The sequence below is a fragment of the Variovorax sp. GW821-FHT10C12 genome, from assembly GCF_059415405.1.
In genome coordinates, this window is sequence record NZ_JBWKNE010000010.1 from 56,549 (window position 1) to 112,813 (window position 56,265).

A 56,265-nucleotide genomic window follows, 5' to 3' on the forward strand; every position below is an offset into this window, starting at 1 on the left:
GCGCGCGATCTTGGTGGCGGCGTCGAGCAGCGAGGCGCTGTCGTGCAGTGCGTTGAAGAAGCCCCAGGCCTGGCCTTCGTCGGCGGTCATGGCGCGGCCGGTGAACAGCAGCTCCGAGGCGCGGCCCTGGCCGATCACGCGCGGCAGCAGCGCGCAGGCGCCCATGTCGGCGCCGGCCAGACCCACGCGGGTGAAGAGGAAGGCGGTGCGCGTGGCGGGCGTGCCGTAGCGCAGGTCGCAGGCCAGCGCGATCATCGCGCCGGCGCCGGCGCACACGCCGTCGATCGCGCCGACGATGGGCTGCGGGCAGTTGCGGATGGCCTTCACGAGGTCGCCCGTCATGCGCGTGAACTCGAGCAGCTCGGGCATGCGCATACCGGTCAGCGGGCCGATGATTTCATGCACGTCGCCGCCCGAGCAGAAGTTGCCGCCGGCGCCGGTGACGACGATCACCTTCACGTCGGTCGCGTAGGTCAGCGCGCGGAACAGGTCGCGCAGTTCGGCGTACGAGTCGAAGGTCAGCGGGTTCTTGCGCTCGGGACGGTTCAGCGTGATGGTGCCCACGCCGGCTTCGTAGCGCCATGCAAAGTGCTCGGCCTTGTAGTCGGCCTTGGGTTCGAATTGCGCGCGCATGGGATTGCTTGCGCCGATGTAGTGCTTCATGCGGTCTCCGCCAATTGGCTGCTGTGGGAATGTTGCTTGACCTTGCCGAGCAGCTTGTGAAGCTGCGCGATCTCCTTGGGGTTGAGGCTCGAGAAAGCCTCGACGATCCAGTCTTCGTGCTGCTGCGCCATCTCGTTGAAGAGCTTGCGTCCGCGCGGCGTGAGGCGCACGCGCCAGGCGCGGCGGTCGCCCTCGACGTTGATGCGCTCCACCAGCCCTTCGGTCACGAGCTGGTCGGTGATGCCGGTGACGTTGCCGCCCGTGACCATCATGCGGCGCGAGAGCTCGTTCATCTTCAGGCCGTCGGGCGAGCGCTCGAGCTGCGACATGAGATCGAAGCGCGGCAGCGTGGTGGCGAACTGCGCGCGCAGGCCGTTGCGCACTTGCTTTTCCACCAGCTGCGTGCAGGTGAGCAGACGCAGCCAGAGGCGCAGCGCCTCGGGGTGCTCGCTGTGGGCGCGTGCTTCGAGGTCCATGTCAGTGTGTCTCTTCGGCGTCGGCCGCGCGGCCCGCGGCGGCGGTGGCCGCGGCGATCTGCTGCTGCTTGGCGATCTCGCGGTACATCTGGTCGCGGCCGCTCAGGTACTGCTTGGGCCAGTCGACGTCGCGGCTTTGCAGCTTGGCGGCTTCGTGCAGCGTCCACGCCGGGTCGGCCAGGTGCGGGCGCGCCACGGCGCACAGGTCGGCGCGGCCGGCCGCGATGATGCTGTTGGCCTGGTCGGCGTCGGTGATGGCGCCCACTGCGATGGTCGAGATGCCGACCTCGTTGCGGATGCGGTCGGCGAACGGCGTCTGGTACATGCGGCCGTACACAGGCTTCGCATCGCGCGTTGTCTGACCGGAAGAGACGTCGATGAAGTCGGCGCCGGCCTCCTTGAAGAGGCGCGCGACCACCACGGCGTCGGCATCGGTGTTGCCGCCTGGCGCCCAGTCGTGCGCCGAGATGCGCACGCTCATCGGCTTGTCGGCGGGCCACACGGCGCGCATCGCGCGGAACACTTCGAGCGGGTAGCGGCAGCGCGCTTCGATGTCGCCGCCGTACTCGTCGATGCGCTGGTTGGTGAGCGGGCTGATGAAGGCCGACAGCAGGTAGCCGTGCGCACAGTGCAGTTCGAGCCAGTCGAAGCCGCACTCGACCGCCCGGCGTGTCGAGTCGACGAACTGGTCGCGCAGCGTGTCCATCTCGGCGCGCGTGATCGCGGCCGGCAGCTGGTTCTGTTCGCCGTAGGGCAGGGCGCTCGCGCCGAGCACGGGCCAGTTGCCGCTTTCGAGCGGCTCGTCGGTGCCTTCCCAGCCCACGCGCGTCGAGCCCTTGGGGCCGCTGTGGCCGAGCTGGATCGCGATCTTGGCGCTCGACTGCGTGTGCACGAAGTCGACGATGCGCTTGAACGCGGCCTGCTGCGTGTCGTTGTACAGGCCCGTGCAGGCCGGCGTGATTCGGCCTTCGGGCGTCGGGCTGGTCATCTCGACGCAGACCATCGCGGCACCGCCGAGCGCGCGCGCGCCCAGGTGCACCAGCAGGAAGTCCTGCGGCACGCCGTCGACCGCGCTGTAGGTGGCCATCGGCGAGACCACGATGCGGTTCTTCAGCTCGAGGCCGCGCACCTTCAGCGGCATCAGCATCGGTGCCATCGCCTTGCCGCCTGCCAGCCACTGCTCGTAACCGCCGAGCCATTGCGTGTCGCGCACGCGCAGGTTCTCGTGGCTGATGCGCTGCGAGCGCGTGAGCAGCGAGTACGCGAACTGCTCGATCTCCATGCCCGTGTAGCGTGGCACGTTCTCGAACCACTCGGTCGAGTTGCGCGCGGCGTTCTGGATCTTCAGCACCTCGACGCTGCGACGGGCTTCATAGCCTTCGAGCACGTGGTCGAGCGTGCCGCCCTGTTCGAATTCGTTGGCCAGGTCGATCGCGTCTTCGAGTGCGAGCTTGGTGCCCGAGCCGATCGAGAAGTGCGCCGTGTGCGCGGCATCGCCCATGAGCACGACGGGCACCGAGCGGCCCTCGACGTCGATGCGGTGCGTCCAGCGCTCGCACACCACGCGCGGAAAGCGGATCCAGTTGGCCGAGCCGCGCAGGTGTGTGGCGTTGCTGATGAGCGCGTGGCCGCCGAGGTACTTGGCGAACAGCTTCTCGCAGAAGGCGATGGCCTCGGGCTGCTCCATCTGGTCGAGGCCGTGGGCCTTCCACACCGCTTCGGGCGTCTCGACGATGAAGGTCGAGGTCTTGTCGTCGAACTGATAGGCGTGCGCCTGGAACCAGCCGTGCTCGGTCTGTTCGAAGGCGAAGGTGAAGGCGTCGAAGGTCTGGTGCGTGCCCAGCCACACGAAGCGGCAGTTGCGCAGATCGATGTCGGGCTTGTACACGTCGGCGTAGCGCTGGCGGATGCGGCTGTTGAGGCCGTCGCTGGCAATGACGAGGTCGGCCTTGTACTGCGCGGCAATCGCCTGGTCGTCGGTGGCGTCGGTTTCGAACACCAGCTCCACGCCGAGTTCGAGGCAGCGTTCCTGCAGGATGTTCAAGAGGCGCTTGCGGCCAATGCCGCAGAAGCCGTGGCCGCCCGAGCGCACCTGGCGGCCCTTGAAGAAGACCTGGATGTCGTCCCAGTGATGGAACTCGTTGCCGATGAGCGCGGCCGTGGGGCCGTCGGCTTTGCGCAGGTTGCCCAGCGTCTGGTCGCTGAGCACCACGCCCCAGCCGAAGGTGTCGAAGGGGCGGTTGCGTTCGACCACGGTGATCTGCAGCGCCGGGTTGCGGGCCTTCATCAGCAGGGCGAAATACAGGCCGGCTGGACCCCCACCGATGCACAGGATGCGCTGGAGGTCCGAGGCGGGCGCGAGGCGGGGGGAGGTCAAGCTGTTCATGGTTGAATAGTTTAGGCATAAACGATCTGTTGTCAACGAGGGGTTCTCTGCAGAGGCCCCGTGCCCGTGCGGCGCGCGATGTCATGCAAATTCTTGGAAAAATCAATACCATGGCCCCATGCAACACTTGATACCCAAGATCGAGTCGCAGCTGGCCTCGCTGCCCGTGCCCATCGCACTGGAGCTGCCCGACGGGCGCCGGGTCGCCCAGGCGGGTTCACGCGTGACGCTGGCTTTCAAGGAGTGGTCGGTGCTGGCCAAGCTGGCCGGCCGGCAGGTCGGGGCCATCGGCGAGGCCTACGTCGAGGGCAAGGTGCAGATCGAGGGCGCCATGCGCGACCTGATCGACGCCACCGTCGGCCTGTTGCCCGGCAACCCCGCGGAGACCGACACCAGCTGGTGGAGCCGCCTGCAGCACCGCGCCAAGTCGCGCGGCTCGCACTCGCTGCGCAAGGACGCCGCGCAGATCGAGTTCCACTACGACGTCTCCGACGATTTCTACGCGCTGTGGCTGGACCCGCGCCGCGTCTATTCATGCGCCTACTTCCGCACGCCCGAGCTCACGCTGGCGCAGGCGCAGGAAGCCAAGCTCGACCACATCTGCCGCAAGCTCATGCTGCAGCCCGGCGAGCGCTACCTCGACGTCGGTTCGGGCTGGGGCGCGCTGCTGCTGTGGGCGGCCGAGCACTACGGCGTGGACGCCACCGGCATCACGCTGTCGAAGAACCAGCATGCGCATGTGCAGCGGCTCATCGAAGAAAAAGGCTTGCAGGGCCGCGTGCGCGTGGAGCTGCGCGACTACCGCGAGCTGCCCGACGACCAGCCCTTCGACAAGATCTCGTCGGTGGGCATGTTCGAGCACGTAGGCGCGGCCAACATGCCGACCTACTTCCGCAAGATCCACACGCTGCTCAAGCCGGGCGGGCTGGTGCTCAACCACGGCATCACCTCGGGCGAGCTGAACTACCGCCAGCTCGGCGCTGGCATGGGCGACTTCATCGAGAAGTACATCTTCCCCGGCGGCGAGCTGCTGCACGTGACGCACGTGCTGCGCGAGACCGCGGCGGCCGGGCTGGAGATGGTCGACACCGAGAGCCTGCGCCCGCATTACGCGCGCACGCTGTGGGCGTGGTCGGATGCGCTCGAGGCGCAGCTCGATGCCGCGCGCGAGGTGCTGGGCCGCAGCGGTGGCCGCCAGGGCGAGAACGCCGAGCGCGTGCTGCGTGCCTACCGCCTGTACCTCGCGGGCTCGGCGATGAGCTTCGAGCAGGGATGGATCTCGCTGCACCAGATGCTGTCGACCAAGCCCGACGGCAAGGTCGAACATGGCGCCTTGCGCGGTGCGCAATCGGTGTACCCTTTTGCCCGTGACTACATCTACAAATAAGTGAGGACACCACCACCATGCTCTACCGCTTCAAATCCCGGGCCGCCCCAGACTTCGTGATGCTCGAGGTGCATGCGCGCCAACTGCTCGACATCGTCGGCAAGCCGGCCGCGCCGCAGGGCATCATCACGGTCGAGCAGATCCCCGGCGCCATCGCCGCCCTCGAGGCCGCACTGGCCCGTGAAAGCAGCAAGCCCGCGCCGCACAACCACGACGAGCATGCCGTCGAAGGCCACGACGCCGAAGCCGAGAAGCAGCATGTCGGCCTGCACCAGCGCGCCGCGCCGCTGCTGCACATGCTCAAGGACTCGCAGGCCGAGAGCAAGGACGTGACCTGGGGGACCTGAGCGGTCCCGGCTCGTGATCAGTCCACCTTTGCGCCGGACTCTTTCACGACTTTCGCCCACTTCACGTGCTCACTCGCAATGAGCTTCGTGAAGTCCGCCGGCGAATTGCCGCTCGGGATCGCGCCCTGGGCCAGCATCTTTTCCTTGATCGCCGGCGTGCCCAGCGACTTGGCCACTTCCTGCTGGATGCGGTTCACGATCTCCGGCGACGTGCCGGCCGGCGCCAGCAGCCCGAACCATGAGCTCGCCTCGTAGCCCTTGAGCGCGGGGCCACCGGCTTCTTCCACCGTCGGTACATCGGGCAGCGCGGGCGAGCGCTGCGAACTGGTCACGGCCAGCGCCGTGAGCTTGCCGCCCTTGATCTGCGCCATCGACGAGGGCAGGTTGTCGAACATCACATCGGCATTGCCGCCCACCATGTCCAGCAGCGCCGGGCCCGAACCCTTGTACGGAATGTGGGCCATGAAGGTGCCCGTCATGCTCTTGAAGAGTTCGCCCGCCAGGTGGATCGAGGTGCCGCTGCCGCTCGATGCCATGTTCAGCTTGCCGGGATTCGCCTTCGCGTACTTGATGAAGTCCTGCACGTTGCGGATGTTCAGCGACTTGGCTTTTTCGGCGTTCATCTCCATCACGTTCGGCACGGCGGCCACCAGGGTGATCGGCGCGAAGTCCTTGATCGGGTCGAAGGGCAGCTTGGGGTACAGCGCGCGGTTGATGCCGTGCGTGCCCACCGTGCCCATCAGCAGCGTGTATCCGTCGTTGGCCGAGCGCGCGACGATTTCGGCGCCCACGTTGCCGCCGGCGCCCGCGCGGTTGTCCACGATGAACTGCTGGCCGAAGGCCTTCGACAGCTCGGGCGCCACGGCGCGCGCCAGGATGTCGGTGGTGCCGCCGGCCGCGAAGGGCACGACGATGCGCACCGGCTTGGTCGGCCAGGTGGCCTGTGCGTGCGCCGCGCCGCCCAGCAGCGCCAGAGTGGCCGCTGCCGTGGCGACGAGCGCGAAGCGGCGGGTGGAGGAAGTGGTGGAAGAAGAGCGGGAGATGGAAGTCATGCGCGCCTTTGTACAGGGGGGCGCCGCAGGCGTCGCGAGTAAAAACCCCGGCCCGTGGGGGTGGATGCCGCTCAGCCCACCTGCATCCGCTGCGCGAACTGCGCCTCGCGAAAACGCGCCAGCACGAAATCGACGAACACCCGCGTCTTCGGCGGCAGCAGCTTCTTGCTCGGGTAGTAGATCCACACGGCGCCCGAATCCTGGTACCACCCAGGCAGCAGCCGCACCAGCGCGCCGCTGCGCAGGCCGCGTTCCACGAAAGGCATCGGCAGCATCGCCACGCCGAGCCCCAGCAGCGCCGCCTGCGCGATCGCCTCGGGGTCGTTGAAGATCGCGCGCGGGCGCGCCGGCAGGTCGACCATGGTTTCCTCGCCGCTCGCATGCCGCAGCGTCCACGGCCGCAGCCGGCCTGTGGGCGAGGAGCGGCGCAGCAGCACGTCGAAGCGTGCCAGCTCGGACGGATGCGCAGGCAGCGTGCGCCCCGCCAGGTAGGCCGGCGCCGCCACCGCGACCACGTGGATGCGCGCCAGCTCGCGCGCCACCACGCCGGGCGACAGCGCAATACCGCCGCCGATGGCCGCGTCGAAGCCCTCGCCGACCAGGTCCACCTGCTGGTTGTCGAAATGCCAGTCGGGCACGATGCCCGGGTAGCGCGCCAGGAAGTCGCCCATGAACGGCAGCACGTGCTCGCGCCCGAAGGCCTGGCCCATGCTCACCTTGAGCGTGCCCGAGGGCTGGCCGTCGTCCTGCGCGAGGCCGGCCACCGCGTCCTGCAGCGTGGCCAACGCACCGCCCACCTGCGCCAAAAAACGCTCGCCGGCCTCGGTCAGCGTGAGCCGGCGCGTGCTGCGCTGGAACAGCCGCACGCCCAGCCGCGCCTCGAGCCGCGCCACGTTCTTGCTGACCGCTGCGGGCGTCAGCCCCAGGCGCCGCGCGGCGGCCGAGAAGCTGCCGCCCTCGGCGCTCTGCACGAAGGATTCGAGGTGATTGAGCGGTTCCATGCCGCCATTCTGTCGCTCATCTTCAACTTTGGGTTGAATCTGATCGGGCCGATTGATGGCTACCGCAAAGGGAATGGAATTCCGACACTGAAGGCCTTCCTCCTCCAACTGATCGGAAAAATCATGGCTTCCACCTCTGTTTCCTCCTCCCCCGTCCTGGCCGGCAAGGTCGCCTTCGTCACCGGCGGCTCGCGCGGCATCGGCGCCGCCATCGTGCGCCGGCTGGCCCGCGACGGCGCGGCCGTGGCCTTCACCTACGTCAGCGCCCAGGCCGAGGCCGACAAGCTCTCCGGCGAGATTCAGGCCGCCGGCGGCCGCGCGCTGGCCATCCGCGCCGACGCCGGCGACGCCGCCGCGCTGACGGCCGCCATTGCCCAGGGCGCACGCGCCTTCGAGCGGCTCGACATCCTGGTGAACAACGCCGGCGTGTACCTCGGCGGCGAGCTCGACACCTTCTCGCTCGAAGACTTCGACCGCACCATCGACGTCAACGTGCGCGCCACCTTCGTGGCCGTCCAGGCCGCGGCGCGCCACATGGGCGACGGCACGGGCCGCATCGTCAACATCGGCAGCATCAACGCCGAGCGCGTGCTGGACGCGGGCGCCAGCGTCTACGCGATGAGCAAGGCCGCCATCGTCGGCCTCACGCGCGGCCTGGCGCGCGACCTCGGCGCGCGCGGCATCACGGTCAACAACGTGCAGCCCGGCCCCATCGACACCGCCATGAACCCCGCCACCGGCCCGCGCGCCGCCTCGATGCACGACGTGATGGTGCTGCCGCGCCACGGCCGCGCCGAAGAAATCGCCGGCATGGTCGCCTACCTCGTGGGCCCGGACGGCGGCTTCGTCACCGGTGCCAACCTGAGCGTCGACGGCGGCTACACGGTCTGATCGGTTGCGCCGGGATCGGGCGCGCGCTCCACCGCGCGGATCAGCGTGTCGAGCGTGTCGCTCAGGCGGGCCAGCTCGCCCGCATCGACGCCCGCGAACAGCTCGGCCTCGCGCTGCCGTCCCAGCGCGCCGACGGTGGCGTGCAGCGCCTTGCCGGCGGCCGTGAGGTACAGGCGGCTGCAGCGCTGGTCGGTCGGGTCGCTGCGGCGCTGCACGCGCTGGTGGCGCTTCAGGCCGGCCAGCGCGCGGCTCACGGCCATCTTGTCCAGGCCGGTGAGGTCGGCGACCTGCGTGGCGCTGAGCCCCGGCTGCGCGGCCAGCACGGCCATCGCGCGCCACTCGTTCAGCGTGAGCTGGTGCTCGCGCCCCACGCGCTCATGGAACGGCCGCGCCGTGAGGTTGACAACCCGCACCAGCTTGAAGAAGAGCGGGTCCATGGCCGTTCGGGTTCGCGCGTGTCAGCCGGCCAGCTTCTTCGCCGCCGCCACGATCGCGTCTACACCGACGCGCGACTGCGCCTCCAGCACCGGCGCGTAGCCGACCGGGATGCGCGGCGCGCCCAGCCGCGCGACGCGGCAGCCCGTGGCCTCGGCCGCGCTCGCGGCGATCTCGGCGCCGAAGCCCGCGGCCTGCACCGCCTCGTGCACCACCAGCAGCCGCCCCGTGCGCGCGCATGACGACAGCACCGTCTCGCGGTCCCAGGGCCACAGCGTGCGCAGGTCGATCAGGTCCACCGCAATGCCCTCGGCCGCCAGCGCGTCGCAGGCGGCGGCGCAAGGCTGCATCTGCTTGCTCCAGCTCACGAGCGTGAGCGCGTTGCCCTCGCGCACGCGCGCCGCCTGGCCCAGCGGCACGACCAGCGTGTCGTCCACCTCGCCGCGCACGCCCCACAGCGTCTTGTGCTCGATGTAGACCACCGGGTCGCCGCACTGCAGCGCCGCGCGCAGCAGGCCGTGGTTGTCCTGCGGCGTCGACGGGCTCACCACCACCACGCCCGGCAGGTGCGCGAACCAGGCCTCGAGCGACTGCGAATGCTGCGCCGCCGACGCGTCCCAGATGCCGCCCGGCATGCGCGCCACCAGCGGCACGCGACCCTGGCCGCCGAACATGAAGCGATTCTTCGCGGCCTGGTTCACCAGCTCGTCCATGCCGCACAGCGCGAAGTCGACCACGCGCATCTCGACCACGGGGCGCAGCCCCGCGAGCGCCATGCCCACGCCGGCGCCCATGATCGCGGCCTCGCTGATCGGCGTGTCGATCACGCGCTCGGCGCCGTACTGCTGCTGCAGCCCCTTGTACTGCCCGAAGATGCCGCCGCGGCCCACGTCCTCGCCGAGCACGACCACGCGCGGGTCGGCGTCCATCTCCTGCTGCAGCGCGCGCACGGCGGCTTCGGAATAACTCAGCGTCGTCACAGCCATTGGCCTGCTCCCGTGGTCTGCACGTCGGTGAAGGCGGCGCTCGCCTCGGGCCAGGGCGCCGCGTCGGCCACGGCCAGGGCCGTGTCCACCTCGTCGCGCGCGGCGTTCTCGATGGCGTCCAGCGTCGCGGCGGCCACGCCGCTGTCCAGCAGTTGGCCGCGGGCGCGCGCGATCGGGTCGGTCTCCAGCGCGGCGGCCAGCTCGGCCGGGTCGCGGTAGGCCGCGAGGTCGACCGACACATGGCCCTTCACGCGGTAGGTGAGCGCGTGCAGCAGGCGCGGCCCCGCGCCGCTGCGCACCTCGGCCACCAGCCGTGCGGCGGCGGCATGCACCGCGAACACGTCGTTGCCGTCGACCTGCGTGGCCGCGATGTCCATCGACGCGGCGCGCGCCGAGGCACCGTCGCCCGCCGTCATCGGGCCGCTCGCGGTGGTCGCGCTCCAGCGGTTGTCCTCGCAGACGAAGAGCACGGGCAGGTCGTACACGCGGGCCCAGTTCAGCGCTTCGAGGAACGGGCCGCGGTTGATCGCGCCGTCGCCGAAGAAGCAGACCGTGATGTCGTCGCCGTGCTTCAAGAGCTTTTGCGCGTGCGCCGCGCCCACCGCGATCGGCAAGCCCGCCGCGACCACGCCGTTGGCGCCCAGCATGCCCACCGAGAAGTCCGCGATGTGCATCGAGCCGCCCTTGCCGCCGTTGAAGCCCGTGGCCTTGCCGAACAGCTCGCACATCATCCGCGTGAGGTCCGCGCCCTTGGCCAGTGTGTGGCCGTGGCCGCGGTGCGTGGAGGTGAGGTAGTCGCTCGCGCGCAGGTGGGCGCACACGCCCGCCGGCACCGCTTCCTGCCCGGTCGACAGGTGCAGCGGCCCGCGCACCTTGGCGGCGCCGCCCGCCTGCTGGCCGTAGGCGCTGACCCCGCCCTGGCTGGCGGTTTCGGCGGCGTTCTCGAAGGCGCGGATGCGCACCATGACGCGGTACAGCGCCTCGCCGGCGCCTGGGGGGTTGCTCGGGTCCATCTTTTCTCCAACGCCCTTGGGATCGGCGCTTTGAGAAAAATCGTATCAACCGAGACGGATTCGACCTACCGGGCTAACCCTTCGACCCCCCGCCCGGCCTCTTTTTCGAGCGCGGGCTTCCTGTTCTCTTCTCTATTTATTCTTCTTATTTAAGTTAGTAGTAGTAGATAAGGGTAAACCCGTCCTGTGGACAGGACACTTTTTCCCTTGCCTGACAACAACTTGTGACACCCGAGACACTGTGTGCTCCTGTGCTTCCGTGGTGCTATCAAAAAAGGAACAACTTGGGCGCACGCGGTCCCGCTGTGGATAACAGGGGGCTTGTTCGGAAACTGTCCCCAGAGTTTTCCTGAGGAGGCCGGGCCATGTCGCCCGGCCTCCGGTTCACAGCGGAATGTCCGCGACGATGCGCGAGACCTGGCGTTCCACGAGGCTGTGCTCCGCGGCCAGCGCGCGGATGGACTTGCCCGTGCTGTAGTCCGTGCGGATCCGTTCGTTGCGGAGGGCGTCGAGGGCCCGTTGGGCCTTGGGCAGCACGAAGCGAAGCCCCGTGCCGTCGACGGCGTACTCGGCACTGAGGGCGCGCAGGTTGTCGAAGCCGATCAGCGCGGCGAACGGATGGTCGGGGGCCGGGTTCGCCGGAATGTAGATCCGCAGGCCGCCGTAGCGCGCGACGAAGGACATGGTGGCCGACAACCCGATCAGGCGGGCGAACTCCCGCAACCGGGGCGGCAGCAGGTCGCGCGCCGGCGCGGCCCGGCGCGGCCACGGCGCGATCGTGTGCGTTGGAAACGGCAAGGTGCTGACGAACTCGGGAGGGCTCATGGGGTGGGGCTCCGTTTCAGATGTCGGTGGGGCCGATCTGCACCTTGGCGGGCGGGCGCTCCCGCATCGCCGAAGGTTCGACCAGGCCCGCGGCTTCGAGCTGCGGCCGGCAGGCGTCGCAGGCGATCTCGTGCAGGCTGGCGCCGGGCGCCATGCACCAGGCGCAGAAAGAGGGTTCGGTGATGTGCATGCTCATACGGCGGCCACGTCCAGGTTGATCGGCGTGTACTCGCCGGTGACGTCGTTGCGTTCGTAGAAGCGGATGTAGGGCTTGGTGCTGGCGATGCGCATGCTGTCGCCGATCGCCCTCATCGCCTGCTGCCACTTCGCATCGGCGATGTCGTGCCGGCGCAGGCCGAGCACGCGGGCCGTGCTGATCTTGCCCTGCTGGTCGACGTGGAATGCATCGTTCACCAGCACCTTGATGTTGGCGTTGCTGCCCTTGCTCCAGCTCTGGATGCACTCGTCGATGAGCGCCTTGGCCGCCTGCAGCCGTTCGTCGAAGACGACGGTGTCCTGCATCCGGCGTTCCACCTTGTGCTTGCCGTCGAAGCTCACGAGCGTGACGTTGCCCTTGCGGCCGCCCTGCTTCACGTCGTAGGCCGCCAGGCTGCGCTCGATGAACGCGTGCACCGCGTTCATGGCGGCCACCTTGAAGCCGATCAGCGCCGCGCTCTGCTGGCGGGCCTGCTCGCAGAGTTCGCTGACGACGGCATGGCGGTCCTTGTCGATGGGCTTGATCTTCGACACCGGGATCAGCGCGTCGTTGGCGTCTTTCCAGTAACCCGGGTGGTGTGCGATGGCTTCGTGCATGGAATGTCCTCTCAGGAGTTGGCGTTGTTCTGGGGGGTGTCGTTGTCGGAAAGGGCGAGCTGCCCGAGCAAGGCCGCCAGCGACACCTGGCGCAGCCGGCTTTCGATGCGCAGGCCGGAGACGGCGCGGCTGCGCAGGTAGCGGCAGGTCTCGTCGAGCTCGGCCGCCGTGGCGGCCATGAAGTAACCGGTGTCGGGCTTGCCGCAGATGTGCTCGCCCTGCAGCCGCAGCGCGGCGACGTGTTCGCGCGCGCGGCGTTCCTGGGCGGGCGCCGGTGTCGAGCGGCCGGTGATGCGGGCGACGAGATCGCGCACATGCAGGCCGTGCGCGCGCCCGACGCAGGTCCGCAGTTCGGCCAGCACCTGGGCGGCGGTGAGGGTCGGGTCGGCGCTGCTCATTGCGCGGACCCCCAGTAGCCGAACCGCGTGCCGAGCAGCAGGCTCGGCACCCGCGTGAAGTCGAGCGCGCCCGGCCGCACCACGGGGCTGTGCACGGGCATGTAGACGCTGGTGTCGAGCCGCGTCACGCGGCGCGCCGAGGCCATGCGCTCGGCCACGGGCCCGGGGCCGCATCGCCAGCGCCGCCGCCCGCCGATCGTCACGGCGTGGACGTGGCCGCCGTCCGCCAGCCGCGCCAGTTGCCGGCGAAGCGCCGGGCTGCCCGGCTCGGGGCGGTAGCCCGCGAGGTGGTGCGCCAGCATGCGGTCGAGTTCCCCGGCCGATGCCGCGCCGTGCGCTTCGAGGTGCGCGGCAACGGCCCGTGCGAGTCGCTGTTCCCATGCGCGATCCGTGCGATCTGCCTGTTCCGTGGTGTCGTTCATGCGGGGTGTCCTTCCCTGGCCGTGCGTGGCGGCGGCGTGGCGCCCACGTCGCGCTGAAGCACGTAGCGTTTCAACCCGTCGACGCGGCGCGCGCCGATGCGCACGTCCTTCGGCCGCTGCCGCGACCAGGACAGCATCAGTGCGCCAGCCTGGCGCCGGGCCTCGGCCACGTCGTCGTCCGCATCGGCCAGCAGGCTCGCGGCTTCGTCGGCGGTCAGCGCGCGGCGGATGCGCAGCAGGCGCCACAGGCGTTCGGCGAAAGGGGCGCCGTCGCCCGCCATCGGCTCGGCCGTGTCGTCGGGCGGCGGTGGCGGCGCGGCCGCTTCGGCCTGCGCGTTCGCGATGCGCTGCTCGGCGAGTGCCAGCAAGGCCTTGGCGACGAACCATTCGGAAGAAGAGGCGGTGTCCTGCATCACGCACCTCCTGCCAGTCGTTCGAAGCGCATCGCGCCGTCGAACGCGGTCTTTTTCTCGGTCTTGACGAAGCCTTTTCTCACAGTACATTTCTCCTCGCTCGTGGCACTGCTTAGTTCACTGGCACGCCCGGTGAAGGCTGCAACCTTCATCGGGCACTCTTGAAATCACTCGTCTCTTCTTCTTCCTGCGTACACGCCAGGCCCTGGCGTGCCATGTCGGGCACCCCGGCCGCATCCCGTGCGACGAGCCCGCCGGCCACGCTCAGTCAGGTCCTTCGCCGGGAGGTGCCAGCGCATGCGGATTGCGCGTCATCGCAATGCCGCGGTGGCGCGGACGCCGGTAACGGCTGGGCCAGATCGCTTCGGGCTCGAGGGCCAGCGCGCGGGCCACGATGCGCTCCGCCGCAACCCAGGGGCGGTACAGAACTTCATTGATGTGCGCGTATTTGTGTTCTTTGGCCAACTTCGACAGGTTGGTTCCGACCATTGCAAGTGCAGCTTTAACCTGAGCCGGGTGCCAATCCATCGAAAAATCTCGTTTTGTGTTGATGGCCTCAATTATGCACACAAAACAGGTTTTGACAATCTAAAAAAACACGCAAGGCGATATTTCTTGTCGGTGAAACACTTTTCGGGTTGAGAAAGTACCTTTGTGTGTTTAATATGTGCGCCTTCGCACAAAGCAGAGTGATCGTGACGTCGCCCACCCCTACCCCTTTCGACGACACCCAGGTGACCGCCCGCGTCAACGAGCTGGCCCTTGCACAGGGCGCGCGGTTGCGGGACCTGCGCAAGCGCAAGGGCCTCACCATCGACGACCTCGCGCAGCGCAGCGGTCTTCACTTCAATACGGTGGGGCGCATCGAGCGGGGCGTCAGCGACGCCAGCCTCGCGCAGCTGTATGTGATGGCCCTGGCGCTGGGCGTCGATCCGGCGGAGCTGAATCCTTTCCAGTCCGCCCAGCCGGCCAACCCGCTGTCGAGCGGGCTCGACGACGAGACCTTCGTGCTGGTGGAACTGCTCGACGTGCGCGTGAGCGCCGGCGGGGGCTCGTACAACGGCTCGCAGGAAGACATGGGCCGCTTCGCGTTCAACCGGGCCTGGATGGCGCGCAAGGGCGTGAAGCCGGCCTATGCCCGCATCGTCCATGCGCGCGGCGACTCGATGGCCGACAAGATCAACAACGGCGACATCCTGCTGGTCGACACCGCCACCAAGTCGCTCGACCAGGACGGCGTGTACGTGATCCAGCTCGACGGCCACGATTACGTGAAGGTGCTGCAGCGCGACTTCTCGACCGGCGGCCTGCAGATCATCAGCTACAACCCCGCCTACAAGCCCCAGGTGCTCAGCGCCGAGCAGGCCGCCGAACTGCACATCAGCGGTCGCGTCGTCTGGCACGGCGGCGAGATCTGACCCGCGCGCTCCCGCGTTCGGCGGGCAGGCCAGTGTAGGCAGCACCCTGCGCTGAAAAGCAGGTCGGCGCATGTCGACCTCAGCCGATCGAGCCCCACGCCCGACCATGAGGGCATGGGCAAAGACATCTCTCGAAGGTTCTGGCGGCAACCTGCGTCCGCTGAAAAAGGGGGCGCGTCGCCGCGCCAATTGCTGACCGTTCTTGCGCTCAGCGCGGCCGGGCTGGTGGGCATCGTCGCGCGGGAGGGCTACAGCGACAAGGCCTACCCCGACCCCGTGCATGGCACCGCGGTGCCGACCATCGGCTTCGGCACCACCGGCGGCGTTCGCATGGGCGACACCACGGCGCCCGTGCCCGCGCTGCAGCGCGCGTTGCGCGATGTGCAGACGTATGAAAGCGCGCTCAAGCAGTGCGTGCAAGTGCCGCTGCACCAACACGAGTACGACGCCTATGTGAGCCTGGCCTACAACATCGGCGCCTTCAACTTCTGCACGGGCGGCCGCGCGCGCCACACCTCGGTGCTGGTGCAGCGGCTCAACCGCGGGGACTACGCCGGCGCATGCGACGCCATCCTCGGCTGGAAGTACGCGGGCACCACCGACTGCTCCGCGCCCGGCAACAAGACCTGCGGCGGGCTCTGGAAAGACCGCCTGCGCCTGCACGCGCAGTGCCAGGGGAATGCGCCATGACCTTCAGCGCAAGACTGACCGCGATCGGTGTGGCCGTGGGTGCGGGCGCATTGCTGCTCGCTGTCGGCGGATGGGCGGTGCACGACGCAGGCCGCACCAAGGAGCGCGTCCTGTGGCAGGACAAGGAAGCGCAGCGCGCCGCGCAATTCGCGAAAGACCTCGAAGCCGAGTACGCGCGCGGGCGCGCCGCATCGACCCGCTACCAGCTCGGCGCCAGCGCCCTGCAGGCCCGCTACTTCACCCTCGAAGGCCCGTTCCATGATCTACGCCGGCGCGTTTCTCTTGTCGTTCCTTCTGCTGTTCCTGATCGCCGCGCTGAGCGGCCTGGCGATCCTGCGCGACCTGTCGCGCCGCGAGCGGACCCGGATGCTGTCGCGCTTGGCGATGCACAGCGCGACCCTGTCGACCGCGGTCATCGCCTCAGCCTTGCTGCTGTCTGGCTGTGGAACAGCGCCCTCGCGGGCACGGACGTTCCCGCCGGTGCCTGCGGACTTGCTGACACCTCCGTCGAAGCCTGTGCTGCTGACGCCGGCCTCACCGTCGACGACGCCTGGGACAACCACCACCTCAACGCGAAATCCTGCGCCGCCGATCGCCTCCGGCATCGCGCGCTGATCGAGTTCATCACAGAAAGGCCCGTCCCATGAGCGACTCCCACGCCCGCGCACAGGAACTGCTGTTGCTCGGCCAGATCCACGGCCTCGTGCAAGCCCTGAAGGACGGGCAAGACCAGCAGAACCGGCGCATGGACAGCTTCGATGCGCGCTTCGATGCGCTCGACGGAAGGCTGCGTGCCGTCGAGCAGCGCGCGGCCGTGCTCGGCGCCGCCTCGGGCGGCGCGATGGCCATCGGCACCGCGCTGCTCATCGAGGCCATCAAGCAGTGGTTTCGCGGTGGGGGTCCCGGTGCGAACTGAATGCATGAACGAAGGCGCGCGCCGCCGTCTTTTCGCACCAGGGGCCGACAGATGTCGGCCTTTTGCATTTCGGGCCCGGCCGCGACAGTTGATTCACCAACCAACCCAGCCAACGATGCACACCACTTCCATCCACACGATCTTCACGCCGCAGCATTCGGCCGGAGCCGCGGCATGAGCGGCCTCGACACCTTGCGCGCGGCCATTGTCCAGACGCTGAACGGCGTGCCGCAGGTCGGCCGCGTTCACGACCGCGAGCGCTTCGCGAGCGACGAGGCCGCGCTGCGCGCGCTCTACCTTCACACGCTGCCCGGCGGCGCACAGCAGCTGCGCGGCTGGTGGCTGCGCCGCGACGCCACCGAGGAGCGCAGCCTCAATGTCGGTCGCACCCTCAGCGTCGACACCTGGACCTTGCACGGCTACATGGCCGTCGACGACGCCGCCGCATCGGAGCTCGCCTTCGACGCATTGATCGAGGCCGTGCGCGACGCCGTGCGCGCCGACCCGAGCTTCGGCGGCGCATGCGCCCCCAGCCCGATCAAGGACGAGAAAGCCACCGACGGCATGCAGGTCGGCGGCACCGGAGCGGTCAGTTTTTGCGGCGTGCAGTGCCACGGCGCCTCCCTGCAGTTGCGGACCTGGCGCTACCTCTGAGCCAGGCCCTCTGTTCATCAGTCCCTTCCTTCCATCAACCAACCAATCTACGGAGAACGCCGACATGGCAAAACTCATGCGCAAGATGGCCATCCTGGCCAAGCCTGAAACGGTACGCGGTACCGACGCCCTTCCGACCGGTGCGGCCAACGCCATCCTGGTCAGCGAAGTCACCCTGACCCCCATCGAAGGCGATGTGGTCCAGCGCGACAACGTGCGACCCTACTTCGGCTCGCGTGGCTCCGTGCTGGTGACCCAGTACAGCAAGATCGCCTTCTCGGTCGAGATCGCGGGCGTCGCCGCTGCCGGTGATGTGCCGGCCTATGCCGCGCTCATGCGCGGCTGCGCCATCGCCGTCACCACGGCCGCCGGCGTCAGCACCACCTTCGCACCGGCCACCGACAGCCTCGAGTCGCTCACCATCTACGGCAACGTCGACGGCACCGTCTACAAGATGACCGACGCGCACGGCAACGTGAAGGCCACCATCGACGCCAAGGGCATCCCGAAGTGGCAGTTCGAGTTCACCGGCCTGTTCGTGCCCGCCGCCGACGCACCGCTGCCCACGGCCGACTACACCAAGTTCATGGACCCGCTGGGCGTGAACAAGGCCAACACCACCCTCATGCTCGACGGCCTGGGCGTGGCGGCCAGCGCCTTCAGCTTCGATGCCGGCAACACCGTCGTGAAGCGCGACCTCATGACCGTCGACTCGGTCGAGATCACCGCCCGCGTCTCGACCGGCTCGGTCACCTTCGAGAACACCTCGGTGGCCACCAAGGACTGGATCGGCATGGCGCGTTCGAGCAAGCGCGTGCCCCTGGCCCTCAAGCATGGCCAGGGCGCGACCAACGTGGTCGAGTTCCTCTCGCCACGCGCGCAAATCGGCAAGCCCACCTACAGCGACGTCGACGGCGTGCAGATGGTCACCGTGCCGCTCGAGTTCGTGCCCAGCGGCTCGGGCAACGACGAGTGGTCGATCGTCGTGCGCTGAGCACGGCCTTCTTCTTCATTCGCTCAAGCACCCAGTCATTCATTCAAGACACAAGGAAGAGAACCCGATGCCCCAGAAGCTCAAGATCGCCGTGAAGCCCACCTTCATCGCCCCCGTGGTGATGCGTGTGCCCGGTGACGGCCAGGTCGAGGAGGTGCGTTTCGACGCCGTCTTCAAGCGCCTGTCCAAGACCGACAACGAAACGCTGCAGGCGCGGCTGGACGCGCGCAGCCTCACCGACCGCGAACTGCTCGACATGGTGCTGGCCGACTGGAAGGGCTTGGAGGGCGAAGACAACGCGCCCTTCATCTGCACGCCCGACAACCGCGCCGCGGCGGCCGAGGACTGGCCGACCTTCGAGGCGGCCATTGCTTACAGCTACTTCGAGCACGCGTACCCGGCCGCCGTAAAAAACTGAGGGGCGCCGCGCGCTTCGTGCTCGGAGTCGCGCATCGCGTCCATGACGAGCTGGACGACGATCTCCGCAGCCAGTGCGCGTCGCTCGGGCTCGACCCGAAAAAGCTCGTCTCCTCGATGGCGAACGGGGACGGCCCGCCGCCATTCGAGCTGTGGCCGGAACACCAGGAAGCCTTCGAGGTGTTCCACGCCTGCCGCACGCAATGGCGAGTGGTCGCCGGTGCGGCAGGCGCGTGGTTCCAGGGGCTCGACTTCGGTGCGGTCGACGTGGCGATGCGGCGCCTGGGCATTCCGCGTGTGCGCCAGCGTGAAGTGTTCCTGCAGTTGCAGGTGATGGAAGACGAGGGCATTGCGGTGCTGAACGTCTAGCAACAGCGCGGGCCGACGGCCATCGAAGGAGCTTGGGGCCGGCAGATGTCGGCCTTATTTTTTCTTTCTCTCAAACGGACCATACAGACATGGCTGCGACACAACAAATGGCAATCCGGATGACCGTGGACACCTCGTCAATGACGACGGAACTGTCCCGGGTCATGCGTGAATTCGAAAAGCTTGGCGATGCGCTTTCACGAAGTGCGAGCCAGGCATCTGACGCTCAGCAAAAGATCATGGTGTCCGCGGAGCAAGGTACTGCTGCACTCCGAGGTCTACTTGTCGAATCCGTCAAAGGCTTTGAAGAAGGCAAGCTTCCCCTTTCGGCGTTGATCGAGCAGGGGGGGCGGCTCAAGGATACGTTTGGAGGTGTGGGACCTGCAGTCAGAGCGGTGGGAGGCTACGTGGCGGAACTGGCTTCGCCCCTGACCGTAGCGGCATCGGCTGTCGCCGCACTTGGAGCCGCCTACTACCTCGGAGGAAAAGAAACCACGGCATATGGCAATGCGCTGATCTTGTCGGGCAATGCTGTAGGCCAGACGGCAGGTCAATTGCAAGACATGGCCGCATCGATCGCGAAATCGAATGGAGCGTTGACTCAAAGTACCGCGGCGGACGCCATCACGACATTTGTCCGAGCGGGAGCAGCAGGGGCTGAAACCCTTCAGCAATACAGTGCCGCCGCAGCAGACTTTGAGCGAGTGACCGGTCAGTCAGTGGGGGCGACAGCGGCGGTATTCAAGGCTCTTGAAACCGCACCCCTTGAAGCGTCAGTGAAGCTCAAAGGTGAAATCAACCATCTCACGGTTGCAACCTACGAACACATCAAAGCACTTCAGGAAGAGGGACGGTACACCGAAGCCGGAAGAGTTGCGACGGACGCATATGCCGATTCGATGGCCGAGCGGACAACGCAGATCACTCAGAACATCGGCTACATACAGACGGCTTGGAATGGCGTTGCCGCAGCGATGGCGCGCGTGGGAAGTGCGCTGCTGAATGTGGGACGAGCTCCGACCAACGCGGATCAGCTCTCTGAGTTGAGAAAGCTGCTGGCAGCCACTGAAGGGCCTGAGCGTTGGAAATTCGACGACGGCAGTCAGATGGGTAAAGAGGCCTATGCGAGGCGAACAGCGGTGTTGAAGGGGCGGATCGCAGCCCTCGAAGGGGCCGAAAACTTTCAAACGCAGCAGGCCACCGCCAAAGCGGAGGCCGGTCAACGGACCGAAGCGAAGTCACGGTGGGATCAGGGGGGGGTGAAATTCCTTTCTGCGAAAGACAAAAGAGATCGCGAAGTTAGCGTCGCTAGGAATGAAGGCAAAGCCGCAGGCGTTTCCGAAGAAGAAATTGAGACCCGTGTCTCGGACATCAGGAAGGAATACCTGAAGAAGAGCGCGTCAAGTGGCATCAACCGCGCGGGAGACGACGGTCTCGGCGGTCGTATCGAAGCCGTCCGTGAGGAGTACGCCGCGAAGGCGCGAATCACCGCCGAGGGTTTCAAGAACATCGACAGCCTGCGCAAGCGCGACCTGCTCGATGACTACGCAGTTGTGCGCCAGAAGCGGGATCTGCGCCTGAAGGACCTGAAGGACCAAGAAGACGAGATCCAGGCCGAACTGCGCTTGTTGGGTACCAAGAAGGGATCGGCCGCCGACAGGCAGAAGCTGGAGGTCCGTTCGAAAACGGTCGAGCAGCAACGCCGGTTTGTCAACGACGATGCCGAACGCTCGTATGCGGAGCTGGATGCAACGCCTCGAAACGCGGTACTCAAGACTTCGCAGCAAGCCACCGAAAAGGTCCGCGAACAGACGCGCGCCTTGGAAGAACAGAACGCCGTGCATGGCTTGTCAACGGAAGCGATCCAGCAGCGGACCATCGCGCAAACCGAGCGGCAGATCCAGGAGCTCGATGCAACCGAGAACGTCGATCCGGCCTACCTGAAGTCGCTGCAGGCTCGTCTTGTTGCCGAGAAGGAGCTGGCCGCGGCAACGCGGGACTCTGAACGCCTGAAAACCACCGACGAGAAGCAGAAGAAGGAGAAGGAAAAGGACGAAGAGAAGTCGAAGAAGATGGCCGGCGAAATCGGTGGCGTGTTCCGCGACGGCTTCGTGAATCTCCTGGAAGGCGGCGGTCGGGATGCCATAGACAAGATGGGCGAAGGGCTCAAGAAGAAGCTCGTGCAGTCGCTGGCCGATGCGTTCTACGACGCAACGCTGAAGGACGCGGTGGACGGCTTCTCCAAATGGTTGTCGGGCTCGCTCAAGAACGCGATGTCCGGCGGGGACGGTGCCAAGTCCGGTGGTGGTTCCTTGTCGGGGCTTGGAGGCATTCTCGGTGCCGTCTCTGGCCTGTTCGGCGGGTTTTCGGGGTCCACGGCCGCCGGGCTCGCGAACACGTTCGGCGGGAGCGATCCGCTCGGGTTCATGGTCAACGCAATGGGCTTGGTCAAGAGCGCCAACGGCAACGTCTTCGCCTCCCCCGGTCTGCACGCCTACGCCAACAGCGTGGTCGGCAAGCCCACCTTCTTCCCCTTCGCCAACGGCATCGGCCTCATGGGCGAGGCCGGGCCCGAAGCCATCATGCCCTTGCGCCGTGGTTCCGATGGCCGCCTTGGCGTGAGCGCTCAAGGTGCGAGTGGCGGCGGCGCGCTGCACTACGCACCCTCCACTGTCTTCCACATCGATTCGAGGTCCGATCGCGGCGCCGTGATGGCTGATCTGGACCGTGCACTTCAAGCAAACAACCAAGGCCAAATGGAACAACTCAAGCGTATGCGGGTGGTGCCCCAATGAGCATCATCACCTTGCCCCCCACCCTGCCTGTCAAGCGGCAGGACTTCGGCATCCAGACCTTCGACCTGAGCTTCAGCAGTGGCGACACCGGCTCGTCGCAGGTCGCCGTGCTGGCACCGCCGCGCCGCACCTGTGCGCTCGTGAGCGAAGAGCGCATCCCGCTGATGAACGAGGCCGCGATGTGGCGCAGCCTGGTGCATGCGCTGCGCGGCCAGGTCAACGTGCTCGCGGTCAGCGACATGTTGCAGCCGGCCCCGCGCGGTAGCGCGCGGGGCACATGGACGGCGCTGGCTGCTGCGGCGGGCGCGTCGTCGCTGTCGATCCAGATGGGGGCGGCCCAGGCCGGCAAGACCCTGCTGCAGGGCGACTGGATCGGCGTCAACCAGGGATCGATCCAGCGACAGCTGCTGCACGTGCAGGCCGATGCCGTGGCGAACGCGTCGGGGCTGATCGTGGTGTCCGTCGAGCCGGTGCTGCGAGTGGCCGTGGCTGCCGGCAGCGCCGTGATCTGGGACCGCCCGACCTGCCTCATGCGCAAGGTCGATGCCAAGAACAACTGGTCGTCGGAGTCGCGCACGCAGGGCGGCTTCAGCCTCGATCTCATGGAGTCCTGGGAATGACAGTCACCACCAACAGCGGCTTTCAGGCCACCGCCAACGCCGGCGCCTATGGCGAACTCGCACTGGTCGAACTGCAACTGCGCTCGGGCACGGCGCGCTTCACGAACTGGCCCCTCAGCGTCCAGGTCATGGGCGAGACCTGGCAGGGCGTGGGCAACCTCGGCTCCATCGGCGAGCTGCACGAGAGCGAAGACGGGGCGGCCGAGAAGCTCACGCTGACGCTCTCGCCGGTGGACATCGGCACACGTGCTTTGGCGCTTGGCGATCCCTCCGACTACCAGGACCGTCGTGTGCGCGTGTGGATCGCGATGCTCGATGCCAACACGCTGCAGATTACCGGCGCGCCCGTGCTGCGTTTCGTCGGCGTGATGGACCAGATGAAGATCGATCGCGACGGCAACAACGCCTCGATCAGCATGGACTGCCGCACGGCGAGCTACGACGTGCGCAGCAATCCCGCTGCACTGCGCATGAACAACGCGCAGCACCAGGCGCGGCATCCGGGCGAACTCGGCTTCTCCTACCTCACGGGCCTGATCGGCAATCCGTCGATCTGGGTCAGCAAGTGGTTGCAGGCCAATCTTCAATACCGGCAAACCCTGGGGGTGCACAGCAAATGAGCACCGACCTTGACGCCTTCATCGACGCGCGACGCCATACCGGCTTCGCCTATTTCAGGCACGACTGCGCAAGCATTGCCGCGGACTGGGTGCGCGAGCAGCGCGGCGCGGACCCGCTCGAGGCGCTGCGCGCGCCGGGCGGTGCATTGGCGCCCAAGAGGCTGCTGACGGCGCTGCGACATGTGCGTGCCTCGGGCGGTTTCGAGGCGGCGGCCTCCGCTCTCCTGGGGACCTCGCAGCCAGGGCGCATGGCGCAACGCGGCGATGTCGTGCTGGCTCGCAGCGGCCGTCGCATTGGCCGCGTTTCGGGCTACAGCTTCGGCATCTGCACGGGCTCACACATCGTGGCGCCCGGCACCGACCGATTGATTTTTCTTCCAATGACCGAGGGGGTGGCCGCATGGCGCATTTGATTCGACGGTTCTCCGTCCTGTTTGGTCTTCTTTGTTTTGCGGCGGTGGCGCATGCGGAGCCGACGTCCATCATCGGCGGGATCATTTCCGCTATCACGAGCTATGGAGCGGCAGTCGCTGCGGTCGTTTCGATCGTGAGTTCGGCCTACGCCTCATCGCAAGCCAAGAAGAAGGCGCGCCAGGCCGCGGCCCGCAAGTTCGCCGAAGACGTTGCCAACCTGCGTGACCGCACCGCCACGCTGGTCAGTTCGGAAGCTCCCTGGTCGACGGTCTACGGCGCACCTGCACGCGTGGGCGGCGCCATCGTTGCTGTGCTCGACAGCGGTGCGATGGCCCATTTCAAGCACATCGTGATCGTCTTCGCGGCGCACGAGTGCGAGGCCATCGACGAAATCTTCATTGACGGTACGTCGGTGGGACGACCTAACGCGGCCGGCTGGACCGATGGTGCCGAGTTCCAGATGCCGCCGCTGTTCAACGGATGGCCCTCGGAAGGTCCGTCGGTGAACGTGCAGTTTCACACCTCGCCCGGCGGCGTGGACACGGCCGATGGCTTCCTTCGCGCCAGCCTGCACGAGACATTCCCCAATGTCGACTTCTGGACCGAACAGCACAAGCTCAGCGGCTGCACCTATGCGGTCGTCACGCTCAACCTGCTGTTCGATCGTTTCCAGGGGGGCATTCCCGAGATCACCGCGAGGATTCGCGGCAAGAAGGTGCACGACCCGCGCACCGGCCAGACTGTCTACTCGCGCAACCCGGCACTGTGCCTGGCCGACTTCCTGCGCTCGGAGTCGGGGTACCTCGCGGCGGCCGATCAGATCGACGAGAACGCGCTCATCGCTGCCGCCAACGCTTGCGACGAGCAGGTCTACACCGCGGTGCAAGCAGGCGACGCGCTGAACTACGGCAACTCGCGCGCCCGGTACGTCTGCGACGGCATGTTCCGCTCCGACCAGGACCGCGAATCGACCCGTCAGCAGATCGAGGACGCGATGGCTGGCTTCAGCCTGGAGTCGGGCGGCGTCTGGCGCGTCCAGGCCGGCGCATGGAGCACACCGGTGCTCAACCTCGACGACGACGACATGCTGGCACCCACGGCGGTGGCCCAGACCGCCCACCCCGGTGCGAATCGCTTCAACGGCATGCGCGGCACGTATGTCAATGGCGCGCGCAACGGCGTCAGCGAGGACTTCTCGCCCTACCAGAACTCGAACTTCCGTGCACTCGATGCGAAGGACAAGTTCACCGACATGGCGCTGGCCTTCACGGCCTCGCATGTGCGCTGCCACCAGATCGCCCGCGTGGTGGTCGAGCAGAGCCGCGGCGGCTTCGTGTTGCGCATCCATCCGAAGATGCTGGCCTGGCATCTGCAGCCCGGCGACCGCGTCGTGCTCTCGAGCGCGCTGTACGGCTTCACCAACAAGACCTTCCGCGTCACCGACTGGACCTACGCGCGCAACGCACCGCTGTCGCTGCTCGTGATCGAGGACGTGCCGGCCTACTACGACCTGGCCGACGAGGTGCTGGCCGACGCGGCGCCGAACACCAACCTGCCGAGCCCGTTCCTGCAACCGCAGGCACCGTTCGACTTCAAGGTGGAAAGCGGCCCGTCGCAGATGTCGCTGCAGGACGGCGGCATGGTGGCGCGCGCCCGTGTCTCGTGGGCGAAATCGAACGAGCTCAACATCCTGAAGAGCGGCGCGGTCGAGGTGCAATGGCGCTCTCTGGCACCGGTGAGCGACTGGCACTCGTCGCAACTGCCGGGCGATGCCACCGAGACCTTCCTGCTGGGCCTGTCGGTGCGCAGTCTCTACCAGGTGCGTGCGCGCTTTCGAACGCCCTACGCATCGAGCCCGTGGGCTACGGCCGAGCACACGCTGGTCGGCAAGGGCGGCGTGCCTGGCGACGTGGCGGGGCTCACACTCGACGTGACCGACGCCGGCATCGTCGCCACCTGGGGTCAGCCGATCGGGCTCGACCTGCTCGACTGGAGCACGACCCGCGTGCGTATCGGCGCCAGCTGGGAGCTGGCCGACGAGGTGTTCTCCGCCAAGGGCGTGGCGGCCAACCTTGGATGGCTGCGCGCCGGCACCCAGCGTGTCTGGGCTTCGCACGGCAGCACGTCCAACCAGTGGTCGGTGCCGGTCTCCGCGTCCATCGACATCGCGGCGCCTGCGCAGCCGCTCGTGAACGGCACCGTCTGGCGCAACGAGATCGACCTGGCCTGGCAGGACTGCAAGACCATGCAGCCGATCGCGTACTACGAGCTGCGCCGGGGCGCCACGCTCGAGACGTCCGAAGAGATCGGACGCACGGCTGAGCGGACCTTCGTTCGCACCGAAGCCACGGGCAGCTGGCGCTACTGGGTGCGCGCCGTCGATGCCGGCGGCAACGGCAGCGCGGCCGCGTATGTGCAGCTCACGGTGCTGCCCGGCATCGACGAAGCCCTGGAAGAGCTCGAAAAGGGCCTGAACGAAGCCGTCGACGAACTCAAGGCCGTCGACCAGACGCAAGGCCAGGCGCTGACGAAGGAAACGCAGGATCGCGCGCAGGCCCTGAGCGCCGAAGCGGCTGCGCGAACGGCCGCCCTTGCGGCAGAAACGGCCGCGCGATCGGCGGCGTTGGTGTCCGAAGCCCAGCAGCGAACGCAGCAGGTCACGCAGGTGACGAACGCGCTCACCGCCGAAGCCACCACCCGCGCTGCGGCCGACCAGGCCGAGATCACGGCACGTGTGGCAGCCGTCTCGCAGGAGGTGGCCGACCGGAAGGCTGCGGTGACGGCCGAGGCCAGCACCCGCGCCACGGCGATCACCGCCGAACAGAGCGCGCGGGCGGCGGCGCTGCTTGCCGAGACCAATGCCCGCAGCGCCGCGATTGCGGACGAGGCCACGGCGCGGCAGACCGCGGACGAGTCGCTGTCGTCACGCCTCACGACGCTGAACGCATCGTTGAGCACCGCGCAGGCAGCACTGCAGACCGAAGCCACGACGCGCGCCAGCGCCGATGCGGCGGAAGCATCCGCACGCCAGCAACTGGCCACGCAGCTGCAGGCCGCCGACGCGTCGCTGACTGCCGCCATCGGCAACGAAGCCTCGGCGCGCAGTGCTGCGGACGCGGCCGAGGCCCGCAGCCGCGAGTCGCTCACGGTCGCGCTGGTGGGTGCGACGGACCTCGCCGCCACCTTGGCCTATGTGGATGGCGTGTCGCTGGACATCGGGTTTGCCGAGCAGAGCTACGGCGTCTGGCAGGCGCCGGCGCTGGGGCAGGTGGGCAGCGGCCTGATCGCCGAAGAACGCCAGGCGCGCGTGGCGGCTGACGCCGCAGAAGTCAGCGCGCGCGAGACGCTGCAAGCGCAGCTCACCGGTGGCTACGGCGGGTCGGACCTGTCGCAGGTGGTCAGCGGCCTGATCTACCAGGAGCGCAGCGCGCGCGCCACGAGCGACGAAGCCCTGGCACAGCAGATCACGTTGATCTCGGCAGGCGTGGGCGAGCAGTTCGACTACGCAAAGATCTGGTACTTCGATTCCGGCCTGGAGGCCTGGACCGGCAATGGCACGCCCTCCGTGGCGGCGGGATGGATCCGCCCCGCCAACCATGCGACCGATCCCTTCATCGTGTCGCCTGTGGGCATTGCCGCGAACGGTTCGACCTACGGCCAGATCCGCATGCGTGTGCGCAAGGTCGGTGCGCCCGCATGGGACGGCGCGCTGTCCTGGCGCGCGGCGAGCGACAGCGGCTTCGATGCGTCGCGGCGTGTGACGATGACGGAGCCGACCTACGACGGCGCAGGCATCGGCATGGTCACGGTCAGCCCCGGCTGGGATGCGGCCATCGACCAGCTCCGGATCGAGCTGTCGGCGACGCAGACTGCCACGGCGTACTTCGAGATCGACTGGGTCGCCATCGGACGCCCGTCACCGGGCGCCTCGAACGCTGCGCTGCAGACCGAGATCGCTGCGCGTGCGAGTGCGGATGCCGCCGAGGTCTCGGCGCGCGAGAACCTCGCGACGCAACTGCGCGGCGCCTACAACGGCAACGACATCGGCGCACTGAGCTCGGGCCTACTGGCATCGGAGCGCGATGCACGGGTGAGCGCGGACAGCGCCGAGGTCACGGCCCGGCAGCAGCTCGCAGCCACGGTGGCCGGCAACAAGACGAACGCGGATGCCGCGCTCGTGGCGGAGCAGACGGCGCGCGCCAATGCCGATGCCGCCGAGGTCACGGCCCGCCAGGCACTGGCCGCGACCGTGGCCGGGAACCTGGCCACCGTCAATGCCGCGATCAACGCCGAACAGAGCGCGCGTGCCACGGCGGACACGGCGGAAGTCACGGCGCGCGAATCGCTGGCCACGCAGGTGCGCGGTGCCTACACCGGCACGGACGTGGGTGCGGTCAGCTCGGGCCTGGTCTACAGCGAGCGCCAGGCACGCATCGCCGCCGACAACGCGGAGATCACGGCCCGCACGGCGCTGGCGGCCACGGTCGCGGGAAACAAGACCAGCGCCGATGCCGCGCTGGTGACCGAGCAGAGCGTGCGCGCCACCGCCGACACGGCCAATGCCAATGCGATCACCGCGTTGCAGGCGACCGTCACCGGCAACGCGACGGCCGGCTCCGCAGCGCTGCAGGCCGAGGCGGTGGCACGGGCGCAGGCGGACAGCGCAGAGGCGATCCAGCGGCAGGGCCTGTCCGTGGCGCTCACGGGCGTTCCCGACACCTCGGGCAGCCTGGACACGGTGATCGGTGCGTCGCTGGTCAACGACTTCGTGGGCAATGCCTTCGAAGTCTGGGAAAAGCCGACGGGCCCGACGCTCGCCAGCGGCCTGATCTACGAGGAGCGCCAGGCGCGCATCACGGCGGATGCGGCCGAGGTGTCTGCACGGCAAGCGCTCGAAGCGGTCGTCAACACGAACAAGGCAGATGCCGCTGCAGCCGTGGCGGCCGAGCAGAGTGCCCGCGTCACCGCGGACACGGCGAACGCCAATGCGATCACCGCGCTGTCGGCCACCGTCAACCACACGACGAACGGCCTGCCGAGCAAGGCCAGCAACACGGCCCTGACCGCATTGACGACGCGCGTCACGAATGCAGAGGGCCTGATCACGTCGCAAGGCGATGCAATCACCAGCATCAACAGCGGGCTGGAGCTGGGACGTGCCGACTCGCAGGCCAGCCTGACGGCAGACGAGAGCCTGGCCAACGCAGCGGCCTGGCGCAGCCACTACGGCACCAACCTGGCGACGTACTTCGTCACGACCACGACCGGCAAGGTCGCCACGACGGTGTGCCGTTCGCCTGCGGGCGGCGCGAACTTCTGGAACTACTCGAAGAGCAAGGTGGTGATCGACCCGACGCGGACCTACCGCCTCACGGCATGGTTCCGACGCGTGGATGCCAACGGCCCGCACTACTGGACCTGGTGGCGCAACACGATGGGCAACTACGGCAACAGTCCCATCGCACTCGGCAGCCTGCCCAACAACGTCTGGACGCAGATCTCGCTGGACCTGCTCGGCAGCGCCTTCGGCGACACCTCGGTCAGCCCCGGTTTTGCCCTGAACCACACGGGCGGCACGACAGGCTACTCGGAGATCCAGGGGTTCCGCTTCGAGGATGTCACGGACAGCCTGCGGATCACCGAGGCGGAGACCACGAAGGCGGATGCCACTGCGGTCAATGCGCTGACCACGCGAGTCACCAGCGCCGAGGGCTCGATCACGGCCCAGGCCAACTCGATGACTTCGTTGACCGCGACGGTGAACGGCCATACCTCGTCGATCTCGACCAACGCCTCTGCCATCGCGACACTGGATGGCACCGTCAAGTCGCAATGGCGCCTGAACGTCAACGCGGACAAGAAGGTCGCGGGCATGATCCTCAACAACGACGGCACGAAGTCCGAGCTGGTCGTGCTGGTCGACAAGTTCGCCATCGCGCAGGACGGTCCGGGCGGCGTGCCGACGTTCCCTTTCGTTGTCGGCAGCATCGGTGGCACACCTTCGGTCGGGATCAACGGCAACATGTTCGTCGACGGGTCGATCAAGGCCCGCTCGCTGGATGTGGAGCAGTTGACGGCTTCGATTTCCAAGCTGGGCTACATCACTTCCGGCCAGGTCACGATCAACGGGGACATCACGGGAACAGGATGGGGCTACATCCGCAGCCCCAACAAGTGGCGCGACGGTTCCTGGGGCTGGATCATGGCGCAGCACCCCAAGGGCGACATGTTCGTCGACTTCAGTCTCGGCGGCTGCGGGCTCGTGATGCACTACATCCCTGCGAGCTCATACGCCGGCTTCCGTCTCTGGGGGCCTGGTTTCAATCTGGATCAGAGTGGGTTGAGGATCGACCAGGCTGAGGTGATCAACACGCTCAACATTCGAGGCGAAGCGGTCACCGTTCCCAGATTCGCGGTCGCGCCGGGGAGCTCCTCCTGCAGATTGCTCTATAGGAACAACACCGGGGAGACGCTGAAGGTCTTCGTCACGGGTTCCGTCTTCATGATGATGATGGGTGGCGTCAACATCTACGCGAACGGTAACGCCATTTGGGTGGGGGCAGGTGTTGCTGGTTCCACCGTGACGGGAGGAGCCCAGTTCGATTGCGTGCCAGGCGATACCACGTTCGACATCATCTCCACGGCTCCTTCCGGTTACTCCGGTTCCTTCATCTACGCAATCGCTACACGTCGCTAAACATGATTGATTTCACTGTCTATAGAACCGCGACCGGAGAGGTCGTTCGCTCAGGCTATGCCGGCTCCGAGGATGAGTGCCTCAGCCAGGCCTTCGAAGGCGAGTCTGTCTATGTGGGAAAAGCCCGTTTCGACCAATACATCGCGGATGGGACGCCCGTCGACATGCCGTCGAAGCCAGACGAACACCACGTGTTCGATTGGACGCACCGCACTTGGATCGATCCCCGAACGATGGAGGACCGTCGTCGTTCGCTGCGCGAGCGTGTCACCGAGCATCGGTGGGAAATCGAAACCGGCGGCATCACGCTGCAGAACGGCGTGCGTGTTCTCACGGGCAAGCCCGACCAGGACCGCATCACGGCGGTGATCGTCAACGCCGACATCGCAGGCATCGACGCTGTCGACTTCAAGGCCGACAGCGGATGGGCCCGCCTGACCCTTGACGAACTTCGCGGTGTGGCCCGAGCGATCGGCCTGCATGTCCAGGCGTGCTTCAGTGCCGAGCGCACGCACCACGCCGCCATCGACCAACTCCGGACAGAGGCTGAGACCGAGGCCTATGACATCTCCGCCGGCTGGCCCCTCACCCACAACAGCATCGAAACGCAATGACCACCACGCTCACCGAAAAAACATTCGCCGAACTGTTCACCTTCGCAGGGGCTGCACAAGGCACCTTCGTCAATGCGCAGGGCTGGGTTCAGCCGAAGCCGCCGGGCCCCGTGCCGCGTTTCGACCACGACCCACTCACCAAGGTCGCCAAAGGGCTACTCATCGAGAGCACGCGGACGAATCTGTTCTCTTTCTCGTCGCGATTCGATCGGTCTCCGGCATGGACCCGATCGGGCGCTACGCCGGTCCCGGATGCTGCCATCGCTCCCAATGGGCGATGGGATGCGTGCAAGTTGATCTTGAACAGTACGAGTGGCGCTGGCAACGGCCACATCTCCCAGAACATCACGAAATCTGCGACCGCGACCACCTATGCGTACTCGTTCTACGCGAAGCCTGCTGGCGCGCTCAACGGGTGGATCTATGCCCGAGGTGCAGCAGGCGCCGACGGCGTCAGCATTCCCTTCAACCTGTCAACGATGGTTGCGTCAGGTGCCGCCTCCGGCGGCTTTGTGGACGTGTCCAAGAGGGTGGTCGATGTTGGCAACGGGTGGCGCAGGGTCGAGATTGTCTTCACGACGGATGCATCCGCAACGCTGGTCGCGGCCATTTATCCCGGTACCGCGTCGGGGAGCGTGGGCAACGGTGTCGACGGTCTCTATATCTGGGGCGCGCAGCTCGAGGAGGGGCGATTCCCCAGCTCCTATATCTGCAACGTCGAAGCCCTCACCGGGCGCGCGTCCATTGGAAGCTACTACGACGCCGACGGTGTCATGCGCTATGCGGGGGCGGGCGTTGCGCGCAACAGCTACGAGCCGTCGAACCTGATCTTGCCGCCGGTGCTGATGGTGGAGGAGCAGCGCACGAACATTCTGCTCAAGAGTGGCGACATGCATCTGTCGCCCTGGACGGGCGGCGGGATGTCACGCGTCACAGGACGGTTGGCGCCCGATGGCACGCTTCGAGCGGTTGAGTTTTCGGGGACGTCCACCACACCCAACACGCAGAGCGCCGTCGCGACGGCGACCGTGATGACGTACTCGATCTATCTGAAGAACGTGTCGAGGACTGCCAACGTGGACCTGCTGCTGCGCAACACTACAACTGCGACGAACGACATCGGCGCCGGCGTGATCCTGCACGGTGCGAATCCGTTGATTTCGGGGGCGGGGTGGGAGATGCGTGATGCGGGCAATGGGTGGTTTCGCTGTACCTACACGTCGAAGATTGCCATCGCGGTGGGCGATGTTCTGACAGTCTACGCAGTAGTTTCTGGACCGCGAGCGGACAACGGGGCCTGCCTGGCCTGGGGTGCCCAGCTCGAAGCCGGTGCGTTCGCCACCAGCTACATCCCGAGCACCGAGACCTTCACCGGCCGCGCATCCATCGGCACCTACTTCGAATCCACGGGTGTGATGAAGACCGCTGCGGCGGGCGCCGCGCGGATGACCTACAACCCCGCCGACCTGACCATCGCACCCTGGCTCATGCAAGAGGTGTCCAGCACCAACCTGTTGACCGAGAGCGAGTTTCGCAATGGGCTTGCGGATGTGCCCGTCAGGATCGGATGCGCGGCGGCGTCCTGGAGCGAGCTGGGGTTCACGACAGGCATCGCATTCCCTGCGCCGCCGCCAGCCGGCACGTTCGCGTCTTATGCCGCCAAGTCGCCTGTTCTTGCGCCGTCGACCACCTACGTGATTTCCTGTTTCGTGAAGATGGATGACGGCGGAGCGCCCAGCATGCCCGCGTCTGGCGGCGCGGCGGACTTCGCGCTCGTCATCGCGAACGCGCCAATCTCTCCCGCCGCTTGCACCATGACGCATGTCGGGGGCGACGTGTACCGGCTCACGGGCACGCGGACCACCGATGCATCCGTGCCCAGCACTGTGTCGGGTATCTGGAAGTACGGCACCAACAGCGCCCGGGCTTTCAAGTTCACGGGCTTGCAGCTGGAACAGGCGTCGTCCGCGTCGAGCTACATCCCGACAACGACGGCGACAGTGACGCGTCTTGCAGACATCGCCTCATCGGCGGCCACCACGCGCCAAGCGGACACGGCAACTTCGGTGGCAACGACCCGCGCCCTGGACAGCGTCCGCATCGACACCACGAAGGGCTGGTTCAACGCTGCCGAAGGCACGGTGTTCATGGAGTTGGAAGTGCCCCGGATGAGTGACACCGGGACCAAGACGGTCCTGGAGTTCGGCGGGGTGGGCGGGCGCATGGGCGTTTCGTATTCCGCCGGGAATGTCACGAACGGCGTGGCCTACGGGTATACGGTGATCGATGGCACGACCCTGGCCACACCGCCGAAGGTGCTGCCAGGACCGATCGCAAAGCTCGCGATGAGCTACGGGACCGAGGGCGTGCGCTTTGCCTACAACAACCAGCCGATCCAGAAGGTGGCTACGCCGATTGCGGGACCGGGCACCACCTACCTCGGTCTGGGCAGCACCTATGGCGGAGGGAACTGCCCCTTCTTCCGCATCCGCGCGGCGCGCTACCAACCGCAGAAGCTCACCGATGCGGAAGTGGTGGCACTGACGGCGTAAGGGAGGAGTCCTGGCCGCAGGCCCAGCGCAGAAAGCGGCAATCACGCACCAGGCCCCTTCGGGGGCCTTTTTCATGCCCGCTCATGAGCTCTCCGCATCTCCAGGCAATCCTTCTTCGTACAGCAACTCATCACCCATCCGTGCCTTCGCCCACGTCTCGGGGAATTCCCGGGTGCCCGGAACCTCCCGCCGATGGGATAGTTAGTTCGCCACTCAAACTAACTACCCCGGCCCACCGTTCTGAGGAGAGACACCGATGCAACTGACAACGAAACACACCCTGGCCGCCCTGGCGTTCGGTCTCACGGCCGTGGGCGCGATGGCGCAGACCGTGGTCGGCGTGAGCTGGTCCAACTTCCAGGAAGAACGCTGGAAGACCGACGAGGCCGCGATCAAGGCGCAACTCGAGAAGCTTGGCGCGAAGTACATCAGCGCCGACGCGGGCGGCTCGCCCGAGAAGCAGCTGGGCGACATCGAGGGCCTGATGTCCAAGGGCGCGAAGGCGCTCATCGTGCTGGCGATGGACAAGGACGCGATCCTGCCCGCCGTCACGAAGGCCACGCGGCAGAAGGTGCCGGTGGTGGCGTACGACCGGCTGATCGAGGCGCCGGGCGTCTTCTACATCACCTTCGACAACGTCGAGGTCGGGCGCATGGAGGCGCGCGAAGTCCTCAAGGTCAAGCCCAAGGGCAACTACGTGATCATCAAGGGCTCGCCGAGCGACCCGAACGCCGACTTCCTGCGCGCGGGCCAGCAGGAGGTGCTGGATGCCGCGATCAAGAAGGGCGACATCAAGATCGTCGGCGACGAGTACACCGAAGGCTGGAAGCCCGAAGTCGCGCAGAAGAACATGGAGCAGATCCTCACCAAGAACGGCAACAAGGTCGACGCGGTGGTGGCGGCCAACGACGGCACCGCCGGCGGCGCGGTGGCGGCGCTCACGGCCAAGGGCCTGCGCGGCATTCCGGTGTCGGGCCAGGACGCCGACTTTGCCGCGCTGAACCGCGTGGCGCTGGGCACGCAGACCGCGACCATCTGGAAGGACTCGCGCGAGCTCGGCCGCGAAGCCGCCACGGCGGCGGTGTCGCTCGCAGCGGGCAAGCCGGTCGACAAGGCCGCGCCCTGGGCCGGCGGCGCCAAGAAGCTCTCGCTGTCCTCGCGCCTGCTGACGCCGGTGCCGATCACGCGCGACAACCTCGACGTGATCGTCAAGGCCGGCTGGATCAAGAAGGACGAGCTGTGCAAGGGCGTCTCGGGCGCGAACGCACCCGCGGCCTGCAAGTAACGCCGCAACCACCGGCGCGTTTGGCCCCTTTCTGAACGGCTGAACGCGCCGCTCCATCTCTTCGCAACGCAGCTTCCGGCCGACCCGCAAGGGCCAGCCGGCGGTCGGTTGCGCACCTGTAGTCCGTCCTGAGGGGGCTTGAAAAAAATGAGCGATCCAACACCCGGCTGGTGGCGCCGCACCGGCATCGACCTGCGCCTGCTCCTGATGTGCGTGCTGCTGGCCGTGATGGCGGTGGCGTTCAGCGTCATGTCGGGCGGCGTGTTCCTCTCGCCCGAGAACCTCTACAACGTCGCGCAGCAGACGGCGGTGGTCGGCATCGTCTCCACGGTGATGGTGCTGATCATCGTCGCGCGCCACATCGACCTGTCGGTGGGCTCGGTGATGGGCTTCGTCGGCGTGCTCATCGCCTACCTGCAGTACACCTCGGGCTGGTCGTGGCCCACGGCCTGCCTGGCGGGGCTCGCGGTGGCGCTCTTGGTGTCGATCTACCAGGGCTGGCTCACGGCGGTGCTGGGCGTGCCGTCGTTCGTGGTCACGCTGGGCGGGCTGATGTCGTTCCGCGGCGCGGCCTTCCTGGTGGCCGACGGCAAGACGCAGCCGGTGAACGACGAGTTCTTCCAGCGCCTGGGCGGCGGCTACGACGGCGGCATCGGCGTCACGGCCAGCTGGGTGCTCGCGGGGCTGGTGGCGCTGGTGCTGTTCGGGCGCATGGTGCAAAAGCGCCGCGCGCGCCAGCGCTACGACATGCCGACCGAGGCGCTGTGGCTCGACGTGCTGCTCACGGCCGTGCCGGTGGCGGTGGTGGTCGGCTTCGCCTGGGTGATGAACAGCTACCAGATCTCGTCCAAGAGCGAGCCGCAGGGCATTCCGATCCCGGTGCTGATCTGGGCGGCGGTGGCGATCGTGCTGTCGTTCATCGTGCATCGCACGCGCTTCGGCCGCTATGTGTTCGCGATGGGCGGCAACCCCGACGCGGCGGCGCTGGTGGGCATTCCGGTGCAGCGCGTCACGCTGATGCTGTTCGCGCTGCTGGCGGTGCTGGTGACGGTGGCGGCCATCGTGTCGATCGCGCGGCTCAACGCGGGCACCAACTCGCTGGGCACGGGCATGGAGCTGTACGTGATCGCGGCGGCCGTCATCGGCGGCACGGCCCTGGCGGGCGGCAGCGGCTCGATCTTCGGTTCGGTGCTGGGCGCGCTGATCATGCAGTCGCTCGACAGCGGCATGCTGCTGCTCGACGTGCCGATCGGCAAGCGCATGGTGATCATCGGCCAGGTGCTGATCGTCGCCGTGGTGTTCGACGTGCTGTACCGCCGCAAGTTCGGGGAAAACTGACATGGCCGACATCGACAAGACGAAACCGCTCGTCGAGCTGCGCGAGATCCGCAAGGCCTTCGGCGGCGTGAAGGCCGTGGACGGCGTGAGCATCAATCTCTACCCCGGCGAGGTGGTGGCTCTGCTGGGCCACAACGGTGCGGGCAAGTCCACGCTGATGAAGATGCTCGCGGGCGCCTACCCGATCGACTCGGGCGACACGCTCATCGCGGGCGAGAAGGTCCACATCCGCACGCCCGCCGAGGCGCAGGCCCAAGGCATCGAGACCATCTACCAGACGCTCGCGCTGGCCGACAACCTCGACTCGGTGGCGAACCTCTTTCTGGGTCGCGAGAAGATGACGGCGTGGAACACGCTGGACGACCACTTCATGGAAGTGCAGGCGCGCAAGGTGTTCCAGCGCCTGAACAAGAACTTCACCAACATCCGCATCCCGGTGCGGCGCCTGTCGGGCGGGCAGCGGCAGGTGGTGGCGATCTCGCGTGCGCTGTACTTCAACGCGCGCATCCTCATCATGGACGAGCCTTGCGCTGCGCTCGGCCCCGAAGAGACGGCGATGGTCGGGCGCCTGGTCAAGCAACTGAAGGACGACGGCGTCGGCATCTTCCTCATCACGCACGACATGCCCGACGTGTTCTCGCTGAGCGACCGGCTCGCGGTGATGAAGAACGGCAAGCTCGTGGGCACCTACCGCACGGCCGACGTCACCGAGGACGAGGTGCTCGGGATGATCATCGCCGGCAAGCGGCCCGAGGGACGCGAACAGGCGCACCACGCGGCAACTGCGGCCACCGCAGCGGCATGAAGACCATCGGCGACCAGCAGCTCTTGAAGCGCCTGAACCGCAGCGTGCTGCTGCGGTTGCTGCGCGCGCAGCCGGGCTTGTCGCGTGCGCGGCTCGCGAGCGAAAGCGGGCTCACCAAATCGACCGTGAGCCTGCTGGTGCGCGAGCTGCTCGACGAGGGCTGGTTGAGCGAATCGGGCGCGGCCGTGGCCGACGGGCTCGGGCGGCCGTCCACGCCGCTGCAGATCAACGTCGGCGTGCGCGCGCTGATGGGCGTGGAGATCGCCGTCGAAACGTTGCGCCTCGTGTGCGTCTCGCTGCAGGGCGAGGTGCTGCATGCGGAAGCCCAGCCGCTGGACGACGGTGAGCCCGCCCGCGTGTGCGCACAGGTCGCGCGCATGGCTGCAGCGGCGCACGCGCACCTCGACCAGCGCGGCCTGCGCCTGTCGAGCATCGGCGTGTGCGTGCCCGGCGCGGTGGACGACTGCACGGGCGTGGTCCGCTTCGCGCCGAACCTCGGCTGGCGCAACGTGAACCTGCTGCCCGCGCTCGAAAAGGCACTGGCAGCAGCGGGCCTGCCGGGCGTCACCGTGCAGCTGCAGAACGACGCCGATGCGGCCGCGCTCGGCGAGTACGAGTTCGCCGCGGGCGAGGGCGAAGACCCGCTGATCTTCGTCAACAGTGACGTCGGCGTGGGCGCGGGCGTGGTGCTGAACGACCGCCTCTTCACCGGCGCGCAAGGCATGGCCGGCGAGATCGGCCACACCATCCTGCAGCTGGATGGGCCACTGTGCTCGTGCGGCCGGCGCGGTTGCGCCGAGGCTTTTTTCGGCTCGCGCGTGCTGGCACGCGAGGGCGCGGACATGGCGCGCGCCGCCGCCTTCTTCGGCGTGCTGCTGCAGAACCTGTGGGTCACCTTCAACCCGCGCGCGATCGTGCTCGGGGGCAAGGTCTGCGCGGAGCATCCGGAGTTCGCGCAGGCGGCGTTCGAAGGCGTGAAGGGCCATGCCGAGCGTGCCGGCATGCCCGCGCCGGAACTGCGCACGGCGCGCTACGAAGCGCTCGCGCCTGCGGTGGGGGCGGCGGCGTTGGCGCTGCACGATTACCTGCGGCCGCTGCAGCCCGATGCGAAGGCGCGCCGCGCGCGTGCATTGGCGCGCGCCGGCGCCTGAGCCGTCAGTCCGCTGCTGCGCTGCTGTCGTCGTCGCGCCAGCCGCGCAGCCGCCGGTACAGCGTGCCGCGCGACACGCGCAATTGCCGCGCTGCCTGCGACACGTTGCCGCCGTGCGCCGCGAGCGTGTCCTCGATCAGCTTGCGACTGTGCTCGCGCAGGGTTTCGGTCGGTGGTGTCTCGCCGACGGAGGCCAGCGCCACGGGCGGCTCCGCCTGCACGTCGATCGCCGCGGGCGCATCGACCTGTGCGCTCGCCATGTCCGGCATCGCCACCGCGTGCCGGAAGTCCGCGCCGTCCGCGCCCTTGAGCTGCGCCTGCATCCACACGCCGAGCCCGCTGGCCAGCCGCAGCGGCTGCGCGGCCTCGCGCCGGCCCAGCCGCAGCAGGCTCGCAAGATCGTGGCCCAGCAGGCATTCCACGTCGCGGTCGTCGGGGGCCTCGGGCAGCCGCCCCAGCAGCCGCGCGCCGGCGTTGTTGAGCCAGGCGATGGTGCCGTCGGGTGCGATGCCCGCGAGCGCCTCGAGCGGCGTGCCCAGCAGCGTGGGGCTGGCCTGGAAGCGCAGGATGAGGTGGTCGCGCGACTGCGCCTGCAGCAGCCGGTTCTCGATGATGGTGGCGTGCAGCGCCACCATCGAGGCCGCGTCGAAGCCGAAGCGGCGCGCCTCCACCGTGAGGTCGAGCACGCCCGCGAGCTGGCCGCTCACGTCGCGGATCGGCGCCGCGGCGCACTGCATGTGACACAGCACGTCGTAGTAGTGCTCGGCGCCGTCCACGGTGCAGGCCTGCCCGGTGCTGGCCACGATGCCCGGCGCCGTGGTGCCCACGACGCGCTCGGAGATGTTCACGCCCAGGCGCGCGGTCTGGCGCAGCACGGGCTGGTGCGTGCCGGCGGGCTGGCTCGTGACATGCACCACCACGCCGTCGCGGTCGGTCAGGATCACGCGGCAGTCGGTGCCCGCGAGCATGTGCTCCATCTGCGCGAGCTCGTGCCGCGCCACGTCCAGCAGCTCACGGTTGCGCGCGAGCGTGGTGTGCAGCCGGCTGGGCGTGACCGCGTCGAAGGACACCACGCGCTGCCGGTCGGCGTGGGTGCGGCTGCAGCGCATCCACGACTGGATGACCGCCTCGCCGACCAGCCCCGAGGGGCGCACGCCTTCTTCGAAGAACTGCTGCCGCGCCAGCGCCACGCGCTGCGCCGGCGTGCTGGCAAAGAGTTGGCGCGGCGCATCCGCCGTGCCGAGCCTGTCGAGCGCCATGGGTTCGCTGCCTCTTCTGGATTCAGGGACCGTCTCGAATGTGTTCCGCAATGGAACAAGGCTGGACTGGGGAAATCCCGGGGGTGAAGGCTGGCGCCGTGCGAACGATCCTTGGGGCAGAACGACGAAGGAGACAGACCACGATGAAGACGATAACAAAGCCTCTTTCCGGGCGGCGCCTGCTTGCGGGCGCCTTGCTGTGCCTGGGCCTGGCGGCCCCGGCGCTGGCCCAGACCGCGGCCACCCCGCAGGACCGCGCCGGCGCGGCCGCCAAGCGCGTCGACGGCAACTTCGTGCGCGCCAACGCGGCGAAGAAGACGCCCGACTGGCCCAGCCACGGGCTCGACTACGCCGAGTCGCGCTTCAGCAAGCTCGACCAGGTCAACACCGGCAATGTGAAGCAGCTGGGGCTGGTCTGGTCGTACGACCTCGAATCGACACGCGGCGTGGAAGCCACGCCGCTGGTGGTCGACGGCATCATGTACGTCACGGCCTCGTGGAGCATCGTGCATGCGATCGACACGCGCACCGGGCAGAAGATCTGGACCTTCGATCCGCAGGTCGACAGGTCGAAAGGCTTCAGGGGCTGCTGCGACGTGGTCAACCGCGGCGTGGCGCTGTACGAGGGCCGCGTCTATGTGGCCGCCTACGACGGCCGGCTGATCGCACTCGACGCCGCCACCGGCCAGAAGGTGTGGGAGAAGAACACCATCGACGGCCAGAAGGGCAGCTACACCATCACCGGCGCGCCGCGCGTGTTCAAGGGCAAGGTCATCATCGGCAACGGCGGCGCCGAGTACGGCGTGCGCGGCTACGTCACCGCCTACGACGCGAAGACCGGCGACCAGAAATGGCGCTGGTTCGTGGTGCCCGGCGATCCGAGCAAGCCTTTCGAAGACGAGTCGATGGCACGCGCCGCCAAGACCTGGGACCCGAGCGGCAAGTACTGGGAAGCCGGCGGCGGCGGCACCGCCTGGGACAGCTTCGCCTTCGACCCCGAGCTCAACCTGATGTACGTGGGCACCGGCAACGGCTCGCCCTGGGCGGCCAAGGCGCGCAGCCCCAAAGGCGGCGACAACCTCTACCTGGGCTCGGTGGTCGCGCTCGACCCCGACACCGGCAAGTACAAGTGGCACTACCAGGAGACGCCCGGCGACAACTGGGACTACACCTCCACGCAGTCGATGATCCTGGCCGACGTCAAGCTGAACGGCAAGGCGCGCAAGGTGTTGCTGCATGCGCCCAAGAACGGCTTCTTCTTCGTCATCGACCGCACCAACGGCAAGTTCATCTCGGCGAAGAACTTCGTCGCGGTCAACTGGGCCACGGGCTACGACAAGAACGGCCGGCCCATCGAGGTCCCCGCCGCGCGCCAGAACGAGAAGCCGGGCGACAGCATCCCGGGCCCGTTCGGCGCGCACAACTGGCACCCGATGTCCTACAACCCGCAGACCGGCCTGGCCTACCTGCCGGCCCAGCACGTGCCGATCAACCTGATGGACGACAAGGCCTGGAAGTTCGACGAGAACGCGCCCGGCCGGCCGCACGCGGCGCTGGGCTGGAACCTGGGCAAGTTCGCCAACGTCGAGCCGCCCACGAGCAAGCCCTTCGGCCGCCTCGTGGCCTGGGACCCCATCAAGCAGAAGGAAGCCTGGGGCGTGGACTACGCCTCGCCGTGGAACGGCGGCACGCTGACCACCGCTGGCGACCTCGTGTTCCAGGGCACGGCCGACGGGCGCCTCGTGGCCTACCACGCGAAGACCGGCGAGAAGTTGTGGGAAACGCCCACCGGCACCGGCGTGGTGGCGGCGCCCGCGACCTACATGGTGGACGGCAAGCAGTACGTGTCGGTGGCCGTGGGCTGGGGCGGCGTGTACGGCCTGGCGCAGCGCGCCACCGAGCGCCAGGGTCCGGGCACGGTCTACACCTTTGCGGTCGGCGGCACGGCCAAGATGCCCGCCTTCGTCGAGTACCGCATGGCCAAGCTGGTGCAGGGCGTGAAGTACGACCCCGCCAAGGTCCAGGCCGGCACCATGCTGTACGTGAGCAACTGCGTGTTCTGCCACGGCGTGCCGGGCGTGGACCGCGGCGGCAACATCCCGAACCTGGGCTACCTCGACCCGGCCTACATCGAGAACCTCGACAAGTTCGTGCTCAAGGGCCCGGCCATGTCGCGCGGCATGCCCGACTTCACGGGCAAGCTCTCGGGCGACGACATCGAGAGCATCAAGGCCTTCATCCAGGGCACGGCGGACGCGATCCGGCCCAAGTAGAGGCATCGCGGACTCAAACAGAAAAGGCGCCGACGGCGCCTTTTCTTTTGGGGCGGGGCGCTTGTCAGCCTGCGAGGCGCAGCTCGTGGATCAGCCCCGCCACGTTGCCCACCTGCAGCTTGTCGTAGATCGACTGGATGTGGTTGCGCACCGTGGCCGGCGAACGGTTCAGGATGGCGGCCACTTCCTTGTGCGTGTCGCCGCGCGCCAGCAGCTCGGCGATGGTGTGCTCGCGCGGCGTGAGGCTGTCGGCGCGGCAGCGATGGCGGCACTTGAGGAACAGCAGGCGCTGCTCGACGCGGTGCGTGACCACGATCTCGCGCCCGTTGAAGCGCGCATGGCCCTGCAGGAAATGCTGCAGCAGCGCATCGGGCAGCGTGCGGCCGTGCCAAGCCGGCCACTCGGCCTTCAGCATGGCCTCGAACAGCTGGTCGGCGTGGTACAGCACGCCGCGCAGGTCGCCGATGGCCGAGCCGCCGGGCGACGCGCTGCCCGCTTCGAGGCGGTCCAGGTGCATCACGCGGTTCAGCGCCAGCGCCTGCATCACGTGCGGCGCGAGGCTCTCGAGCAGCTGCCGCTCGGCCTCCGACGGGTGGGCCTGCGGGTCGGCGCGGAACAGGCTGAGCCAGTGCACGAAGTTCGTCTGCGGGTTCGCGTCCGAGCTGATGAAGAAGTTGGCCTGCTCGAAGCGCCGGCCGTGCTCGCGCAGCGCGGCCTGGTCGTCGCGGCAGAACCAGGCGTCGGCGTTGAAGGCGAGCGTCGACTTCGGCCGCCTGGCCACCTCGACGGCGGCCGTGTCCATGTGCTTGACCTGCTCGTAGGCCATGACCATCTCGACCGGCTGGTTGTGCAGGTGGATCGTGTGGATGTCGATGCCGTGGTCGGTGCGGGTGGCGGTGCCCCACATCGACGAGTCGAAGGGCAGCACGGGCTTGAGGAGGTCGAGCGCGGCGTCCTGGAAGGCGTCGATGGGCAGCTCGTGCGAGAGGCGGTACAGCCGCAACAGGAGTTCGCTGAAGTCGCGCGGGACACCGGCCGTGAAGGTCATGCGGGGAGTCTTCCAGCCCCGGCGCCACGTGCCCATCCCATGTTCCGGTGACGCGCGCGGGGCTCGGCCGCACGGTTTCAAGAATGGTGCATTTGCATCATTTGATTTCCAAAAGCGAAAGCTATTGTTTGCAGCGCCCTCGGTTGCTGACCAGGCCCTTTCCCTTTTCGAGAGACCCACGATGCCCCACCCCACCTCCAGAATTCCCCACGCCCTGTCCCTTGCCTCCCTGTTGATCCTCGGCGCCTGCGGCGGCGGTGGGGGTGGCGGCGGCGGCGGTGGCTTTGCATTCCCCGTCGGCACGGGCAACGGCGGCACGCCGCCCGCCGCCGAGTCGCCCGGCACGTTGAGCGGCACCGTCGCCACCGGCGCGGCCTTTGCCGGCGCCGCGCTCACCGTGTTCGACCAGACCGGCGCCAAGGTCTGCGAAGTGACCGTGCCGGCCGAAGGCACCTACAGCTGCGTGCTGCCCGCGGGCACCAAGGCGCCGCTGGTGATCCAGGCCGTGCGCGACGACCTCACGCTCTACAGCACCACCGCCAGCACCGCCACCGGCACCACCAACGTCACGCCGCTGACCACCGTGGTGGTGGCGCAGCTGTCGCCCAACGGCGATCCGTCGAAGCTGGCCGCCGCGGTGCAGGCCGATGCCGGCGCCGTCACCCCGGGCGCCATCAGCGACCAGGTGGCCAAGCTCGTGGCTGCGCTCAAGCCGCTGCTGGACGCGCTCAACACCCACATCGACCCGATGAGCGGCACCTTCCAAGCCAACGGCACCGGACAGGACCGCGTGCTCGACACGCTGAACGTGTCGGTGCGCCCCGACGGCACGGCCGCCAACATCGAGATCACCGTCAAGGCGCAGCCCGCGAGCGAAGAGAGCGCGCCCGTGTCCATCGTCTTTCGCACCGGCGAGAGCACCATTGCGCCGCTGCCCGCGGTCGATGCCGCAGCCCTCGTGCAGCCGCCCACGCCGGCGATGGTCAAGGACCTGCTGGACCGCCTCAACGCCTGCTACGCACTGCCGCTGAACGAACGCGTGGACAGCACCATCGGCTCCGACGGCAATGCCTTCGGCGAGGCCGCCAACGTGGTCGCGCCGGCCTGCCGCACGCTGTTCGTGGGCGACGACCCGGCCAGCTTCGTCGCGGCCGGCCTGCACATCGGGCGCGCGTCGAGCGGTCCGCGCCGGCCCTTCGAAAGCCTGTTCCGCTTCGGCCCGACGAACCTGAAGCACGACCGCGGCAACTTCGAATACTTCCACCCGGGCGGCGACGTCGCGCTCACCTACCGCTGGACCGACAGCGTGGGCAACACCGACAACGACGTCTTCAACGCCAGGATCGTGAATGGCGCGCTCAAGCTCACCGGCAACAGCAATGCCTACCGCGCCGCCGTGCGCCCGCAGCAGGAGCTGAAGGACTTCCTCAAGCACGCGAACCTGAAGTACCACGCCGCGGGCTACAACCTGTCGGTGGACAACGTGCTCGACGGCAACGGCGACTCGATCTTCACGAAGGTGGTGGCCACCTCGTCCGCGTTGCCCGGCCGTGAACTGGTCCTCGTGCCCCGGGCCGGGCTGACCACCCTGGTGCTCACCACCGACGGCACCGCCAACGGCGCGCTGAACTCCTCGCTGTGGCGCATGGCCGCGCGCTACGTGGACCCGGCGCAAGGCGGCAACCCGAGCAGCATCGAGCCCGGCAATCTCTTCGCATCGCCGCAGTTCGACGACACGCAGCTGGGCGCCATTCCCGATCAGGCGGTCTGGAAGCTCGAGTTCTTCCTGGCGGCCGGCGGGACCAACCCGGTGCAGTACGCGCGCACCTTCTCGCGCGCGCCGACCCTCGCCGAGGCCGTGCAACTGCCGACCGTGGAAATGACGCCGGCCCTGCGCGCCGAGCTGATGTCGGAAATCGACGGCGTTCCGCGCGGCATCGTGTTCGGCGCGCCGGTTCCCTCCGACCCCAGCGCCAACAACATCGACTTCAGCGCCGAGGGCAACCTCGACGGCTGGTCGGTGCCGAACGGCGCCTACGCCCCGACCACCTTCCTGGTGGCCGGCCGTGGCCCGAACAACAACCGCTTCACCGATTCGATCACGGTGCGCACCTCGGCGCGCAAGGCCGTCATCTACTGCCAGCCGGTGAACTCGCCGAGCGACAACCACTGCGTGAGCGTCGGCAACAACGCTTACCAATACGCGCAGGGCTCGTCGGTCAGCAGCTTCATCTTCACGGCACGCACCGCGCGCCAGGTCGACGTGCGCAAGAACTTCGAGGCGTGGACCGTCTCGCTCCCCTGAGCCTTCCTGCTGTCACCACCGCATGAAAAAAGCCGCCGACCCGAAAGGGCCGGCGGCTTTTTCTATGGGAGATCGAAAGGATCAGTCGGCGTACACGCCAGCGGCCTTGATGATCGGGCCCCACTTGGCGATTTCGGCGGCAACGAACTTCTTGTGCTCGGCCGGCTCGACGCGCTTGTCGGTGGTGATCACGGCGCCCAGGCCTTCTTCACGCTTGATGAACGCCGGGTCCTTCATGGCAGCGCGGATGGCTTCGTTGATCTTCTTCAGCACCGGTGCGGGCGTGCCCTTGGGGGCATACACGCCGTGCCAGATCGACACTTCGAAGCCCTTCAGGCCCGACTCGTCGAGCGTGGGCAGGTCTTTCAGCGCGGGCGTCGTCAGGCGCTTGGCGGTGGTCACGGCGTAGGCCTTGACCTTCTTGGCTTCGATCTGCGACGTGGTGTTGGTGGTCTGGTCGCACAGCAGGTCGATCTGGCCGCCCAGCAGGTCGGCGATGGCCGGCGCGGTGCCCTTGTACGGCACGGGCGTCATTTCGACCTTGAGCGCGCTCTGGAACAGCAGGCCGCACAGGTGCGAGGCGGCGCCCAGGCCGGCGTTGCCCAGGTTGATCTTGCCCTTGTTGGCGTTGATCCAGGTCGCCAGTTCCTTGTAGTTGTTGGCGGGCAGGCCGGGCTTGCCGATGAGCGTCATGGGCACTTCATTGACCATGCCGAGGTATTCGAAGTCGTTCTCGACGCTGAACGGCAGCTTGCGGTACAGCGCCGGCATCGTCGACATGCCGATGTGGTTCAGCAGCAGCGTGTAGCCGTCGGGGTTGGCGCGCGCCACCTTGGCGGTGCCGATCGAGCTGCCGGCGCCGGCGGTGTTGTCCACGATGATCGTCGTGCCCAGCGTCTTCTGCAGCGATTCGGCCAGGTCGCGGGCCACGCGGTCGGTCGGGCCGCCGGCCGAGAAAGGCACCACCAGCGTCACGGGCTTGCCTGCGGGGAAGTCCTGGGCGTGTGCGCCGAAGGCGGCCGCGGCAATCGCCGCGAGGGCGAACAGTTTCTTCATGATGTCTCCGACGGAGTTTTTAAATGGAAAGGGTCGCGATCTTATCGGCTGACCGGGGGCTGACCCATACCGAATAGCCCTTAGGAATGTCACCGTTTTCGCCCCATGCTGGGGCATGATCACGCCCGTCCCGCGCACCCGCGCCGGGGTGACCACAACCACAAACAGGCCAGCCCGACGGGCGGCATCGAGGAGAAGAAACCAATGGATCCCTGGGTCTATCCGCGCGAGCGCTGGCTCGGCAAACTCACGCTCGTGCTGGGCCTGCTGGCCTGGGCGCTGATCATCGTGGGCACGCTGGGCATCGCGCTCGTCTATGTGCTGCTGGGCTTCATCGGCTACGTGTTCGCGCAGTCGGCGGTCATCGCCTGGATCAAGGGCACGGGCGTGAAGCTGTCGCCCCAGCAGCTGCCCGAGCTGCACGCGCGCTTCGTCGACTGCTGCACCCGCCTGGGCATCGCGCAGCCGCCCGAGGCCTACCTGCTGCACGGCGACGGCATGTTCAACGCCTTCGCCACGCGCTTCTTCGGGCGCAACTTCGTGGTGCTGCTGTCCGACGTGGTCGACGCCATGGAGGCGCAGCCCGACGGCATCCACTTCTACATGGGCCACGAGCTGGGCCACATCCGCCGCGGCCACCTCACGGGCCACATCTGGCGCGCGCCCGTGCTCTGGCTGCCGCTGCTGGGCGCGGCCTATGCGCGCGCCAAGGAATACACCTGCGACCTGCACGGCGCCGCCTGCTGCCGCGAGGTCGACTCCGCGCCGCGCGCGCTGGTGGCGCTGGCCGCCGGCGCGCAGCAGTGGCGCAACGTGAACCTGCAGCGCTATGCCGCCCAGTCGAGCGGCAACCGCGGCTTCTGGGGCTCGTTCCACGAACTCATCGGCGGCTACCCCTGGCTCACCAAGCGCGTCGCCCGCGCCATCGACCCGGGCGCCAAGCTGCCCGAGCGCAACCCGGTGGCCTACCTGCTCGCGCTCTTCGTGCCGTATGCCGGCCGGGCCGGCGGCGGCGCGGCGGGTGCGTTGATCGTGGTGGCTGTCATCGGCGTGCTGGCGGCCGTGGCCATCCCCGCCTACCAGGAGTACCAGACCCGCGCCGTCGTTGCGCAGGCCTGGGCCCAGGGCGCGCCGGTGCGCGACGCGCTCACGCGCCACTATGAAGAAAAGGCCGAGATCCCCGACACCCTGGCCGCCGTCGGCCTGCCGGGCAACCTGCCCAACGGCGCGACCCTCACGCTCGACCCGGACAGCATGGTGGTGGAGGTGACCACGCCCCAGGGCACGTTGCGCATGGAGCCGTCGTCGACGGACCGGGGCATTGCTTGGCATTGCAGCGCGGGTGATGGATTGAAGGACAAGGCGTTGCCGGCGAGCTGCAAGAAGTAGCCGTTCACTGGCCCTGATGGCGTCTCCCGCTTCCATCGCAAACGCGTGGCGCCTGCCGCGCGACTTCGCGCTCATCACCGTGGCGGTCGAAGCGGCCATCGTGGGGGTCCACTTCGGTAGGCAGTTGTGGCCCGGCTCGGGGCACGAGGGCTATGGCCTCGACGTGTGGGCGGGCATGGCGGCCAACCTCGCAATCTCCTGGGTGCTGGCGGCGGCACTGGCCTGGAGCCATGCGCGCCAGGCATTGGAGGTGCGTGGCGGTGCGCGCCTGGCGCAGCTGTGCGGCCCGCGTGTGCGCCATGCCGGCGCTTATCTCATCGTGCGGGTGCTGGACTACTTCGTGCTGAGCCCGTGGCTCTACGGGCTGGGGTTGCTCTACATGCCGGGCGGTCGGCTGGTGCAACTGGCGATGCTGGTGCTGAGCGTGTGGTTGGCAACCTGGCTTGCGCTGAGGCAGGGCACTCAGGCATCGGCCGCGTCGTTCGATGCGGGCGATGCCGACGCCGCGGCGCCCGCGAGCGCATCGCCGGGTCGCGCCACGGTAGCGCTGTTGATCGCCGCCGTGTCCGCGTCGATCCAGATTTGGTGCGCGATGGTCACGGACCCGTGGCACGAGGCCATGAGGACCATGGACCGCGTGGCGCCCTTCCTGAGCTGGGTCGCGCCGCCGTTGTTGGTCTTTGCTCTGGCGTTCTGGGGCGCGTGGCTCGGCATCGGCCGTGGCCCGCTCCCCACACGGGTCCGGCCCTTCCGGGCCGTGGCCGCGTCGGTGCTGGCCTTTGTGCTGGTGCTGGCGGGCTGCGCTGCCGTCATCCTCGCGGGACTGGGGTTGCTGGAGCCGTCCCAGACCAGCATGGCCGGTGTCGGCGACCTGGTCATCCTGCTGGCCGCGCTCGTACCGCTCTACCCCTTGCTGACCGTGCTCCTCACGCGCTTCATCACGCGCCGCCTGTACCGCCCCTACTTGTAGCTGCGCGCGTCCTCGATCACCTTGCCGTCGTTCGGCAAGGTGCCCGGCGCCACCAGTTCGATGGTGCCGCGCAGCTTGGTCACTTCGCGCACCGCATCGGCAATGCGTGCGTCGAGCCCGGCCGGTGCGCCAGCGCATTCCAGCTTGAAGGTCATCTGGTCGTCGCCCATCTCGCCCGACACCACGAGCCGCGCGCGCACGATCTCCGGAAAGCGCCGCACGACCTCGGCGACCTGCGAGGGGTGCACGAACATGCCGCGCACCTTGGTGGTCTGGTCGGCGCGGCCGAGCCAGCCCTTGATGCGCTTGTTGGTGCGGCCCGTGGGGCAGGTGCCCGCGAGCACGGCCGAGAGGTCGCCGGTGCCGAAGCGCACCAGCGGGTAGTCGGGGTTGAAGGTGGTGACGACGATCTCGCCCACCTCGCCGTCGGGCACCGGGTCGCCGGTGCCGGGACGCACGATCTCGACCAGCACGCCCTCGTCGATCACCAGGCCCTGGCGCGCGCTGGTTTCATAAGCGATGAGGCCCAGGTCGGCGGTCGCGTAGCACTGGATGCCCTGCACGCCGTGCGCGGCGATCCAGTCGTGCAGGCTGGGCGGAAAGGCCTCGCCGGACACGAGCGCCTTGGTGAACCACGGCAGTTTCTGGCCCTTCTCTTCGGCCTTCTCCAGCAGGATCTTCAGGAAGCTCGGCGTGCCCGCGTAGCCGTCGGGCTTGAGGTCGACGATGGCTTCGAGCTGCTGCTCGGTCTGGCCCGTGCCGCCCGCGAAGATGGTGCAGCCCATGGCGTGCGCGCCGCTTTCCATGATGGAGCCGGCCGGCGTCATGTGGTAGCTGAAGCTGTTGTGGATCAGCTCGCCGCTGCGAAAGCCCGCCGCATGCAGCGCCCGCGCGGTGCGCCAGTAGTCGCGCGCCTCGCCCTCGGGCTCGTAGATGGTGCCGGGGCTCGCGAAGATGCGCGGCATGCGCGGCCCGCGCACGATCGACGCAAAGCCGCCGAAGGGGTCGTCGGCGCGGCGTGCCTTCTGCAGCTCGAGCAGTTCCGACTTGCGGGTGACGGGCAGCTTCGCGAGGGCTTCGCGCGAGGTGACGTCGCCGGGCTTCACGCCGTCGAGGATCTTCGTGAAGGCGGACGTTGCAGTCTGTGCCTGGGCGATCTGCCGGGGCAGCGCGGCCAGCAGGTCACGTTCGCGTTCGGCGGGGTCGCGGATTTCCAGTTGGTCGTAGTGGTCGTTCATGTCCGTACCCTTCGTCTATCGATTCGGTCGCTCTGGGGTGGGTACTTCAGGCCAGCCAACGCTTGCGGCGTTTGTAGCTCTTGACGTCGCGGAAGCTCTTGCGGTCCGCGCCGCCCACGCCGAGGTAGAACTCCTTCACGTCCTCGTTCTCGCGCAGGCTCTTGGCCTCGCCGTCCATCACGATGCGGCCGTTCTCCAGGATGTAGCCGTAGTCGGCGTAGCGCAGCGCCATGTTGGTGTTCTGCTCGGCCAGCAGGAAGGTCACTTTTTCCTTGGTGTTCAGGTCTTTCACGATCTCGAACACTTCTTCCACGATCTGCGGGGCCAGGCCCATCGAGGGCTCGTCGAGCAGCACCATGGTCGGGTTGGCCATCAGCGCGCGGCCGATGGCGCACATCTGCTGCTCGCCGCCCGAGGTGTAGGCCGCCTGCGAGGTGCGCCGCGTCTTCAGGCGCGGGAAATACGCATACACCTTCTCCAGCGTCTCCTGCACCGCGGCCTTGCCGTCGGTGCGCGTGTAGGCGCCGGTCATCAGGTTCTCTTCGATGGTCAGGTGGGCGAAGCAGTGGCGGCCTTCCATCACCTGGATCAGCCCGCGCTTGACCAGCTCGGCCGGCGACAGCGCCTCGATGCGCTCGCCGCGCAGCTCGATGGTGCCCTTGGTCACGGCGCCGCGTTCGCCCGCGAGCAGGTTGCTCACGGCGCGCAGCGTGGTCGTCTTGCCGGCGCCGTTGCCGCCGAGCAGCGCCACGATGCCGCTTTCGGGCACGGTCAGCGACACGCCCTTGAGCACGAGGATCACGTGGTTGTAGATGACCTCGATGCCGTTGACGTTGAGAAGGATCTTGGGTTCGCTCATGGTGTGGTCCGAAGCATTCGCAAGAACGGCACATCGCCGTCCTTGCGAATGGCGGCTCTTGCGAGCCGCCACGGCACTCAGTGCATCAGGATTGGCAATCCGCGGCTTCGCGGCGCGTCAACTTCTTCTCGCCCGCGTACTTGTCGGCAGCGGCCTTCACCATCGGCTTGATGATCTGGCTGTCGGCCTCGTACCAGTCGGACATGCCGCCCCACTTGGCGCCGTCCCAGGTGTGCACACGCGCCCAGGTCGAGCCCATGTGGTCCTGGCACGAGGTGCTCACCGGACGCATCACGCCCGAGAAGCCCAGTGCGTCGAGCTTCTTCTGGTCGAGCGCGAGGTTCTCCATGCCCCAGCGCACCTGCTCGCCGGTCATGACCTTGCCCTTGCCGAAGCGTTCCTGCGCACGCTTGACGGCCTCGATGGTCAGCATCTGGATGATCACGCCGCGCGTGTAGAGCACCGAGCCCACTTCGTCCTTCGGACCCGTGCCCTGGCCCTTGTCGTGCACCTGCTTGAGGATGTCCTGGATCACCTTCGGCTGCGTGCCCGAGGTGTTCAGCGCCAGCGCGTTGTAGCCCTTGGCGTTGGCGCCCACGTCCTTCACGTCGGGTTCGGCGCCGGCCCACCACACGCCGTACATCTTCTCGCGCGGGTAGCCCGTGGCCACGGCTTCCTTCAGCGCGGTGGAGTTCATCACGCCCCAGCCCCACAGCAGCACGAAGTCGGGACGCGACTGGCGCACCTGCAGCCAGGCCGACTTCTGTTCCACGCCCGGTGCGGTCACGGGAATGAGCGACAGCTCGAAGCCGTTCTGCTTGGCGCGCTCCTGCAGCAGCGGGATCGGCTCCTTGCCGAACGGCGAGTCGTGGTACACGAGGGCGATCTTCTTGCCCTTGAGCTTGTCCATGCCGCCTTCTTTTTTGCCGATGTGCTGGATCAGGATGTCGGCCGCGGTCCAGTAGGAGCCCATGAGCGGGAAGTTCCACTTGAACACGCCGCCGTCCTGCGAGGCCGAGAGGCCGTAGCCCAGCGTGATCAGCGGGATCTTGTCGGTGGGCACCTTGTCGGTCAGCGCGAAGGTGATGCCGGTGGCCTGCGGGTCGAACAGCGTCACGCCGGGGCGGCCCTTCAGGCGCTCGTAGCATTCCACGCCCTTGTCGGTGGCGTAGCCGGTTTCGCATTCCTCGTACGTGATCTTCACGCCGTTGATGCCGCCGGTGGCGTTGATGTACTTGATGTAGTCCTGCTTGCCGTTGGCCCAGGGCGTGCCGTTGGGCGCGTAGGGGCCGGTGCGGTACACCAGCAGCGGGAAGAACTGTTCCTTGGCCTGGGCCTGCGCGAGCGAAGGCGCGAAGGCCGCGCCGAGGGTGCTGGCCACCAGGGCGGCGGTCAGAGCGAGCGATTTCAGTGTCATGCCTGTCTCCTTTTGTGGGCACCTCGGTGCCGGGTTTTTACGAACGAACAACAACAACAAGAACGGGAACCTGTCAGTGCGGGAAGGGCCACAGCCGCAGCTTTTCCTTGGCCGTGGACCACAGCCGCGCCAGGCCGTGGGGCTCGACGATCAGGAAGAACACGATCAGCGCGCCGAAGATCATGGTCTCCAGGTGCGAGGCCAATGCGGTCGAGATCGAGAAGCCCAGCCACCCCGGCAGCTGGTTCAAGAAGAGCGGCAGCAGCACGATGAAGGCGGCGCCGAAGAAGCTGCCCATGATCGAGCCCAGCCCGCCGATGATCACCATGAACAGCAGCTGGAACGAGCGGTCGATGCTGAAGGCCGCCGGCTCCCACGCACCGAGGTGGATGAAGCCCCACAGCGCGCCGGCCACGCCGACGATGAAGCTGCTCACCGCAAAGGCCGTGAGCTTGGCGTACACCGGGCGGATGCCGATCACCGCGGCGGCCACGTCCATGTCGCGCATCGCCATCCACTCGCGGCCGATGGCGCTGCGCACCAGGTTCTTGGCGAGCAGTGCGAACACCACCACGAAGATGAGGCAGAACAGATACTTTTGCACCGGCGATTCGATCGGCACGCCGAACACGTTCAGCCCCGCCACGCTCACCGAGCCCGACGACGAGTTGTTGGTGAACCACTGGATGCGCAGGAAGGCCCAGTCGGTGAAGAACTGCGCGGCCAGCGTGGCCACCGCCAGGTACAGGCCCTTGATGCGCAGGCTCGGAATGCCGAACAGCACGCCGATCACCGTGGCGCACAGCCCGCCCAGCAGCAGCGAGGCGATGAGCGGCATGCCGTCGATGCGCACCTGGAAGTTGTAGGCCGCGTACGCGCCCACCGCCATGAAGGCGCCGGTGCCCAGCGAGATCTGGCCGCAGTAGCCGACCAGGATGTTCAGGCCCAGCGCCGCCAGCGACAGGATCAGGAAGGGCGTGAGGATGGCGCGCATCCAGTAGTCGGACACGCCCATCGGCACCACGACGAACGCCACGAGCAGCAGCACCAGGATCGCCAGGCGGTCCTGCGCGATCGGGAAGATCTGTTGGTCGGCGCGGTAGCTCGACTTGAACTGGCCGTTTTCTCTGTAGAACATGTGCTCAGACCCGATCGATGATTTTTTCGCCGAACAGGCCTTGCGGGCGAACCAGCAAGAAGACCAGTGCCAGCACGTAGGCAAACCAGATCTCGATGCCGCCACCGAGCATGGGGCCGAGATAGATTTCAGACAGCTTCTCGCCGACACCGATCAACAGGCCGCCGATGATGGCGCCGGGGATCGAGGTCAGCCCGCCGAGGATCACCACCGGCAGCGCCTTCAGGGCCACCAGCGAGAGCGAGAACTGCACGCCGAGCTTGGAGCCCCAGATGATCCCGGCCACCAGTGCCGAGAAACCGGCCACCGACCACACGATCACCCAGATGCGCGACAGCGGAATGCCGATCGATTGCGCGGCCTGGTGGTCGTCGGCCACCGCGCGCAGCGCCCGGCCCGTGGCGGTCTTCTGGAAGAAGATGGCCAGCACCACCACCAGCGCGGCGGACACCAGCGCGGCGATCAGGTCTTCCTGGCTCAGCAGCAGGCCGCCCTCGAAGGTGCCCTGCAGCACCATCAGCGGTTCCTTGGGCATGCCGACATCGATCTTGTAGATGTCGTTGCCGAAGATCGTCTGGCCCACGCCGTCCAGGAAGTACGCGATGCCCAGCGTGGCCATCAGCAGCGTGATGCCTTCCTGGTTCACCAGCTTGCTCAGCGCCAGCCGTTCGATGAGCCAGGCCACCACGATCATCACGGCCATGGCCGCGATGAAGGCCAGGATGTTCGCGAGGATCTGGCTCTGGAAGCCGAACCACTGCGGGAACCACTCGGCGAAGCGCGCCATGGCCAGCGCCGCGAACAGCACCATCGCGCCCTGCGCGAAGTTGAAGACGCCCGAGGCCTTGTAGATCAGCACGAAGCCGATCGCGATCAGCGAATACAGCATGCCGACCATGAGGCCGCCGAAAAGGGTTTCGAGGAAAAATCCCATGGTCAATGCTCCACGCCGAGGTATGCCCGGATCACGTCTTCGTTGTTCCGAACTTCATCCGGCGTGCCGTCGCCGATCTTCTTGCCGTAGTCCAGCACCACCACGCGGTCGGAGATGTCCATCACCACGCCCATGTCGTGCTCGATGAGCACGATGGTCGCGCCGAACTCGTCGTTCACGTCGAGGATGAAGCGGCTCATGTCCTGCTTCTCTTCGACGTTCATGCCGGCCATGGGTTCGTCCAGCAGCAGCACCTGCGGCTCCATCGCCAGCGCGCGGCCGAGGTCGACGCGCTTTTGCAGGCCGTAGGGCAGGCGGCCCACCGGCGTCTTGCGGTGCGCCTGGATTTCCAGGAAGTCGATGATGTGCTCGACGAACTCGCGGTGCTGCAGCTCTTCGCGTTCGGCCGGGCCCCAGCGCAGCGCCTGTGCGAACAGGCCGCTCTTCATCTTGAGGTTGCGCCCGGTCATGATGTTGTCGAGCACGCTCATGCCCTTGAACAGCGCCAGGTTCTGGAAGGTGCGCGCCACGCCCATCTCGGCCACCTGGCGCGAGTTCATGTGCTTGAAGGTCTGGCCGCGGAAGGTGATGGAGCCCTGCTGCGGCCAGTACACGCCGTTGATGCAGTTCAGCATCGAGCTCTTGCCCGCGCCGTTGGGGCCGATGATGGCCCGCACCTCGTGCTCGCGCACGTTGAAGCTGATGTCGGTCAGCGCCTTCACGCCGCCGAAGCTCAGGCTGATGTTCTGGACGTCGAGGATGACGTCGCCAATTTTCCGATTGCTCATGCGGCGGCCTTCACGATGGGGAAGGTCTTGGCGTCGTTGATCTTCAGCGTGGCGCTGACAACCCCCGTGCGTCCGTCCTCGAACTTGACCTGGGTCTCGATGTACTGCGCGGTCTTGCCGCCGTACAGCGCGTCGACCAGCACGGCGTATTTCTCGGCGATGAAGCCGCGGCGCACCTTGCGCGTGCGGGTCAGCTCGTCGTCGTCGGGGTCGAGCTCCTTGTGCAGCACGAGGAAGCGCGCGATCTGCGTCTCGCCCATGCCGTCCTCGGCCGCGAGGTCGGCGTTGACCTTGGCGATGCACTCGGCCATCAGCGTCAGCACCTCGGGCTTGCCGGCCAGGTCCACATAACCGCCGTAGGCCAGGCCGCGGCGCTCGGCCCAGTTGCCGACCGCCTCGAAGTCGATGTTGATGAAGGCGCAGACTTCGTCGCGGCCGTTGCCGAAGCACACGGCCTCCTTGATCTGCGGGAAGAACTTGAGCTTGTTCTCGATGTAGTTGGGCGCAAAGATCGCGCCGCCCACGAGCCGGCCCACGTCCTTGGCGCGGTCGATGATGCGCAGGTGGCCTTCGCTGTCGAGCACGCCCGCGTCGCCGGTGTGGAAGTAGCCGTTGGCGTCGAGCACCTCGGCCGTGGCGTCGGGGCGCTTGTAGTACTCCTTGAGCACCGACACGCCGCGCACCAGCACCTCGCCGTCGTCGGCGATCTTCAGTTCGATGCCCGGCGCCGCCGTGCCCACGGTCTGCAGCTTGACCTTGCCGTCCTGCTGCAGGCACACGTAGGCGCAGGTCTCGGTCTGGCCGTAGAACTGCTTGAGGTTCACGCCGATGGAGCGGTAGAAGCGGAACAGGTCGGGCCCGATGGCCGCGCCGGCCGTGTAGGCCACGCGGATGCGGCTCATGCCCAGCACGTTGCGCAGCGGGCCGTAGATCAGCAGGTTGCCCAGGCTGTACATGACCCGGTCGCCGGTGCTCACCGGTGCGCCGTTCAGGATGTCGGCGCCCACGCGCTGCGCCAGCGCCATGAACTTCGCATACAGCCAGCGCTTGGGTGCGGCCGCGTCTTCCATGCGGATCGACACGGCCGTGAGCAGGCCTTCGAAGGTGCGCGGCGGGCCGAAGTAGTAGCTCGGGCCGATCTCGCGCATGTCGTTCATCACCGTCTCGGCCGACTCGGGGCAGTTGAGCGTGAAGCCGCCCACCAGCCACTGCGCCACCGAGAACAGGTGGTCGCCCACCCACGCCATCGGCAGGTAGCTCATGATGTTGTCGCCGGGGCCGAGCTTGTCGGTCTCGACGCCGCCGCGGCCCGCCGCGATGAAGCTGGCGTGCGTCTGGCACACGCCCTTGGGGCGGCCGGTGGTGCCCGAGGTGTAGAGGATCACGCCGACGTCGCTGGCTTCGCCGCTGGCCACGGCGCGGTCGTAGTAGCCGGCGTTGGCCTTGTCGAAGGCCCGGCCCAGCTCGCGCAGCTGCTCGTAGCTCATGAGCCCCGGTTGGTCGTAGTGGCGCAGGCCCTTGGGGTCGTCGTAGATGATGTGGCGGATGCCCTGCTGCTGGCCCTCCTGCCCTTGCTGCAGCTCGCGGCATTCGAGCAGCTTGTCGACCTGCTCCTGGTCTTCGACGATCACGAACTCGATGCCTGCGTCGTTCAGCATGAAGACCATCTCGCTCGCGACCGCGTCCTGGTACAGCGGCACGGGCACGCCGCGCAGGCTTTGCGCGGCGAGCACGG

52 protein-coding genes (2 of these 52 only partly in view) are annotated in these 56,265 nt (G+C 67.6%); 26 read left to right on the forward strand and 26 right to left on the reverse strand.

The genetic code is table 11. The annotated features are described in order from the left end of the window. The 3 genes in view from AC07OH_RS28505 to AC07OH_RS28515 are tightly spaced (at most 1 nt apart) and all read right to left on the reverse strand, a layout consistent with a single transcriptional unit that may run on beyond the window. Positions 1-663 carry the 5' portion of an enoyl-CoA hydratase family protein gene (locus AC07OH_RS28505; RefSeq protein WP_495302942.1) on the reverse strand. Its footprint begins 192 nt before the window's first position, so the window shows 663 of its 855 coding nt (coding positions 1-663); its start codon is at positions 661-663; the stop codon falls past the left edge of the window. Continuing rightward, positions 660-1,139 (reverse strand): MarR family winged helix-turn-helix transcriptional regulator, encoded by a 480-nt coding sequence (locus AC07OH_RS28510; protein WP_056576953.1) that lies wholly within the window; start codon positions 1,137-1,139, stop codon positions 660-662. The genes AC07OH_RS28505 and AC07OH_RS28510 overlap by 4 nt, the downstream gene beginning before the upstream one ends. Position 1,140: 1 nt before the next feature. Continuing rightward, positions 1,141-3,525 carry a bifunctional salicylyl-CoA 5-hydroxylase/oxidoreductase gene (locus AC07OH_RS28515; protein WP_495302943.1) on the reverse strand — a complete coding sequence of 795 codons (2,385 nt, stop codon included), beginning with the start codon at positions 3,523-3,525 and terminating at the stop codon, positions 1,141-1,143. A gap of 118 nt (positions 3,526-3,643) precedes the next feature. Here AC07OH_RS28515 and AC07OH_RS28520 point away from each other — a divergent pair, with 118 nt between their 5' ends. Together AC07OH_RS28520 and AC07OH_RS28525 are read left to right on the forward strand one after the other, a co-directional pair. Next, positions 3,644-4,912 carry a class I SAM-dependent methyltransferase gene (locus AC07OH_RS28520; protein WP_489061230.1) on the forward strand — a complete coding sequence of 423 codons (1,269 nt, stop codon included), beginning with the start codon at positions 3,644-3,646 and terminating at the stop codon, positions 4,910-4,912. A gap of 17 nt (positions 4,913-4,929) precedes the next feature. Next, positions 4,930-5,259, forward strand: coding sequence for a DUF1840 domain-containing protein (locus tag AC07OH_RS28525; RefSeq protein WP_489061229.1), 330 nt, complete (start codon positions 4,930-4,932; stop codon positions 5,257-5,259). Between the two features lie 17 nt (positions 5,260-5,276). On the opposite strand, the gene AC07OH_RS28530 is transcribed toward AC07OH_RS28525, so the two are convergent. Together AC07OH_RS28530 and AC07OH_RS28535 are read right to left on the reverse strand one after the other, a co-directional pair. Further along, entirely contained in the window at positions 5,277-6,311 is a 1,035-nt protein-coding gene (locus AC07OH_RS28530) for a Bug family tripartite tricarboxylate transporter substrate binding protein (RefSeq protein ID WP_495302944.1), read from the reverse strand. A 71-nt stretch (positions 6,312-6,382) separates the two neighbouring features. Then, a complete protein-coding gene (locus AC07OH_RS28535; protein WP_495302945.1) occupies positions 6,383-7,312 on the reverse strand; it encodes a LysR family transcriptional regulator in 930 nt (309 codons plus the stop codon). A gap of 123 nt (positions 7,313-7,435) precedes the next feature. Here AC07OH_RS28535 and AC07OH_RS28540 point away from each other — a divergent pair, with 123 nt between their 5' ends. Beyond that, complete coding sequence (locus AC07OH_RS28540) at positions 7,436-8,203, forward strand: SDR family oxidoreductase (protein ID WP_495302946.1); 768 nt, start codon at positions 7,436-7,438, stop codon at positions 8,201-8,203. Here AC07OH_RS28540 and AC07OH_RS28545 read toward each other — a convergent pair. From AC07OH_RS28545 to AC07OH_RS28595, 11 genes are all read right to left on the reverse strand, one after another. Then, positions 8,191-8,640, reverse strand: a complete 450-nt coding sequence (locus AC07OH_RS28545) for a MarR family winged helix-turn-helix transcriptional regulator (protein WP_095747150.1) — start codon at positions 8,638-8,640, stop codon at positions 8,191-8,193. The genes AC07OH_RS28540 and AC07OH_RS28545 overlap by 13 nt on opposite strands. Positions 8,641-8,661: 21 nt before the next feature. Further along, positions 8,662-9,624, reverse strand: a complete 963-nt coding sequence (locus AC07OH_RS28550; RefSeq protein ID WP_492683424.1) for an alpha-ketoacid dehydrogenase subunit beta — start codon at positions 9,622-9,624, stop codon at positions 8,662-8,664. Beyond that, on the reverse strand, positions 9,615-10,637 hold the full coding sequence (locus AC07OH_RS28555) for a thiamine pyrophosphate-dependent dehydrogenase E1 component subunit alpha (RefSeq protein ID WP_495302947.1): 1,023 nt from the start codon (positions 10,635-10,637) through the stop codon (positions 9,615-9,617). Before AC07OH_RS28555 ends, AC07OH_RS28550 begins: the two co-directional genes overlap by 10 nt. 384 nt (positions 10,638-11,021) lie before the next feature. Continuing rightward, a complete protein-coding gene (locus AC07OH_RS28560; RefSeq protein ID WP_495302948.1) occupies positions 11,022-11,462 on the reverse strand; it encodes a Mor transcription activator family protein in 441 nt (146 codons plus the stop codon). Between the two features lie 16 nt (positions 11,463-11,478). Continuing rightward, positions 11,479-11,658: a hypothetical protein gene (locus tag AC07OH_RS28565; RefSeq protein ID WP_139700597.1), complete on the reverse strand. Its 180-nt coding sequence runs from the start codon at positions 11,656-11,658 to the stop codon at positions 11,479-11,481. Next, entirely contained in the window at positions 11,655-12,275 is a 621-nt protein-coding gene (locus AC07OH_RS28570; protein ID WP_495302949.1) for a DUF3164 family protein, read from the reverse strand. Before AC07OH_RS28570 ends, AC07OH_RS28565 begins: the two co-directional genes overlap by 4 nt. A gap of 11 nt (positions 12,276-12,286) precedes the next feature. Then, complete coding sequence (locus AC07OH_RS28575; protein WP_495302950.1) at positions 12,287-12,673, reverse strand: hypothetical protein; 387 nt, start codon at positions 12,671-12,673, stop codon at positions 12,287-12,289. Continuing rightward, on the reverse strand, positions 12,670-13,095 hold the full coding sequence (locus tag AC07OH_RS28580; protein WP_495302951.1) for a hypothetical protein: 426 nt from the start codon (positions 13,093-13,095) through the stop codon (positions 12,670-12,672). Before AC07OH_RS28580 ends, AC07OH_RS28575 begins: the two co-directional genes overlap by 4 nt. Further along, positions 13,092-13,508 carry a hypothetical protein gene (locus AC07OH_RS28585; protein WP_492683420.1) on the reverse strand — a complete coding sequence of 139 codons (417 nt, stop codon included), beginning with the start codon at positions 13,506-13,508 and terminating at the stop codon, positions 13,092-13,094. Before AC07OH_RS28585 ends, AC07OH_RS28580 begins: the two co-directional genes overlap by 4 nt. Next, the gene (locus AC07OH_RS28590; protein ID WP_185993763.1) at positions 13,508-13,660 is read right to left on the reverse strand and encodes a hypothetical protein; all 153 of its coding nucleotides are present in this window, start codon (positions 13,658-13,660) and stop codon (positions 13,508-13,510) included. The genes AC07OH_RS28585 and AC07OH_RS28590 overlap by 1 nt, the downstream gene beginning before the upstream one ends. A 112-nt stretch (positions 13,661-13,772) precedes the next feature. Next, a complete protein-coding gene (locus AC07OH_RS28595) occupies positions 13,773-14,036 on the reverse strand; it encodes a helix-turn-helix domain-containing protein (RefSeq protein ID WP_159274832.1) in 264 nt (87 codons plus the stop codon). A 167-nt stretch (positions 14,037-14,203) separates the two neighbouring features. On the opposite strand from AC07OH_RS28595, the gene AC07OH_RS28600 reads away from it, so the two are divergent. From AC07OH_RS28600 to AC07OH_RS28690, 19 genes are all read left to right on the forward strand, one after another. After that, positions 14,204-14,926, forward strand: coding sequence for an XRE family transcriptional regulator (locus tag AC07OH_RS28600; RefSeq protein WP_492683419.1), 723 nt, complete (start codon positions 14,204-14,206; stop codon positions 14,924-14,926). 189 nt (positions 14,927-15,115) lie between these two features. Further along, complete coding sequence (locus tag AC07OH_RS28605; protein WP_495302952.1) at positions 15,116-15,616, forward strand: lysozyme; 501 nt, start codon at positions 15,116-15,118, stop codon at positions 15,614-15,616. Then, positions 15,613-16,263: a hypothetical protein gene (locus AC07OH_RS28610; protein ID WP_495302953.1), complete on the forward strand. Its 651-nt coding sequence runs from the start codon at positions 15,613-15,615 to the stop codon at positions 16,261-16,263. Before AC07OH_RS28605 ends, AC07OH_RS28610 begins: the two co-directional genes overlap by 4 nt. Next, positions 16,260-16,532: a hypothetical protein gene (locus AC07OH_RS28615; protein WP_495302954.1), complete on the forward strand. Its 273-nt coding sequence runs from the start codon at positions 16,260-16,262 to the stop codon at positions 16,530-16,532. The genes AC07OH_RS28610 and AC07OH_RS28615 overlap by 4 nt, the downstream gene beginning before the upstream one ends. Before the next feature lie 174 nt (positions 16,533-16,706). After that, on the forward strand, positions 16,707-17,186 hold the full coding sequence (locus AC07OH_RS28620) for a hypothetical protein (RefSeq protein ID WP_495302955.1): 480 nt from the start codon (positions 16,707-16,709) through the stop codon (positions 17,184-17,186). A gap of 64 nt (positions 17,187-17,250) precedes the next feature. Continuing rightward, entirely contained in the window at positions 17,251-18,180 is a 930-nt protein-coding gene (locus tag AC07OH_RS28625; protein ID WP_492683416.1) for a phage tail tube protein, read from the forward strand. Between the two features lie 67 nt (positions 18,181-18,247). Beyond that, positions 18,248-18,598 carry a hypothetical protein gene (locus tag AC07OH_RS28630; RefSeq protein ID WP_095950412.1) on the forward strand — a complete coding sequence of 117 codons (351 nt, stop codon included), beginning with the start codon at positions 18,248-18,250 and terminating at the stop codon, positions 18,596-18,598. Positions 18,599-18,615: 17 nt separating this feature from the next. After that, positions 18,616-18,966 carry a DUF1799 domain-containing protein gene (locus AC07OH_RS28635; RefSeq protein ID WP_139700586.1) on the forward strand — a complete coding sequence of 117 codons (351 nt, stop codon included), beginning with the start codon at positions 18,616-18,618 and terminating at the stop codon, positions 18,964-18,966. An 89-nt stretch (positions 18,967-19,055) separates the two neighbouring features. Then, positions 19,056-21,761: a phage tail tape measure protein gene (locus AC07OH_RS28640; RefSeq protein WP_495302956.1), complete on the forward strand. Its 2,706-nt coding sequence runs from the start codon at positions 19,056-19,058 to the stop codon at positions 21,759-21,761. Positions 21,762-21,772: 11 nt separating this feature from the next. Then, positions 21,773-22,381: a hypothetical protein gene (locus AC07OH_RS28645; protein ID WP_495302957.1), complete on the forward strand. Its 609-nt coding sequence runs from the start codon at positions 21,773-21,775 to the stop codon at positions 22,379-22,381. Further along, positions 22,378-23,001 carry a hypothetical protein gene (locus AC07OH_RS28650; RefSeq protein WP_159274826.1) on the forward strand — a complete coding sequence of 208 codons (624 nt, stop codon included), beginning with the start codon at positions 22,378-22,380 and terminating at the stop codon, positions 22,999-23,001. Before AC07OH_RS28645 ends, AC07OH_RS28650 begins: the two co-directional genes overlap by 4 nt. Next, entirely contained in the window at positions 22,998-23,414 is a 417-nt protein-coding gene (locus tag AC07OH_RS28655; RefSeq protein WP_492683413.1) for a DUF6950 family protein, read from the forward strand. The genes AC07OH_RS28650 and AC07OH_RS28655 overlap by 4 nt, the downstream gene beginning before the upstream one ends. A 134-nt stretch (positions 23,415-23,548) precedes the next feature. Beyond that, positions 23,549-30,112 (forward strand): phage tail protein, encoded by a 6,564-nt coding sequence (locus AC07OH_RS28660; RefSeq protein WP_495302958.1) that lies wholly within the window; start codon positions 23,549-23,551, stop codon positions 30,110-30,112. 2 nt (positions 30,113-30,114) lie between these two features. Beyond that, positions 30,115-30,726 (forward strand): DUF4376 domain-containing protein, encoded by a 612-nt coding sequence (locus tag AC07OH_RS28665; RefSeq protein ID WP_495302959.1) that lies wholly within the window; start codon positions 30,115-30,117, stop codon positions 30,724-30,726. Next, positions 30,723-33,278: a phage head spike fiber domain-containing protein gene (locus tag AC07OH_RS28670; RefSeq protein WP_495302960.1), complete on the forward strand. Its 2,556-nt coding sequence runs from the start codon at positions 30,723-30,725 to the stop codon at positions 33,276-33,278. Before AC07OH_RS28665 ends, AC07OH_RS28670 begins: the two co-directional genes overlap by 4 nt. Before the next feature lie 262 nt (positions 33,279-33,540). Beyond that, on the forward strand, positions 33,541-34,563 hold the full coding sequence (gene xylF, locus AC07OH_RS28675; protein WP_409574661.1) for a D-xylose ABC transporter substrate-binding protein: 1,023 nt from the start codon (positions 33,541-33,543) through the stop codon (positions 34,561-34,563). 147 nt (positions 34,564-34,710) lie between these two features. Then, complete coding sequence (locus tag AC07OH_RS28680; RefSeq protein ID WP_070062989.1) at positions 34,711-35,901, forward strand: sugar ABC transporter permease; 1,191 nt, start codon at positions 34,711-34,713, stop codon at positions 35,899-35,901. 1 nt (position 35,902) lies between these two features. Further along, positions 35,903-36,706 (forward strand): ATP-binding cassette domain-containing protein, encoded by an 804-nt coding sequence (locus AC07OH_RS28685; protein ID WP_095747145.1) that lies wholly within the window; start codon positions 35,903-35,905, stop codon positions 36,704-36,706. Beyond that, on the forward strand, positions 36,703-37,857 hold the full coding sequence (locus AC07OH_RS28690) for an ROK family transcriptional regulator (RefSeq protein ID WP_495302961.1): 1,155 nt from the start codon (positions 36,703-36,705) through the stop codon (positions 37,855-37,857). Before AC07OH_RS28685 ends, AC07OH_RS28690 begins: the two co-directional genes overlap by 4 nt. A 4-nt stretch (positions 37,858-37,861) precedes the next feature. On the opposite strand, the gene AC07OH_RS28695 is transcribed toward AC07OH_RS28690, so the two are convergent. Then, positions 37,862-39,115: a helix-turn-helix domain-containing protein gene (locus tag AC07OH_RS28695; protein ID WP_495302962.1), complete on the reverse strand. Its 1,254-nt coding sequence runs from the start codon at positions 39,113-39,115 to the stop codon at positions 37,862-37,864. A gap of 143 nt (positions 39,116-39,258) precedes the next feature. Here AC07OH_RS28695 and AC07OH_RS28700 point away from each other — a divergent pair, with 143 nt between their 5' ends. After that, complete coding sequence (locus AC07OH_RS28700) at positions 39,259-41,388, forward strand: PQQ-dependent dehydrogenase, methanol/ethanol family (RefSeq protein WP_495302963.1); 2,130 nt, start codon at positions 39,259-39,261, stop codon at positions 41,386-41,388. A 64-nt stretch (positions 41,389-41,452) separates the two neighbouring features. Here AC07OH_RS28700 and AC07OH_RS28705 read toward each other — a convergent pair whose 3' ends face one another. Further along, positions 41,453-42,436, reverse strand: a complete 984-nt coding sequence (locus AC07OH_RS28705; protein WP_495302964.1) for a helix-turn-helix transcriptional regulator — start codon at positions 42,434-42,436, stop codon at positions 41,453-41,455. Positions 42,437-42,617: 181 nt separating this feature from the next. On the opposite strand from AC07OH_RS28705, the gene AC07OH_RS28710 reads away from it, so the two are divergent. Further along, the gene (locus AC07OH_RS28710) at positions 42,618-44,741 is read left to right on the forward strand and encodes a carboxypeptidase regulatory-like domain-containing protein (protein ID WP_495302965.1); all 2,124 of its coding nucleotides are present in this window, start codon (positions 42,618-42,620) and stop codon (positions 44,739-44,741) included. Positions 44,742-44,822: 81 nt separating this feature from the next. Here AC07OH_RS28710 and AC07OH_RS28715 read toward each other — a convergent pair whose 3' ends face one another. Then, the gene (locus AC07OH_RS28715; RefSeq protein ID WP_489061214.1) at positions 44,823-45,797 is read right to left on the reverse strand and encodes a tripartite tricarboxylate transporter substrate-binding protein; all 975 of its coding nucleotides are present in this window, start codon (positions 45,795-45,797) and stop codon (positions 44,823-44,825) included. A gap of 204 nt (positions 45,798-46,001) precedes the next feature. Between AC07OH_RS28715 and AC07OH_RS28720 the strand changes: the two genes are divergently transcribed. Together AC07OH_RS28720 and AC07OH_RS28725 are read left to right on the forward strand one after the other, a co-directional pair. Next, the gene (locus AC07OH_RS28720; RefSeq protein WP_495302966.1) at positions 46,002-47,186 is read left to right on the forward strand and encodes a M48 family metalloprotease; all 1,185 of its coding nucleotides are present in this window, start codon (positions 46,002-46,004) and stop codon (positions 47,184-47,186) included. Positions 47,187-47,202: 16 nt separating this feature from the next. Next, complete coding sequence (locus AC07OH_RS28725) at positions 47,203-48,156, forward strand: hypothetical protein (protein WP_495302967.1); 954 nt, start codon at positions 47,203-47,205, stop codon at positions 48,154-48,156. Here the strand turns inward: AC07OH_RS28725 and AC07OH_RS28730 are convergent. From AC07OH_RS28730 to AC07OH_RS28760, 7 genes are all read right to left on the reverse strand, one after another. Next, complete coding sequence (locus AC07OH_RS28730; protein ID WP_095747134.1) at positions 48,147-49,394, reverse strand: phenylacetate--CoA ligase family protein; 1,248 nt, start codon at positions 49,392-49,394, stop codon at positions 48,147-48,149. The genes AC07OH_RS28725 and AC07OH_RS28730 overlap by 10 nt on opposite strands. A gap of 46 nt (positions 49,395-49,440) precedes the next feature. Next, positions 49,441-50,253, reverse strand: a complete 813-nt coding sequence (locus AC07OH_RS28735) for an ABC transporter ATP-binding protein (RefSeq protein ID WP_492683399.1) — start codon at positions 50,251-50,253, stop codon at positions 49,441-49,443. Between the two features lie 85 nt (positions 50,254-50,338). Further along, a complete protein-coding gene (locus AC07OH_RS28740; RefSeq protein ID WP_139700550.1) occupies positions 50,339-51,670 on the reverse strand; it encodes an ABC transporter substrate-binding protein in 1,332 nt (443 codons plus the stop codon). A gap of 73 nt (positions 51,671-51,743) precedes the next feature. Continuing rightward, a complete protein-coding gene (locus AC07OH_RS28745) occupies positions 51,744-52,808 on the reverse strand; it encodes a branched-chain amino acid ABC transporter permease (RefSeq protein WP_062473892.1) in 1,065 nt (354 codons plus the stop codon). 4 nt (positions 52,809-52,812) lie between these two features. Further along, entirely contained in the window at positions 52,813-53,742 is a 930-nt protein-coding gene (locus AC07OH_RS28750; protein WP_495302968.1) for a branched-chain amino acid ABC transporter permease, read from the reverse strand. 2 nt (positions 53,743-53,744) lie between these two features. Further along, complete coding sequence (locus AC07OH_RS28755) at positions 53,745-54,530, reverse strand: ABC transporter ATP-binding protein (protein ID WP_062473888.1); 786 nt, start codon at positions 54,528-54,530, stop codon at positions 53,745-53,747. Next, a protein-coding gene (locus AC07OH_RS28760) for an AMP-dependent synthetase/ligase (RefSeq protein WP_495302969.1) crosses the window boundary here: on the reverse strand, positions 54,527-56,265 show its 3' portion. 226 nt of this gene lie beyond the right edge of the window; the window shows 1,739 of its 1,965 coding nt (coding positions 227-1,965); its start codon lies beyond the right edge, outside the window; its stop codon occupies positions 54,527-54,529. Before AC07OH_RS28760 ends, AC07OH_RS28755 begins: the two co-directional genes overlap by 4 nt.

Coding starts and splice junctions, on each gene's coding strand:
- AC07OH_RS28720 (WP_495302966.1), top strand. CDS start 46,002: ATGGATCCCTGGGTCTATCCGCGCGAGCGCTGGCTCGGCAAACTCACG.
- AC07OH_RS28750 (WP_495302968.1), bottom strand. CDS start 53,742: ATGGGATTTTTCCTCGAAACCCTTTTCGGCGGCCTCATGGTCGGCATG.
- AC07OH_RS28695 (WP_495302962.1), bottom strand. CDS start 39,115: ATGGCGCTCGACAGGCTCGGCACGGCGGATGCGCCGCGCCAACTCTTT.
- AC07OH_RS28515 (WP_495302943.1), bottom strand. CDS start 3,525: ATGAACAGCTTGACCTCCCCCCGCCTCGCGCCCGCCTCGGACCTCCAG.
- AC07OH_RS28525 (WP_489061229.1), top strand. CDS start 4,930: ATGCTCTACCGCTTCAAATCCCGGGCCGCCCCAGACTTCGTGATGCTC.
- AC07OH_RS28680 (WP_070062989.1), top strand. CDS start 34,711: ATGAGCGATCCAACACCCGGCTGGTGGCGCCGCACCGGCATCGACCTG.
- AC07OH_RS28715 (WP_489061214.1), bottom strand. CDS start 45,797: ATGAAGAAACTGTTCGCCCTCGCGGCGATTGCCGCGGCCGCCTTCGGC.
- AC07OH_RS28560 (WP_495302948.1), bottom strand. CDS start 11,462: ATGAGCCCTCCCGAGTTCGTCAGCACCTTGCCGTTTCCAACGCACACG.
- AC07OH_RS28670 (WP_495302960.1), top strand. CDS start 30,723: ATGACCACCACGCTCACCGAAAAAACATTCGCCGAACTGTTCACCTTC.
- AC07OH_RS28540 (WP_495302946.1), top strand. CDS start 7,436: ATGGCTTCCACCTCTGTTTCCTCCTCCCCCGTCCTGGCCGGCAAGGTC.
- AC07OH_RS28565 (WP_139700597.1), bottom strand. CDS start 11,658: ATGAGCATGCACATCACCGAACCCTCTTTCTGCGCCTGGTGCATGGCG.
- AC07OH_RS28580 (WP_495302951.1), bottom strand. CDS start 13,095: ATGAACGACACCACGGAACAGGCAGATCGCACGGATCGCGCATGGGAA.
- AC07OH_RS28700 (WP_495302963.1), top strand. CDS start 39,259: ATGAAGACGATAACAAAGCCTCTTTCCGGGCGGCGCCTGCTTGCGGGC.
- AC07OH_RS28550 (WP_492683424.1), bottom strand. CDS start 9,624: ATGGCTGTGACGACGCTGAGTTATTCCGAAGCCGCCGTGCGCGCGCTG.
- AC07OH_RS28585 (WP_492683420.1), bottom strand. CDS start 13,508: ATGCAGGACACCGCCTCTTCTTCCGAATGGTTCGTCGCCAAGGCCTTG.
- AC07OH_RS28745 (WP_062473892.1), bottom strand. CDS start 52,808: ATGTTCTACAGAGAAAACGGCCAGTTCAAGTCGAGCTACCGCGCCGAC.
- AC07OH_RS28730 (WP_095747134.1), bottom strand. CDS start 49,394: ATGAACGACCACTACGACCAACTGGAAATCCGCGACCCCGCCGAACGC.
- AC07OH_RS28590 (WP_185993763.1), bottom strand. CDS start 13,660: ATGAAGGTTGCAGCCTTCACCGGGCGTGCCAGTGAACTAAGCAGTGCC.
- AC07OH_RS28705 (WP_495302964.1), bottom strand. CDS start 42,436: ATGACCTTCACGGCCGGTGTCCCGCGCGACTTCAGCGAACTCCTGTTG.
- AC07OH_RS28640 (WP_495302956.1), top strand. CDS start 19,056: ATGGCTGCGACACAACAAATGGCAATCCGGATGACCGTGGACACCTCG.
- AC07OH_RS28665 (WP_495302959.1), top strand. CDS start 30,115: ATGATTGATTTCACTGTCTATAGAACCGCGACCGGAGAGGTCGTTCGC.
- AC07OH_RS28630 (WP_095950412.1), top strand. CDS start 18,248: ATGCCCCAGAAGCTCAAGATCGCCGTGAAGCCCACCTTCATCGCCCCC.
- AC07OH_RS28535 (WP_495302945.1), bottom strand. CDS start 7,312: ATGGAACCGCTCAATCACCTCGAATCCTTCGTGCAGAGCGCCGAGGGC.
- AC07OH_RS28710 (WP_495302965.1), top strand. CDS start 42,618: ATGCCCCACCCCACCTCCAGAATTCCCCACGCCCTGTCCCTTGCCTCC.
- AC07OH_RS28520 (WP_489061230.1), top strand. CDS start 3,644: ATGCAACACTTGATACCCAAGATCGAGTCGCAGCTGGCCTCGCTGCCC.
- AC07OH_RS28595 (WP_159274832.1), bottom strand. CDS start 14,036: ATGGATTGGCACCCGGCTCAGGTTAAAGCTGCACTTGCAATGGTCGGA.
- AC07OH_RS28655 (WP_492683413.1), top strand. CDS start 22,998: ATGAGCACCGACCTTGACGCCTTCATCGACGCGCGACGCCATACCGGC.
- AC07OH_RS28650 (WP_159274826.1), top strand. CDS start 22,378: ATGACAGTCACCACCAACAGCGGCTTTCAGGCCACCGCCAACGCCGGC.
- AC07OH_RS28725 (WP_495302967.1), top strand. CDS start 47,203: ATGGCGTCTCCCGCTTCCATCGCAAACGCGTGGCGCCTGCCGCGCGAC.
- AC07OH_RS28575 (WP_495302950.1), bottom strand. CDS start 12,673: ATGAGCAGCGCCGACCCGACCCTCACCGCCGCCCAGGTGCTGGCCGAA.
- AC07OH_RS28510 (WP_056576953.1), bottom strand. CDS start 1,139: ATGGACCTCGAAGCACGCGCCCACAGCGAGCACCCCGAGGCGCTGCGC.
- AC07OH_RS28620 (WP_495302955.1), top strand. CDS start 16,707: ATGAGCGGCCTCGACACCTTGCGCGCGGCCATTGTCCAGACGCTGAAC.
- AC07OH_RS28555 (WP_495302947.1), bottom strand. CDS start 10,637: ATGGACCCGAGCAACCCCCCAGGCGCCGGCGAGGCGCTGTACCGCGTC.
- AC07OH_RS28735 (WP_492683399.1), bottom strand. CDS start 50,253: ATGAGCGAACCCAAGATCCTTCTCAACGTCAACGGCATCGAGGTCATC.
- AC07OH_RS28610 (WP_495302953.1), top strand. CDS start 15,613: ATGACCTTCAGCGCAAGACTGACCGCGATCGGTGTGGCCGTGGGTGCG.
- AC07OH_RS28755 (WP_062473888.1), bottom strand. CDS start 54,530: ATGAGCAATCGGAAAATTGGCGACGTCATCCTCGACGTCCAGAACATC.
- AC07OH_RS28740 (WP_139700550.1), bottom strand. CDS start 51,670: ATGACACTGAAATCGCTCGCTCTGACCGCCGCCCTGGTGGCCAGCACC.
- AC07OH_RS28530 (WP_495302944.1), bottom strand. CDS start 6,311: ATGACTTCCATCTCCCGCTCTTCTTCCACCACTTCCTCCACCCGCCGC.
- AC07OH_RS28570 (WP_495302949.1), bottom strand. CDS start 12,275: ATGCACGAAGCCATCGCACACCACCCGGGTTACTGGAAAGACGCCAAC.
- AC07OH_RS28615 (WP_495302954.1), top strand. CDS start 16,260: ATGAGCGACTCCCACGCCCGCGCACAGGAACTGCTGTTGCTCGGCCAG.
- AC07OH_RS28685 (WP_095747145.1), top strand. CDS start 35,903: ATGGCCGACATCGACAAGACGAAACCGCTCGTCGAGCTGCGCGAGATC.
- AC07OH_RS28625 (WP_492683416.1), top strand. CDS start 17,251: ATGGCAAAACTCATGCGCAAGATGGCCATCCTGGCCAAGCCTGAAACG.
- AC07OH_RS28690 (WP_495302961.1), top strand. CDS start 36,703: ATGAAGACCATCGGCGACCAGCAGCTCTTGAAGCGCCTGAACCGCAGC.
- AC07OH_RS28545 (WP_095747150.1), bottom strand. CDS start 8,640: ATGGACCCGCTCTTCTTCAAGCTGGTGCGGGTTGTCAACCTCACGGCG.